The sequence below is a fragment of the Pseudomonas sp. P5_A12 genome, assembly GCF_056400685.1.
Genome location: NZ_JBFUKU010000007.1, coordinates 1 through 57,671, shown reverse-complemented (window position 1 = coordinate 57,671; position 57,671 = coordinate 1). Strand labels below are relative to the sequence as shown.

Sequence of the window (57,671 nt, the reverse complement as noted above, 5' to 3'; positions counted from 1 at the left end):
ATTTTCAGGTCGTCGAGGGTTTTCAGCAGTTTGCCGACGTCGCCGTCGTGCTCCAGCATGCCGTCCGCATACTCGTTACCGGGCATGCCGCTCTGGCCCTTCATCGATTCGCGCACGTGGGTGAACAAGTGCATGCGGGTGGTGTTCATCCAGACGAAGAACGGTTTGTCCGCCTTGGCCTGTTTCTCGATGAACGCCTGGGCGGCGGCGGTGGTTTCGTCGTCGATGGTTTCCATGCGCTTGGTGGTCAAGGCGCCGGTGTCTTCGATCTTGCCGTCGGCGAAGCTGTGGATCACGCCGCGCGGGGAGTTGGCCTTGACGAACTCAGGGTCATCCTTGGGCCAGTACGGACGTTCAGGCTCTTCTTCGGCGTTGAGGTGGTACAGGTTGCCGAAGAACTCGTCGAAACCGTGGTTGGTCGGCAGGTACTCGTCCTTGTCGCCCAAGTGGTTCTTGCCGAACTGACCGGTCGCATAACCCTGGGACTTGAGTGCCTGGGCGATGGTGATGTCACGTTTTTGCAGACCGACTGTGGCCCCCGGCGCGCCGACTTTCGACAGACCGGTACGCAGTGGCGTCTGACCGGTAATGAACGACGACCGTCCTGCCGTGCAGCTGTTCTCCGCGTAATAGTCGGTGAACATCATGCCTTCCTTGGCAATCCGGTCGATGTTTGGGGTTTTGTAGCCGACCACGCCCATCGAATAAGCACTGATGTTGGTCTGGCCGATGTCGTCGCCGAAGATCACGAGAATGTTTGGTTTTTCAGCAGCCCCGGCAGTTGCCGAAATCGCCATGACCGAGGCTGCCACCAGGGCGAGTTTCGGTAGCCACTTGTGTATGCGAGTCATCTGACTTGCTCCTTTTTGCTCACTTGCGTCGCCTGATGCGACAAACGTTTATTGCGGTCCTGCGTTAAGCTTTTTTACTGCTGTTGCTCGGGGGTGGCGGAATCGTACGGGTAGATCCGGCGCCATTCGGCGGCCATGTCCACGACCGTCCAGCCACGGGAATTTGCTTCGTCCAGCGCCTTGTCCAAACGGCCGATGTCTGACTTGCGGTCATAGGCCCATTCGCGTTTGGCGTCGGTGTGATGCACCAGGCCCATGAATCGTTTGCCGCTGCCCGCGGCGGTCCATTGCAGCATCTGCAAGTCGCCGTCGGAGTTGCCGAAGGCGAAGATCGGCCGCTTGCCGATGACCGCGTCTATGCTTTCCGGTTTGCCTGGGCCGTCGTCGTAGTGGGCCAGTTTCGGGGTGCGCAGGATCGAGGTGTTGCCGTCCTTGTACTGGAAGGCTGTGACAAACGTCGTACCGATGACCTGCTCTGGCGGGATGCCGTAGACCTTATCTGCGAAGGCGCGCATGAACCCGGTGTCGCCACCGGAAACGATGTAGGGCGTGAAGTCCTGGCCGCGCAGGTAGTCGAGCAGTTCCAGCATTGGCTGGAACACCATCTCGGTGTACAACTTGCCGGTCTTCGGATGCTTGGCCTGAGTCAGCCAGGTCTTGGCGTAGTCATCGAAGGCTTCGCTGGTCATGCCGGTGTGGGTCGCACCGAAAATTTTCATCAGGCCTTCCAGGCCGGAAGCCGCCAGCGCCTTGTGATCGTTTTCCAGTACGGCCTGGAATGGCTGGGTGGTTTTCCATTCCGGGTGTTGCGGTGCGGTGCGCTTGACCTCTTCGAGGGCAAACAGCAGTTCGAAGTACATCGGCTGCTCACTCCACAAGGTGCCGTCGTTGTCGAACACCGCGATGCGGTCTTCAGGTTTGACGAAGTCCTTGCTGGATGGGTCGGTGACAGTCTGGACAAACTCGATGATGTGTTTCTTCGACGGGCCGTCGTTCCACGAGGGCAGCGGTTCGGCGGCTTGAGCGAGCAACGGTAGGGCCAGCGCGAACAGCAGTGTCAGCCCGAAGCGGTGACGTATTGATAGCGGGTTCGTCATGGAAAATCCTTTTTTTGAGCAGGGTTTAATGGGCGCAACGCTGAAGTGGCTTTGGTATGGCGCTGTTCAGCCTGACTATGCAGCGTAGCCAAGGAACGCTTGAGTTCGCGTAACGCTTGTTCTTCGGTAGGCGCGCGGCCGTAGCAGGCGCGCAAGAAATCCTGCAGTCGAGCGCTGAGCGGGCTCAATTTCAAGCCCAGGTGGCTGCGTCTGAGCCACAGGTACAAGGCGCTCAGTTGAGCGGGCTTGCCGTCGATTTGTCGCGGAACCTGCCGCCAAGCGTAGTCGGCGGACTCCAGCCACGCTGCATGCCGGGCTTGGCGGCGGGCCTGTGCAGCGAGGTAGGCGCGATGCACGAACGGACGGGCGAACCAGACAAACAGCACCACCCCGATCAGCAGCGCCGAAAGCCTCAGCCAGTGCCCGGAAAGATGCACGCGACTTTGCTGGCCGAGTTTTTTCAGGTCGTCTGCAATCGAGAAAACCGGTGTGTAAGCGCTGTTGGCCGTAGCCTCAAAGGTGACGGCCGGGACTTGCGCGGTGCGGGTTTGCTGGCTGCTGGCATCCCACCATTTCAGCTCGATGGCCGGCAGGCTGTAACGGCCTTCGGTGTCAATGCGGTAGGTCACGGTGTCGATGCGCTGGCCACCGTTGAAGTTGCCTCGGCCATCATCCAGATTGCTGATGTGCGGGCTCTTCGGGTAACGGCTCAACCCGCTGATATCGCCCATTGTTGGTGCCGGCAGCGACATGGCCATGGCGTTGTCAGCCTGCAAGGTCAGCTGGCGGGTGATGCTGTCGCCAACCTTCAATGGCGTCGCCGAGTTGACGGTTTTTTGCGTGAAGCGCAAACCTTGCGCCACCAGCACCGGTTCGCCGGGTTCGAACCCCGGTGGTTGCGCGGCAGTGAAGTGCAACGGCTGGCTTTGCGCGCTCAGCGGGGCGCTGGCCTGGCCCGGTGTCGCCTGCACGGTCAGCGGTGGGATGTCGAAACCCTGGGCCAGATTCGGGGTGATCCGGTAGGTGTAGCGCATGCCGTTGAAGGATTTACCGTCGAGGCTCTGATTGATGTGTTCGGCGTGGCCGTCCGGTGGCAGCACCAGGGCGCCCGTCAGTTTCAGGTCGGGCAGGGTCGGAGCGCTGGTGAACCAGCTGTCGGTGAGGACGTCGAGTTGCAGTTCCACAAGGCCGCCGACCATGACTGAGGTGGCGGGTTGCAGGTGGGTCTGGACTCGGAGGTCGGGTTCTGCGGCCAGGGTGGCGGTGGTGAGCAGGCAGAGGATCAGGCCAGTGAGTTTGATGGCGACTGGGCGGGCGCTATCGCGAGCAGGCTCGCTCCCACAGGGGATTTGTGGGGTGCGCGGAATTAATGTGGGAGCCAGCCTGCTGGCGATGTCCGCGACTCGGTTCATGGTTTAGCCCCCGCCTGATCCTGCAAACTGAATTTCTGCATGAGGAACTTCGCCGGCGAAGTGCTCAGGTTCTGCAACCACACCTCATCCGATGCGGCCTGTTCGGTCTGCACCGGTTTGCTCTGGCCCTTGCCCGGTGCCTTGTCCATTTTGATTTCGTCAGGTTTGACCTCGGGCGTGTTTTGCTCGGCGCTGTCGGTGTCTTTCTGCAACGCGATCGCCAACGCCAGGTTGGCCGTGGCCTCTGGGAATTGCGGTTGTAGCTTCAGTGCCTGGGTATACGCGACAATCGCCTGATCAAACTTGAAGCGGCGTACGTAAATATTGCCCAGGTAGAAATACGCCTGCGGCGTTTCCAGTCGGGCGAAACTGGCCAGTGCCAGGTCGAAATCCGCCGCGTTATAGGCGGCGATGCCTTTCCAGTACGGATCGACAAAATGTGCGGCAGCCTGGGGGAAGTGCTGGTGTTCGAAGGCCCAACGGCCTTGCTGGTCGGGGGTGAAAAAGGCATTGGTCAGGGCGTTGGCTTCGGCGCTGGTTGGCTGAAAGCCGATGCCCGATGCCAGCAACAAACCGGCCATCCAGTTCAGGCTCCAGCCCTTGCGCACGCTGAAGAATGCGAGCAGCAGCAATGGCCAGCACAACCAGTAACCGGTGTCTTTCCAGTGCAACTCACGCTGTTCATCGCTGGCACTCTGGAAATGCTGCTGAGCATGCAGTTCAACCCAGTCCAGATCGTCGTTATTCAGCGTCAGGCTGCCCAGTGGCGCGTCCACGGCTGAAGCCAGTTGCTTGAGCGCTGCCTGATCAAAACTGCCGAGCACTGGTCGACCGTTGCTGTCTGTGCGTGGTTGGCCGCTGGCGTCGTGGAGGACGCCGCCATCCTCGCTGCCGACCGCGAGGATCAGCACTTGCAGAGTGCTGTCCTGCAGTTGCTTGTCGAGCCCGGTGAGTTGCGCAGTGTCGGCACCGTCGGTGATCAGCAACAGCGTGCCCGGGGTTTTCTCGGCCGCCAGCAGGTGTTTGGCTTGCTCAATGACTGCGCCGACGTTTTTGCCTTGTCTGGCGATCAGGTCGGTGCTCAGGGCTTGAATGAACGTATCCAGCAAGGCCGGATCATCGGTGGGCGGCAACACCAGGTGCGCACTGCCGGCGTAGGCGATCAGCGCGTTGCGCGCACCGGCGCGGCGCTGGATCAGGTCGTGCAGCTTGTGCTTGGCCGCTTCCAGACGACTCGGCGGCACGTCGTTGGCGTCCATTGACGGCGACAGGTCGATGGCGATGATCAGCGGCGCACGGTTTTCCAGGAAGTCCGGGCGATCCTGTTCCCAGGTCGGGCCGGCGGCGGCGACAGCGCCCAGAATCAACACGGCGCAGACCAGATGCACCGGCCTGAAGCGTTGTTGATCCTGCGGGGTGATCAGCAAATGCGGGAGCAAGTGCTCGGCAATGTTGCTGCGCAAGCGCCGTTGCAAGTCGCGGCTGCGGCGCCAGAGTATCGGCAGCAAGGCGCCGAACGGCACGAGTAATAGCCAGAGCGGGCGCAGGAAGTGGAAGTCGCTGAAATTGATCTCCATCTCAAGCCTCCTGCCGCTGACGCGCGAGTGTCAGGTGCGGGCGGAGCAGGGCGCCCAGGTGATACAGCGCCAGCAGGCCGATGGCGGTACCGAGCGGCCACCAGAACAAGTCTTTCTTCGGTTGATGGCTGAGGGTTTTCACCTGATGCGGGGTCAGCTTGTCGAGGGTGCTGTAGACCTGATCCAGCGCCGTGCGGTCCTCGGCGCGGAAGAACYTGCCGCCGGTGGCTTCGGCGATCTGTTGCAAGCCTTGCAGGTTGACCTTGGCTTCGCCGTCGGCAGTCGGGTCGCCGATGCCGATGGTGTGAATCACCACGCCTTTGGCGGCGGCCATTTGTGCCGCGTGGTCCGGGGTGATGGCGCTGCTGGTGTCGTTGCCGTCGGTTAGCAGGATCACCACTTTCTCTGGCTCGTGGGCTTGGTCGAGCAGTTTCAGGCTCAAGCCAATCGCATCGCCGATGGCGGTGTTAGGGCCGGCCATGCCGATGCCGGTGTCGTCCAGCAGCAGCGACAGACTGGCGTGATCCAGGGTCAATGGCGCTTGCGGATAGGCGCCGCTGCCAAACACGATCAGGCCCAGGCGATCATCCTTACGCTTGTCGATGAAGCCATGCACCACTTCCTTGACCGCTGCCAGACGGTTGATCTTCTGACCATTGGCGTCGGTGAAATCGGTGGTTTCCATGGATTGGGAAATGTCGATGGCGAGCATCAGGTCACGCACCGGTTGTTGGCGTTCGATGGGTTTTTCGACGAACACCGGGCGCGCGGCGGCCAGCAATATCAGCGCCCAGACCAACAGGTTCAAGGCGAGCTGCCATCGATTATTGCGCGTGCCGGCCTGGCGCGGCGCTTGACCGACCGCGCGGCTCATGGCGCTGAAAAACGGCACACGCACGGCGCTGCGGGCTTCGCGGTAAACGGGCAGGAAACGGTAGCCGAGCCACGGCAATGGCAACAGGAGCAACAGCCACGGGTAATCAAGCTGCCACATGATGACGCTCCACCCAGAGTTTGCAGGTGTTGAACAGTTGCTCGCGTTTGTCGGTTGGCAACGCGAGGAGCGTGGCATCGGGTGCATAGGCCAACTGGGCCAGTTGCTGACTGAAGTCGGCGGGTAGCCGCTCCGCACTGTGCCGCACCAAAAACGCCTGCCAGTCCTCCCCCCCAAGCGCACCCACATCCCCCTGTAGGAGCTGGCTTGTCAGCGAAGGCGTCCGATCAGCCGATATCAATGTTGAATGTGAGGGCCTCTTCGCCGGCAAGCCAGCTCCTACAGGGATTGCATTCCAAGGCGCGGGCATTGAGAGGGCTACTCGTTTGAGCAGCTTGGGGAGTTCGCGCATGGCGCTGAGTTGATCGGTGCTGTTTTGTAATTCAGCCAACCGCACCAACGCCTCTCGCCGATACCGGTCCCGCCGCCACTGCCAATACCGTCTTGCGCTGATCAGTAAAACAGCGATCATCAGCAAACCAAGCAACACCCACCACCCCCACGTCTGCGGTGCATAGCTGACCGGCGCCGGCAGGGCGATTTCCTTGAGTTGATCGATGCTCGGAATATTCGGGTTCATCGCTGACCTCTGCCGAGTTCGGCCCGCAGTTGTTCCTGTGCATCGGTCGCGGTGCTGAACATCATCAATGGCACCTGGCTGCGACGCAGCAGGGTGGCGACATCCTTGAGTCGGCCGCTGAGGAAGTCACCCAACGGTTGGTGCACGCTGCGCTGCTCGATGGCCAGTTCCACCTGCAACCGCCCTTGGGTGATCAGCAAGCGGCCATTCTTCGGCAGGTTCAGCGCCAAGGGGTCGTACACCTGCATGGCAATCACATCGTTGTGCGCCGCCAGTTGCCGCATCAATTGCAACGTGCGCTCACCGGCACCGGCAAAGTCGCTGACGATGCAGATCAAATGATCGTGCCCGGCCAGTGCCAGGCAATGCTGCAACACCTTGTCGAGCTGGTCTTCGCCTTCGGCGTCGGGGTTGGCGGCGTTGAGTTGCTGGTTCTGCTCGGCAATCCGGCTGCACAACGCTTCGATGCGTTTGCGACTGCGCAGCGGGGCGATGCTGTCGATGCGTGAGTCGTTGAACACCAGACCGCCCACTCGGTCGCCCGCGTTAAAGGTCATCCACGCCGCCAGCGCGCCCAGTTCGGCAGCGATGGCCGATTTGAAACTGCGTTGCGAGCCGAAGAACATCGACATGCGCTGGTCCACCAGAATCAACGCCGGGCGATCACGCTCTTCGGTGAAGGTGCGCACCACCGGTTTGCCAGTGCGCAGCGAGGCGCGCCAGTCGAGGTGACGCAGGTCGTCCCCCGGCTGGTAGCGGCGCAACTCGTCGAAATTCAGCCCACGACCGCGCAGCCGCGAGGCATGGTTGCCGGCGAGGATGCTGCCTTGCGGCTGCCGCGCCAGAAAACTCAAGTCGCGGGCCTTGAACTCCAGCGCCATCAAGTGCGCGAGAGAGACATAGACCAGGCCGTCGGTGCTTTCCATATTCAACCTCAGGCCGGGATCGCAACCTTGTCGAGCAGGCGATCCAGCACCTGATCCGCCGTCACACCGTCCGCCACGGCGTCGTAGCTCAGTTGCAAGCGGTGACGCAACACCGGATGGACCACGGCGCGCACGTTGTCCGGCGAAACGAAGTCCTGCCCTTGCAGCCAGGCATCGGCGCGGGCGCAACGGTCCAGACCAATGCCGCCGCGAGGACTGGCGCCAATGGCGATCCAGCGGCCCAGATCGGCGTCGTAATCGGCCGGGTGACGCGTGGCATTGATCAGGTCAATCAGGTAACTGTCGATGGCCGGGGACACGTGAATCGCGCTGACTTCGCGACGCGCGGCGAAGATCACCTCCTGCGACAACGCGAAGCCCTGGATCGGCGCGGTCTTGGCGCCCAAGGCCTGTTCTTCGTCTCGCAGCAGGCGCAGCACCTGGCTCTCATTTTCCGTGCTTGGATAATCAAGCAGGACCTTCATCAAAAACCGGTCCATCTGCGCTTCCGGCAGGGGATAGGTACCTTCCTGTTCAATCGGGTTCTGCGTCGCGACCACAATGAACAACTCCGGCAGCACATGGCTGTTGCCGGCCACGGTGATTTGCCGCTCTTCCATGGCTTCCAGCAACGCGGCCTGGACCTTGGCCGGGGCGCGGTTGATTTCGTCCGCCAGGATCAGGTTGCCGAACAACGGGCCAGGCTGGAACTGGATCTGGTTCCTGTCGTCGATCTGGTGCAACACCTCAGCGCCGGTGATGTCCGACGGCAGCAGGTCAGGGGTGAACTGGATGCGGCTCATTTTTGCGTCCAGGTGCTTGGCCAGCGCCTTCACCGTGCGGGTCTTGGCCAGCCCCGGCAAGCTTTCCAGGAGCAAATGCCCGTTGGCCAGCAGCCCGAGCAGAATCTGCCGGATCACTTGATCCTGTCCCAGCACGCTTTCGGCGATGCTGGCTTGCAGGGCATTGAGGTCATTGAGTGCAGTCATGGCTGATCCTTGAGTCAAAACATGAACGTCGGAATGACGGGAATGAACGACAAACGAAAATTCCAGCGGCTGCTGATCAGGTCGTCCGGGTGAATGGCCGAGTATTGAATCTCCCCGGAAATCCGCACCGGCATCTTGCCAAAATTGAAGATCCGTCCGGCGCCGAGGCCAATCGGGAAGGTCACCTTGTTGCCGCCTTCAGCCTTCCAGTTGACGGTGACGTTGGGCGTCATGCCGATCCGCCATTGCTCGGGGCCCGGGATGCTGCGCTGGATGAAGTACTGGATGTTGCTCAGGCTCACGTCCTTGCGGTTGCTGTCGCCAGCGACCGACCACCAGTGTTGCGGGAACAACGCGAGGGTCCAGTCTTCGCCCAGGTACGCCGCGACAAACGCAGGCCCCAGGGAGTATTTACCGGTGCCGAGCACGTCTTCTTCGGCGGTCGGGAACATGACGGTCGGGCCGACGCCCCAGACCATCTTGCCACCGCCCTCCAGGCGCACCGGTGCCTTTGGCGAGAACACGCCGACGTAGGTCAGGTCACCGAAACCGCTGGTGCGGTCAAACGGGTCGTGCACCACGGATTCAAAATCCCCGCGGTCGCTCAAGATGTCGCTGGGACCCATGCCGATCAAGTTGCCGGCCTTGTGGTTGACCGGGGCGCCGATGTAGCTGATCGGTATGCGGTTGATCAGGTTCCAATCCTCACCGATGGAAACCGGAAAGGTCGGCATGAAGCTGTACTTGGCCAACATGCGCGTGCCATTGCTGTTCGGGCCTTTGAGCGCGGTGTAGTCGACCTGGTTGAACAGCAGCACCAGATTGCCCACCGGGTTGTCCATCAGCTTGGCGATCTGCTCGGTGGACGGATCGCAACCGGCTGCCACGACCTTTTTCAGGTCGATGTCGAAGTCCTGTTGCAAGCGGTGGCAGGTCTCTGCATCACCCTTGGCTACAACGGGTTGCACGGGTGTGCTGCCGATAGTCGGCAAGTCGCCGCTGGCGAAAGTGAAACCGCTGAACAGCATGCTGCATAAAGTCAGCTTGGAACCGCTGGCCATCCTTGGGAACTCCTTAGAAAAACGCTAACGTCAGGTTGACGCTGACACCGTTGCCTTCAGGGCGGTTTTTGGTGTCGAACTCCGGCACCCAGCGGGCGTTGATGCTCGCTTGGGCATCGTTGAACTTGCCGGCCCAGCCGATCGTCGGGCCGGCCCCTACCGAGCGGCCGCGGAAGCCGCTGGTGGCACCACTGCCCGAGTCATCGGTGACCTGCTGGATGTAGCCCGCCACCATGCCGGCATTCCAGCCGTTGCCGAAACCGTGGGTCCACAGCGCATCGAGGGTGAAAATGTTGCCGTCCTGATAGTCCGTGGCCTGGTTCTCGGTGTAGATCTCCAACCCGCTGGACAGGGTGAACTCGCCACCCTTGCCGTCCAGATGGGTGAAGGCCACGGTCGGCATGAAGGTGTATACATTCTGGCCAGCGTTGGCCAGGCGATTGTCGTTGTAGGCACCGGTTGGTACATAAATGGGCAGCGAGAACGAGAAATGGTTGACCTCGTCGACGTGGTAACCCGCCGCAATCGGCGTCACCAGCATGTCGGCGAACTGGGTCGCGGTGTCATTGGTTCCCAGGGTATTGCCACGGGGACCTTTGACGCTGGCGGTGATGTCGGTGTACTGCACCGGCACGCCGATGGCCGAGGCGTAGTTCCAACTGCCCTTGCCGGTGTCCCAGACATGGGTGAAGTTGGCCATGGTGTAGGACACTTTAACGTCCAGCCCGGTACTGATGGCGCCGGCGATCGGCACTTCAGCTTTGCCCTTGAGTTCGCCGTCGTACCAGATGCTGGTCAGGGACATCACCCAACCCGGTTCCGGCGGCACGATCCCGGCGTTGGTAAACACCTGCTGCCCGGTGATCGGCCGCCCGACACCGCCCTCGGCCGCGAGGGTCAACGGGCTTGCGCCGACGACACACAGCGCCAGTAAAGGACGTACTACAAAAGGCCTGACCATGACTGACTCCGCTTACTGTTGTGGTGAATTGACCGGCGTCAGCAGCGGCATTTTCCATTGGCCGCTGGTGACTTCCGGTTTTGGCAGGTACAAGCGCAAGATCCCGTAGAACGGACCTTTCGGCGCTGGCAGCCAGTTGTTTTGCAGCTCTTTGGCCGGTGCCTTGTTCTGCACGTACAGGGTCAGGCCGCCGTCAGCATCAAGCTTGAGGTCGGGCAGCATCCGCGAGTTGATCAGGTAACGATTCAGCGGGTTGGCCACCAGCAACTTGGTCTTGTCGTCGTACATCGTCAGCGACCAGAACGCGTCGGCCGGGGGCAGGGCGCCCTTGTCGAAATGCAGGGTGTAATCGTGTTTCGAGGCGTCGACCGGTTGGCCGTCCTTGTCGACGAAATAACCGATGTAATTCGCTTCTTCGGCGGAGTTGCCAAAGATCCCCATGTTGGCGCCAGCGTAGCGGTACAGGTAATTGCCTTTCAGGTGATCGCGGGTACCAAAGAGGTCGCCGCTGGTGACCTGATGAGTGTCGACCTTGTCCTTCTTGAACTGCGCGAACTCAGCCTTGGCGTCGCTGATACCGTCTTCCAGTGCCTGGCGCTGCTCAGCGGTGAGTTCCTGCAGCTGAAATGGCTTGCCGGCTTCGATGCCGATCCTGGCGAAGCGGGCGAGCAGGTCTTTTTCCGCGTCCTGCGTCGGTGCGAACGCCAGCATGAAGTTCAGGTAGCGGAACAGGTCCGGGGTGTCGCTCATGGTCGGTGTCGGTTTTGGCCAGTCAATCTTCGGCGCCGCCGGGGGGGATTTCTGTTTGTCGTAGTGGCTCAAGGTTTCGACCTTGTAGCCTTTCTGGATCTGCTTGACCTTGGTCAGGTCCTTTTCATCGAACAATTGTGTGCGATACAGCGCGTAGGCAATGTTGCTTTCGCTGCGCACCAGGCGGTCAATTTCCAGCGGTTGCTGACCTTGCCAGTTCGGCCCGGCGATCATGAAGTGACCACCGTTGTTACCCGTGCTGCGGGTGCCCAGGTACGCAAAGTTCTGCGTGTACGCATCAATCAGTTGCACCGAGTAATAACGGTGTTCTTCGATGGGCGGCAGGGTCAACACCAACGGTTCGGCGCGCAAATCCATCCAGACAAACGAGTAGGGCGTATCGGCGTTTGGCGTGACGAAGGCAGTGTCCTTGGCGGTGAACGCTTTGGCGGTGTTGCCGATCTGGTTCAACGGTGCCTTGAAGTTCGGGCTCTTTTTATCGATGGCCTGGGTGTAGAGCGTCTTGTACATCTCCACCACCGGGAAGCCGTAGAGGTAGGCTTCCTTGGCGATGCCCCGGGCTTCTTCGGGTGTGGCGGTGAAGTCGGCCCAGGCGCTGGTGCTCAGGGTCAACGCTCCACAACTGACAAACAGTGACACCAGGCTGAAACCGGTCGTGCGAATTGCACCGTGCATACAAAATCCTTATGTACCGAAAGTGACGTTGATCCCGGCGAACAGGGTGAACTGCGGCACGCCATCACCTTTGCGTTCAACCGTCCACTGCGGCTCGATGAATGCGTTAAGAATATTGGTTCCGGACTTCCACACTTTGCCGCCACCGAAACCGATCGGGATGTAGTGGGTGTTGTTTTTCAGATCGAATGTCCAGATACCCGTCGAGCGCAAGTACCAGCCCTTGTCCAGGTTGTGCATGAGGAAGGGTTGCAGCGTTGCGGTTTCGACATGCGCGCGGTCGTGGTCGCCCGCGAAAGAGCTTTGATACTGCACCAACGCACCCAGCAGGCCGCGAGGAGAGGMGTCGATGGCAACCGCCGCCAGGCCTGCCTGCCACTTGCCGGTGCCCAACTCATCCTGTTCGGCAGTGGGCGCGGTAATTTGCGGGCCAATGCCCAACTGCACGCCTTCGGTCTTGAGTATGAAGATGTCAAACAGGTTCAAATCGCCAATGCCAGTGCTGTAGCCGCTGTGGGGATCGGGGCGGGTGCTGATCGGCAGGGTCGCGCGCAGCAGTTGTGGAGCACCTATAAAGTCATTCGGTGCCATCGGCAAGGTGCCGCGCAGCAGAGCGTCGTTGGTGTGGACGTTGGTGTCGTAAAGCTTGGGGGTGTAGTAATCCTGAAGGTTGGCGCCAGGGGCCAGGCTCAGCGGGTTGTTACTTTTGTTCGCCACGTCGGCGTTATCGGCGAACGCGCAAACGACAGGCGCAATCCATGCCGCCATCAGCAACAAAGCGTTTTTTTCCATAGTTACTGACATGATTCCCCGATTCCCTGGTGGCACATTAGACGACTCGGCACTTCCGGCCGTTATGCGTAGTCTTTTTCCGAACTCTTTGTATGAAAGAGTGAAGCTAGTAGCTAACCATGACTTAACAAATGAGGGAATAAATTATTTCGGTTTATGTGCAAATAGCTCGATATTTTATGTACTAAAAAGTTAATACGAATCATGGAGTTAGTTACTAAACCTGATATTCAGTTGAAACCTGTGGGAGCGAGCAGGCTCGCTCCCACATTAAGGTAGTGCTCAGTGTTTTTTCGCCTGTGCGCGAATCCGCTCTTCCTGTTCCCGCAGTTCGGGGGTGAACTCGGCCCCGAAATCCTCTGCCTCGAACACCTGGCGAATCTCGATTTCAGCCTCGGTGCCCGGCATCGGGTTGGGGCATCGCTTGACCCAGTCGATCGCTTCTTCTTTCGACTTCACCTGCCATATCCAGTAACCGGCAATCAGCTCCTTGGTTTCGGCAAACGGGCCGTCGATAACGGTGCGTTTGTCCCCGGAAAAACGCACGCGCGTGCCTTTGCTGGTGGGGTGCAGGCCTTCGCCGTCGATCATGATGCCGGCCTTGACCAGTTCTTCGTTGTAGTTGCCCATGGCCGTCAGCAGTTCTTTGCTGGGCATCACGCCGGCTTCGGAATCCTGGCTGGCTTTGACGATGATCATGAATCGCATGGTGTTATCTCCGCTGGAGGTGGGGGGATTCACTACATGGTCGAATGGCGACGGGCCAAATCGACAACACTTCACGATTTGTATCTGGTCATAGGTCACCGGGCCATTTCGTGGTTAACTTTGGGCTCTTCGAGATTCTTTACATCAACGTTCAGAAGGACTCCGTTCATGGCTCAAGTCACCCTTAAAGGCAACCCGGTTCAAGTCACCGGCCAACTGCCACAAGCCGGTTCCAAGGCGCCAGCCTTTTCCCTGGTTGCCGGCAATCTGTCCGACGTGACCCTGGCGAACTTCGCTGGCAAGCGCAAAGTGCTGAACATCTTCCCAAGCATTGACACCCCGACCTGCGCGACTTCGGTTCGCAAGTTCAACGCCCAGGCCAATGATGTCGCCAACACCGTTGTGCTGTGCATCTCCGCTGACCTGCCATTCGCCCAGGCACGCTTCTGCGGCGCCGAAGGCCTGGAAAACGTACAGAACCTGTCGACCCTGCGCGGTGCCGAGTTCATCGAGAACTACGGCGTTGCCATCGCTGACGGCCCACTCAAAGGCCTGACTGCTCGTGCAGTCGTGGTACTGGACGAAAACGACAACGTGCTGCACAGCGAACTGGTCAGCGAAATTGGCCAGGAACCGAACTACGACGCAGCACTTTCCGTTCTGAAATAAGCATACCTTTACAATTGTTAACGGCCTGGCCCTCTCCAGGCCGTTTTCATTTGTGATTCAGTGTCTTGGCTAAATAACCTGATACGTAAGCCGAAGGTAAATTGCCGGTAAATCCGCTTTGCTTAATGCCCGCCAGTGCTTATCGTTCAGCCTCATGTAAAACAAGCCCACGCGCCCAATGGTTGATCATTCAATGCAATCCACCGCTTCCCGTAGTCCTCGTCGCTGGCTGCTCGGCCTGCTTGTCCTGTTGGTCATCGCTGGCGTTTGCTGGAAATACTGGCCCACCGGTGCTGCTCACACGGAGGGTGCCGGGCAGAAAGCCGTGGCCGGGCGTAACGGCAAGGCGGGGGGGATGCGCCCGGGTTTCGGCGGGGCGACCGGCCCGGTGCCCGTGCGCGTGGCGCCTGCGTTCAAGGGTGACTTCCCGCTGTACTACAAGGCGCTCGGCACCGTCACCGCACTGAACACCATTAATGTGCGCAGCCGGGTGGGCGGTGAACTGATCAAGATTTCCTTTGAAGAAGGGCAGATGGTCAAGGCTGGCGATTTGCTGGCTGAAATCGACCCGCGTCCCTACCAGAACGCCTTGCTCCAGGCTGAGGGCACGTTGCTGCAGAATCAGGCGCAACTGAAAAACGCCCAGGTCGATGTCGATCGTTATCGCGGGTTGTTCAAGGAAGACAGCATCGCCAAGCAGACCCTGGACACCGCCGAAGCCTTGGTCGGTCAGTACCTGGGCACCGTCAAGACCAATCAGGCGGCGGTCAACGACGCCAGGCTCAATCTCGAATTCACCAAGATCCGTGCACCGATTGCCGGGCGTGTCGGCCTGCGTCAGCTCGACGTTGGCAACCTGGTCGCCGCCAACGACACCACGGCGCTGGCGATCATCACCCAGACCCAGCCAATCAGCGTGGCCTTCACCTTGCCGGAAAACAGCCTCGACGTGGTGTTGGCCCGCTATCGCACCGGCGCCAAACTGCCCGCCGAAGCCTGGGACCGTAGCGACACCAAATTGCAGGCCACTGGCGTGTTGCAGAGCCTGGACAACCAGATCGACGTCACCACCGGCACCCTGAAATTCAAGGCGCGCTACGAGAACCGTGATCAATCACTGTTCCCCAATCAGTTCGTCAACGTCCATTTGCTGGCCGACACCCTCAAGGGCGTGGTGCTCGCGCCGTCGGCGGCGATTCAGTACGGCACCAACGGCACCTTCGTCTATGCGCTGGACGGCGACAAGAAGGTCACGATCCGTCAGTTGAAAGTCGGCGCCAGCGACGGGCTCAACACCGTGGTCACCGAAGGCCTGGCCCCCGGGGATCGAGTGGTGCTGGAAGGCACCGACCGCTTGAAGGAAGGCAGCGAAGTCGAAGTGGTCAATGACCCAAAGGACGTCCCGGCTACCCCGACCGGGCACCTGCAAGGTAAATCGGCGGCGAACGCCACTGAGCCGGCGGCCGCCGACAAGGCGAAAAAGGGCGGCGCATGAACATCTCGCGGCTGTTTATTCTTCGCCCGGTCGCCACGACCCTGAGCATGCTGGCCATTGTGCTGGCCGGTTTGATCGCCTATCGGTTGCTGCCGGTGTCGGCGTTGCCTCAGGTCGATTACCCGACCATTCGCGTCATGACCCTCTATCCCGGCGCCAGCCCGGATGTCATGACCAGTGCAGTTACTGCGCCACTGGAGCGTCAGTTCGGGCAAATGCCCGGCCTGACCCAGATGGCGTCGACCAGTTCCGGCGGTGCGTCGGTGCTGACCCTGCGTTTCAGCCTCGACATCAACATGGACGTCGCCGAGCAGCAGGTGCAAGCCGCGATCAACGCCGCGACCAACTTGCTGCCCAAGGACTTGCCAGCGCCACCGGTGTACAACAAGGTCAATCCGGCGGACACCCCGGTGCTGACCCTGGCGATTACCTCGAAAACCATGTTGTTGCCCAAGCTCAATGACCTGGTCGACACGCGCATGGCGCAGAAAATCGCCCAGATCAGCGGCGTCGGCATGGTCAGCATTGCCGGTGGCCAGCGCCAGGCGGTGCGGATCAAGGTCAATCCCGAGGCCCTGGCGGCCAACGGTTTGAATCTGTCGGATGTGCGCACACTGATCGGCGCCTCCAACGTCAACCAGCCCAAAGGCAACTTTGACGGCCCGACCCGGGTGTCGATGCTCGATGCAAACGATCAACTGACCTCGCCAGAGGACTATGCCAATCTGATCCTGGCTTACGCCAACGGCGCACCGTTGCGGCTCAAGGATGTCGCGGAAATCGTCGACGGCGCCGAAAACGAGCGTCTGGCGGCATGGGCCAATGAAAACCAGGCGGTCCTGCTGAACATTCAGCGTCAGCCGGGGGCCAACGTGATTGAAGTGGTCGACCGGATCAAGGCGTTGCTGCCGAGCATCACCGACAATCTGCCGGCGGGCCTCGACGTCACCGTACTCACCGACCGCACCCAGACCATTCGCGCCTCGGTCAAGGACGTGCAGCATGAATTGCTGATAGCCATTGCGTTGGTGGTCATGGTCACGTTCCTGTTTCTGCGCCGCGCCAGCGCCACGATCATTCCGTCGATTGCCGTGCCGTTGTCGTTGATCGGCACGTTCGGCGTGATGTACCTCGCCGATTTCTCGGTGAATAACCTGACCCTGATGGCCCTGACCATCGCCACCGGTTTTGTGGTGGACGATGCGATCGTGATGCTGGAGAACATCTCCCGGTTTATTGAAGAGGGCGACAGCCCGCTGAATGCGGCACTCAAGGGCGCCAAGCAAATTGGTTTCACCCTGATTTCCCTGACCCTGTCGCTGATCGCAGTATTGATTCCGTTGTTGTTCATGGCTGACGTGGTGGGACGTTTGTTCCGCGAATTCGCGATCACGCTGGCGGTGGCCATCCTGATTTCGCTGGTGGTGTCCCTGACCCTGACGCCGATGATGTGCGCACGGTTACTCAAACGTGAGCCCAAGGAAAAAGAGCAGGGACGTTTCTACCGCGCCAGCGGTGCAGTGATTGACGGGATGATCGCCGCCTACGGGCGCAAATTGCAGTGGGTGCTCAAGCACCAGCCGCTGACGTTGCTGGTGGCGGTCGGCACGTTGGTGTTGACGGTGGTTCTGTACATGGCGGTGCCCAAGGGCTTCTTTCCGGTGCAGGACACCGGGGTGATCCAGGGTATTTCCGAAGCGCCGCAGTCGATCTCCTTCGCGGCGATGAGCGAGCGTCAGCAAGAGCTGGCCAAGGTGATCCTCGCCGACCCGGCGGTGGAAAGCCTGTCATCCTACATTGGTGTGGACGGTGACAACTCGACACTGAACAGCGGGCGTCTGCTGATAAACCTCAAATCCCACAGCAACCGTGACCTGAGCGCCACCGAAGTCATTGCCCGCCTGCAACCGGAGCTGGACAAGCTGGTCGGCATTCGGCTGTTCATGCAGCCGGTGCAGGACCTGACCATCGAAGACYGTGTCAGCCGCACGCAATACCAGTTCAGCATGTCGTCGCCAGACGCGGAACTGCTGAGCCTGTGGAGCAATCGTCTGGTCRACGCGCTGGCTCAGCAGCCGGAACTGACCGACGTTGCCAGCGATTTGCAGGACAAGGGCTTGCAGGTCTATCTGGTGATCGACCGCGATGCTGCTTCACGGGTCGGGGTATCGGTGTCGAACATTACCGATGCGCTGTACGACGCGTTCGGTCAGCGGCAGATTTCGACCATCTACACCCAGGCCAGTCAGTACCGTGTGGTCCTGCAATCGCAGTCCGGGGAGAAGATCGGCCTGGATGCGCTGAATCAGATTCACGTGAAAACCACTGACGGCGGGCAAGTACGCCTGTCGAGCCTGGCACACATCGAGGAGCGTCAGGCGCAACTGGCAATCACCCACATCGGCCAGTTCCCGGCGGTGATGATGTCCTTCAACCTTGCGCCGGGTGTGGCGCTGGGGCATGCGGTCGAGATCATCGATCAGGTGCAGAAAGACATCGGCATGCCAATTGGTGTGCAGACCCAGTTCCAGGGCGCGGCCGAAGCTTTCCAGGCATCGCTGTCGAGCACCTTGCTGCTGATTCTGGCGGCGGTGGTGACCATGTATATCGTGCTCGGCGTGCTGTACGAGAGCTACATTCACCCGATCACCATTCTATCGACCTTGCCCTCGGCGGCGGTCGGCGCATTACTGGCGTTGATCCTGAGCGGCAATGACCTGGGCATGATCGCGATCATTGGCATCATTTTGCTGATCGGTATCGTGAAAAAGAACGCGATCATGATGATCGACTTCGCCCTCGACGCAGAGCGCAATCAGGGCATAGACCCGGAAACGGCGATCTATCAAGCCGCATTGCTGCGCTTCCGGCCGATTCTGATGACCACCCTGGCCGCGTTGTTCGGCGCCGTGCCGCTGATGCTGGCCACCGGTTCCGGCGCGGAATTGCGTCAACCGCTGGGGCTGGTGATGGTTGGCGGTTTGCTCCTGAGCCAGGTGCTGACCTTGTTCACCACGCCCGTCATCTACCTGTACTTCGACCGCCTCGGGCGGCGATGGGCCAAGTCCGGCGTGGGAGAGGCGGTGTGAACGCAGCTATAAGTTTCAAGCTACAAGCTGCAAGGGAACAGCAGGGACGGCGCATGGCTTTAGCTTGCGGCTTGCAGCTTGTAGCTAGGAGCTGCTGTTAATGAATCTGTCCGGACCTTTCATCAAGCGCCCGGTTGCGACGATGTTGCTGAGCCTGGCGATCATGCTGCTGGGCGGCGTGAGTTTCGGCTTGTTGCCGGTGTCGCCGCTGCCGCAGATGGATTTCCCGGTGATCGTGGTGCAGGCCAGCCTGCCCGGCGCGAGCCCGGAAGTCATGGCTTCGACCGTGGCCACGCCGCTGGAACGATCCTTCGGCACCATCGCCGGGGTCAACACCATGAGCAGCCGCTCCAGCCAGGGCTCGACGCGGGTGATCCTGCAATTTGACCTCGACCGCGATATCAACGGCGCCGCCCGGGAAGTGCAAGCCGCGATCAACGCCTCGCGCAACCTGCTGCCGAGCGGGATGCGCAGCATGCCGACCTACAAAAAGGTCAACCCGTCCCAGGCGCCGATCATGGTGTTGTCGCTGACCTCGGATGTGCTGGAAAAAGGCCAGCTCTACGATCTAGCCTCGACGATCCTGTCCCAGAGCCTGTCGCAAGTGCAGGGCGTGGGCGAAGTGCAGATCGGCGGCAGTTCATTGCCGGCGGTGCGTATCGAGCTGGAGCCGCAGGCACTGAACCAGTACGGCGTGGCCCTCGACGATGTGCGCAACACCATTGCCAATGCCAACGTGCGCCGGCCCAAGGGCTCGGTCGAAGACGGCGAGCGGTTGTGGCAGGTGCAGGCCAACGACCAGCTGGAAAAGGCCAAGGATTACGAGTCGCTGATCATCCACTACAACGGCGGCGCAGCCCTGCGCCTCAAGGATGTGGCCAAGGTCAGCGATGGCGTCGAGGACCGCTATAACAGCGGTTTCTTCAACGACGACTCGGCGGTGTTGCTGGTGATCAACCGGGCGGCCGGCGCCAACATCATCGAGACGGTCAACGAGATCAAGGCGCAGTTGCCGGCGTTGCAGGCGGTGCTGCCGGCCAGCGTCAAGCTGAACCTGGCGATGGACCGCTCGCCGGTGATCAAGGCGACCCTGCACGAAGCGGAAATGACCCTGCTGATCGCGGTAACGCTGGTGATTCTGGTGGTGTTCCTGTTCCTCGGTAACTTCCGTGCCTCGCTGATTCCGACGCTGGCGGTGCCGGTGTCGCTGGTGGGCACCTTTGCGGTGATGTACCTCTACGGGTTCTCGCTGAACAACCTGTCGCTGATGGCGCTGATCCTGGCCACCGGGCTGGTGGTCGACGACGCCATCGTGGTGCTGGAGAACATTTCCCGGCACATCGACGAAGGCGTGCCGCCGATGAAAGCCGCGTACCTCGGCGCTCAGGAAGTCGGCTTTACCTTGCTGTCGATGAACGTCTCGCTGGTGGCGGTATTCCTGTCGATCCTGTTCATGGGCGGGATCATCGAAAGCCTGTTCCGCGAGTTTTCCATCACCCTGGCGGCGTCTATCGTGGTCTCGCTGGTGGTCTCGCTGACCCTGACGCCGATGCTCTGCGCCCGTTGGCTTAAGCCGCATACGCCGGGTCAGGAAAACCGTTTGCAGCGCTGGAGCCAGCGCGCCAACGAATGGATGATCGGCAAATACGCGACCAGCCTCGACTGGGTCTTGCGCCACCGTCGGCTGACCTTGCTCAGTCTGTTCGTGACGATTGGCGTGAACATTGCGCTGTATGTAGTTGTTCCTAAAACGTTTTTACCTCAGCAAGATACCGGCCAGCTGATTGGTTTTGTGCGCGGGGACGACGGTTTGTCGTTCAACGTGATGCAGCCGAAAATGGAAATTTTCCGCCGTGCCGCACTCAAGGACGAAGCGGTGGAAAGCGTCGCGGGGTTCATTGGTGGCACCAACGGCACCAACAATGCCTTCATGCTGGTGCGCCTGAAGCCGATCAAGGAACGCAACATCTCCGCGCAGAAAGTCATCGAGCGCCTGCGCAAGGAAATGCCCAAGGTTCCCGGCGCACAACTGATGCTGATGGCGGACCAGGACCTGCAATTTGGCGGCGGCCGCGAACAGACCTCGTCGCAGTATTCCTACATCCTGCAAAGCGGTGATCTGAGTGCCTTGCGTGAGTGGTATCCGAAAGTAGTCGCCGCGCTCAAGGCGTTACCGGAGTTGACGGCGGTTGACGCCCGGGAAGGTCGGGGTGCCCAGCAGGTGACGCTGATTGTCGATCGCGATCAGGCCAAGCGCCTGGGTGTGGACATGGACATGGTCACCTCGGTGCTGAACAACGCCTACAGCCAGCGGCAGATTTCGACGATTTACGACAGCCTCAACCAATATCAAGTGGTGATGGAAGTCGACCCGAAATACGCCCAGGACCCGATTACGCTCAAGCAAGTGCAAGTGATTACCGCCGACGGCGCGCGAATTCCGTTATCGACCATCGCCCACTACGAAGCCAGCCTGGAAAACGATCGGGTCAGCCACGAAGGTCAGTTTGCCTCCGAAAGCCTGTCCTTTGACATGGCCGAAGGCGTGACCGTGGAGCAGGGCACCGCCGCGATCGAACGGGCGATTGCCAAGCTCGGTTTGCCCGAAGAAGTGATCGCCAAGATGGCCGGTACCGCCGATGCGTTCGCCGCGATGCAAAAGAGCCAGCCGTGGATGATTCTCGGCGCGCTGCTGGCGGTCTATCTGGTATTGGGTGTGCTGTATGAAAGCTACATCCATCCTCTGACCATTCTGTCGACGTTGCCATCGGCCGGGGTCGGTGCGTTGCTGTCGATCTATGTGCTGGGCGGTGAGTTCAGTCTGATTTCATTGCTGGGGTTGTTTTTGCTGATCGGCGTAGTGAAGAAAAACGCCATTCTGATGATCGACCTCGCGCTGCAACTCGAACGCCATCAAGGCCTGGCGCCGCTGGAGTCGATTCGCAGTGCCTGCTTGCAACGTTTGCGCCCCATTCTGATGACCACCCTGGCAGCGATCCTCGGTGCTTTGCCATTGCTGCTGAGCCGTGCCGAAGGTGCGGAAATGCGCCAGCCACTGGGTTTGACCATCATCGGCGGGCTGATCTTCAGCCAAGTGTTGACCCTTTACACCACGCCGGTGGTTTACCTCTATCTCGACAACCTGCGCCATCGTTTCAATAAATGGCGTGGGGTGCGTACCGATGTTGCACTGGAAACTCCGCTATGACTGACCGTTCGCTTATCCATCTGACCGTCCCGCTGGCCGCCGCCCGAGGCTCGCGCCTGCTGAGCCTGGCGCTGTGCGTGGCGATGCTCAGCGCTTGCGCTGTCGGCCCGGACTACCAGCGTCCGCAAGCGGCCGCGCCGGTGCAATACAAGGAAGCAGCCGGCTGGCGTCAGGCCAGTCCGAGCGACTCTCTGGCGCGCGGTGCCTGGTGGGAGTTGTACGGCGATCAGCAACTCAATGGCCTGATCGAGCAACTCAACCGTTCCAACCAGACGGTTGCCCAGTCCGAGGCGCAATACCGTCAGGCCCAGGCGCTGGTGCGCAGTGCGCGCGGGGCGTTTTTTCCGACGGTGGATTTGACCGTCGGCAAAGACCGCTCCAGCCAGGGCACCGGCAGCAGCAACTCAAGCCTGACCAGTTCCTCCAGCGGTATTCGTGACACCTACACCGCCCAGGCCGGGGTCAGTTGGGAGGCGGACGTGTGGGGCAAATTGCGCCGAGGCCTGGAAGCTGACACCGCCAACGCCCAGGCAAGCTTTGCCGACCTGGCCGCGATGYGCCTGAGTCAGCAGTCGGAGCTGGTGCAGAACTACCTGCAACTGCGCGTGATCGACGGACAGAAACGCTTGCTGGAATCGACGGTCGAGGCCTATCAGCGCTCGCTGACCATGACCGAAAACCAATACCGCGCCGGTGTTTCCGGGCGGGATGCGGTGGCGCAGGCGCAGACGCAACTCAAAAGCACCCAGGCCGACATGGTTGACCTGATCTGGCAGCGTGCCCAGTTCGAGAACGCCATCGCCGTGCTGATCGGGCTGCCACCGGCCGAGTTCAGCCTGGCGGAAATCAACAGCATCCCGACCTTGCCCRAAGTGCCGGTGGGTCTGCCTTCGCAATTGCTGGAGCGTCGTCCGGACATCGCTTCCGCCGAGCGTTCGGTGATGGCGGCCAACGCCAACATCGGCGTGGCCAAGGCTGCCTACTACCCGGATTTCACCTTGAGCATGAACGGCGGATACAGCAGCAGCACCTATTCCAACTGGATCAGCGTGCCCAACCGCTTCTGGTCGGTGGGGCCACAAATGGCCATGACCCTGTTTGATGGCGGCCAGCGTTCGGCAGAAGTCGATCGTAGCGAAGCAGCCTATGACGAGACGGTGGCCAAGTACCGCCAGACCGTGCTCGACGGCTTGCGCGAAGTGGAAAACTACCTGGTGCAGCTCAAGGTGCTGGAAGACGAAGCCGGCGTGCGCCAGGAAGCACTGGACGCCGCACGTATCTCGTTGCGCCTGACCCAGAACCAGTACAAGGCTGGTGTGATTGCCTATCTGGACGTGGTGGTGGTCCAGGCCACGGCTTTGAACAACGAGCGCAACGTGCTGGATCTTTTGCAGAGCCGATTGATTGCCAGTGTCCAATTGATCGCCGCGCTGGGCGGCGGTTGGGACGGTGCCCTGTAGCAGCTGMCGAGCAGCGCGAGGCTGCGTTCGGCAGCGAAGCTGTCGTAAATCCTCAGCACGCGGTATTCCTGAAACACCGCGTTGCCTGATTTCACGACAGCTTCGCCCGAGCGCGGACCGGGCCGAACGCAGCCTCGCGCTGCTCGGCAGCTGCTACGGGGAAATGTGCGGGGTGCAGGGGATCAAACAAGCGTTTCATCGGGTTAATGGCTATTTGGTTGTTTTGTCAGTGCGTTCTTTTACGCAATCAGTACAATCGCCCGCATTTGCCCACCGAGTAAGGAAACACAGTACGGCGGGCACTCACGAGAAGTCTCATGCTGATCGGTAGCTATTCACCCACCCTGGTTATCATTTCACTCTGCGTCGCCATTCTTGCCTCCTACACCGCGCTCGACCTGACCGGGCGCATTGCCACGGCCAAAGGCCGGGCGGTGCACTTGTGGACAGCGGGCGGTGCCTTTGCCATGGGCATTGGGGTGTGGTCGATGCATTTCATCGGCATGCTCGCGTTCAAGTTGCCGATTGAACTGGGTTACGACATCACCCTCACGTTACTGTCGCTGCTGACTGCGATCCTCTCTAGCGGTTTTGCCCTGTGGCTGGTCAGCCAGCCACGGTTACCGGCCTGGCAACTGGCGTTTGGCGCACTGGTGATGGGTGCCGGGATCAGTGCGATGCACTACACCGGCATGGCCGCCTTGCGCATGGAGCCGGGCATCAATTACGACCCGACGCTGTTCGTCACCTCGCTGCTGATCGACGTGGGCGCATCGGGTGCGGCACTCTGGATCGCCTTCCGCCTGCGACAGCACTCGCGGCATGTCACCCTGTTCCGGTGCGGTGCGGCAGTAATCATGGGCATCGCCATCGTCGGCATGCATTACACCGGCATGGCGGCTGCGCGTTTCCCGGACGGCAGTTTCTGTGGGGCGGCTGTCAGCGGCTTGAACGGTAAAGGCCTGGACACTCTGGTGCTGATTACCACGCTGGCCGTGCTGAGCATCGCCTTGCTGACGTCGGTGCTCGATGCACGTCTGGAAGCACGCACCGCTGACCTCGCGCGCTCGCTGACCGAGGCCAACCGTGAACTGACCCAACTGGCCTTGCACGACCCTATGACCGGGCTGCCCAATCGCATATTGCTGGCCGATTGCATCGAACAGGCAATGTCCAGGGTGCAGGAGCAGGGCGGCTGTTTTGCACTGATGTTCATCGACCTGGACGGTTTCAAACCGGTCAACGACGCCTTTGGCCACCACATGGGCGATCAGTTGTTGCGTGAAGTCGCGCTGCGCCTGCGTGAGGAATTACGCAGTCAGGACACGTTGGCGCGCATCGGGGGCGATGAGTTTGTCCTGCTGGTGCGGCTCACCGGGCCGGATGACGCGCTGGACCTGGCAGCGCGGCAGGTGGGGTTGATCGCGCGCCCGTTCCGGGTGGCTGAACATGACCTGCAGATTTCCGCCAGCGTCGGTATCTCGCTGTATCCGGGCAATGGCCAGACCGCCCAGGACTTGCTGATGAACGCCGATGCGGCGATGTACCACGCCAAGGGTTCGGGAAAAAACGGCTACAGTTTCTTCGACGCCTCGATGAACAGCGACGCCCGCAAGCAGCTGCAATTGCTGCAAGACCTGCGCAATGCGCTGGATCAGAAACAGTTCAGCCTCTATTACCAGCCCAAGTTCGACGCCAATAATGGCCAGCCGGTGGGCGCCGAAGCACTGCTGCGTTGGGATCACCCGACTCGGGGCATGCTGCTGCCGGACACGTTTATCGACATCGCGGAAAAGACCGGGCTAATCATTCCTATCKGCGACTGGGTGCTCAACGAAGCGTGCCGGCAGATGCGCGAATGGTACGTGCTGGGCTACACCGATTGGCGGATCTCAGTGAACCTCTCGGCGTTGCAGTTCTGCCATGCCGGTCTGGTTAAAAGCGTGGCCAAGGCCCTGAGCACCCATCGACTGCCGGCCAACAGCCTGACCCTGGAAATCACTGAAACCACCGCCATGAGTGACGCCGATGTGAGCATGACAGTGCTGCAGGAGCTCTCGGCCATGGGCGTCGATCTGTCCATTGATGACTTCGGGACCGGCTATTCGAGCTTGATGTACCTCAAGCGCCTGCCGGCCAATGAGTTGAAGATCGACCGGGGTTTCGTCCGCGATCTGGAACACGACAGCGACGACGCCGCCATCGTCTCGGCGATCGTCGCACTCGGTCAGGCGCTGGGCTTGCGGATCGTCGCCGAAGGCGTCGAAACCGGTGTACAGCAAGACTTCCTGACCAAATTGGGGTGTGATTCGTTGCAGGGTTATTTGCTGGGGCACCCGCTGCCGGCCGAACGCTTCATGGTGGATATTCATCGCGCAGAACAATTGGCGACAGTCTGAAATCCCTTGTGGTGATGGAGGCTTGCCACAGTCATCACACTGTCCATGCAAAAGCTTCCAATGGCAGTTATTCTTGACCCAGACTGCTTACGCTTGGAATGGGGGAACGCTCGCATGGACAAAGTCATCGTCATCACCGGTGGCGGCCGCGGTATTGGTGCCGCCACCGCCCTGTTGGCCGCTGAACGGGGTTATCGGATCTGCATCAACTACCAGTCTGACGAAGCCGCCGCGCAAAGTGTGCTGGAGCAAGTTCGCGCTCTGGGCGCTCAAGCCATCGCGGTGCGCGCCGATGTCAGCATCGAAGATGAAGTGATCGCGCTGTTCCACCGCGTGGACACCGAGTTGGGTCGGGTCACGGCGCTGGTGAACAACGCCGGCACCGTCGGGCACAAGTCCCGGGTCGATGAAATGTCCGAATTCCGCATTCTCAAAATCCTCAAAACCAACGTCCTGGCGCCGATCCTCTGCGCCAAGCACGCGATCCTGCGCATGTCGCCCAAACACGGCGGGCAGGGTGGCAGCATCGTCAACGTGTCGTCAGTGGCCTCGCGTTTGGGCTCGCCCAACGAGTACGTGGATTACGCCGCGTCAAAAGGTGCGCTGGACAGCTTCACTATTGGCCTGTCCAAGGAAGTGGCGGGYGAGGGCATYCGCGTCAACGCSGTGCGGCCGGGSTWTATYTWCACCGACTTCCATGCGCTGAGYGGSGATSCSGACCGGGTCAGCAAGCTTGAGTCGGCGATACCGATGGCGCGCGGCGGCCGGCCGGATGAAGTGGCGGAGGCGATTGTGTGGTTGCTCTCGGACAAGGCTTCCTATGCGACCGGGACTTTTGTTGATCTCGGCGGCGGGCGTTAATCACAGCTCGTTCCCACGCTCCGCGTGGGAATGTATCCCGTGACGCTCTGCGTCACCTTCCAGAGCCGAACGCGGAGCGTCCGAGGCGCCATTCCCACGCARAGCGTGGGAACGATCCGGGTCAGAACGAGCGCACAATCCGCCCCAACGTCTCCATCGCCTTCTCCGAATCCTCGGTCCATGGGCTGCCGTAATTCAACCGAATACAATTGCGAAACCGCTGAGTCGGCGAAAAGATCGGCCCCGGCGCAATGCTGATGCCTTGCGCCAGCGCCATCTGGAACAACTTCAGCGAATCCATCTGCGCTGGCAGTTCCAGCCATAAAAAGTAGCCGCCGGCCGGTTGGCTGACGCGGGTCTGTGCCGGGAAGTAGCGGGCGATGGCGGCGAGCATGGCGCTTTGCTGCTCTTCGAGGGCGTAGCGCAGTTTGCGCAGATGGCGGTCGTAACCGCCGTGTTGCAGGTAATCGGCGATGGCCGCTTGCGCTGGCATCGAGGCGCAGAGTGAGGTCATGAGTTTCAGCCGTTCGATCTTCTGCGCATAACGTCCGGCAGCAACCCAGCCGATGCGGTAACCGGGGGCCAGGCTCTTGGCGAACGAACCGCAGTGCATCACCAACCCTTCGGTATCAAACGCCTTCGCCGGTTTCGGCGCCTGTTGCCCGTAATACAACTCGGCGTATACGTCGTCTTCGATCAGCGGCACTTGATGGCGGCGCAGCAACTCCACCAATTCCTGCTTTTTCGCCTCGGGCATCGTCGCGCCCATCGGGTTCTGAAAACTGGTCATGCACCAACAGACTTTGATCGGATGTCGCTCTAGCGTCTGGGCCAGTACCCCCAAGTCTATGCCGTCGCGAGGGTGCACCGGGATTTCCACGGCCTTGAGTTTCAGCCGTTCCAGTATTTGCAGGCAGGCGTAAAACGCAGGCGCTTCAATGGCCACCAGGTCGCCGGGTTGTGTGACCGCTTGCAGGCACAGGTTCAATGCTTCGAGGGCGCCGTTGGTGATCAGCAGTTCTTCCATGGGCAGCATCAACCCGCCGACCATGTAGCGCAGTGCGATCTGTCGACGCAACTGCGGGTTGCCCGGCGACATGTCGGTGACGACCATGCGCGGGTCCATGTCCCGGGTTGCGCTGGCCAGCGAACGCGACAGGCGCTGCAACGGGAACAGGGTTGGGCTGGGGAAGGCGGAACCGAAGGGGACGGTGTTCGGGTCCTTGATTGAGTCGAGCACCGAGAACACCAACTCGCTGACGTCGACTTCGGTGGACTCGTTGACCTGGCTGCTGATGACCGGATCCGAGAACGGGCTCGGTGTGTGGGCATTGACGAAGTAGCCGGAGCGCGGCCGGGCGCGGATCAGACCGCGGCGTTCAAGCAAGTAGTAAGCCTGGAACACCGTGGAAGGGCTCACGCCATAGGTCTGACTGGCATAGCGCACCGATGGCACGCGCTGGCCGGGGCCGAGGACCCCGGAGCGGATCAGTTCAGCGATGTCGTCGGCGAATTTTTCGTAGCGTTTCATCGAGTGCCTGGATGGATGTATTCAGGAAAATCGTGGTGACTTCATCGCGAGCAGGCTCGCTCCCACAGGTGTGGCGGTGCCCTTGTGGGAGCGAGCCTGCGCGCGATTGGCGCACCGCAGTCTAAAGCCTTAACGGTTCATCGGCGCAACAAACCGGCTCTTGGCCTCGCTGTAGATGCCTGGCTCATCGCTGTCGACAATCTTGAAGGTGATCGTCTGCGAGCCACTGCTCGGTCGCTCCGTGGTCATCGCCACCGACACCGGCACATCGACAATCTCGCCAGGGGCCAGGCTCAGTTGCGTCTTGCCTTGCAACTGGAAGCCGTCGCCCTCCACCAGACTCAAACGATAATCCTGGCGCAGCTGGGTTTTGTTGATGACCTTGAGGCTGTAGATGTTTTCGATCTGGCCCTGGCTGTTTTCGCGGAACAGGCCACGGTCCTTGCTCACGTCCAGCGACACCATGGGGCGTTCCACCAGTGCAAGGGAGAGGGCGCCGATCATCACCAACAGCACCGCCGTATATCCGATCAGCCGTGGCCGCAGCAGGTGCGTCTTGCCACCCTGCAATTGATGCTCCGAGGTGTAGCTGATCAGCCCACGGGCATAGCCCATTTTGTCCATGATCGAATCACAGGCGTCGATGCACGCGGCGCAACCGATGCATTCCATCTGCAACCCATCGCGGATGTCGATGCCGGTCGGGCAGACCTGCACGCACAGCTGACAATCGATGCAATCACCCAGGCCGACTTCGGCCGGTTTTACCTCACGTTTACGCGCGCCACGGTTCTCGCCACGGGCGGTGTCATAGGAAATGGTCAGGGTGTCTTTGTCGAACATCACGCTCTGGAACCGCGCATACGGACACATGTGCATGCACACCGCTTCGCGCAGCCAGCCGGCGTTGATGTACGTGGCGCCGGTAAAAAACAGCACCCAAAACAGACTGACGCCACCCATTTGCCAGGTCAGCAGCTCTTCGGCCAACGGCCGGATCGGGGTGAAGTAGCCGACAAAAGTCAGGCCGGTGAGCAGGCTGATCGCCAGCCACAGCGTGTGCTTGGCGGAGCGCCGCAGCAGTTTATTCAAGCCCCATGGCGCGGCTTGCAGCTTGATGCGCTGGTTGCGCTCGCCTTCGGTGATCTTCTCGCACCACATGAAGATCCAGGTCCAGGAACTCTGTGGGCAGGTGTAGCCGCACCAGACCCGGCCGGCGAACACGGTGATCGCAAACAGGCCGAACGCGGCGATGATCAACAGCGCAGAGAGCAGGATGAAATCCTGCGGCCAGAAGGTCGCGCCAAAGATGTGGAATTTGCTTTCGGCAAGGTCCCAGAGCACCGCCTGGCGGTCGCCCCAGTTCAACCACACGGTGCCGAAGAACAGCAAAAACAAAAATCCCGCACCGCACAGACGCAAAGTGCGGAACAGGCCGGTGAAGCTGCGGGTGTGGATCAGATTGTCGCTGGACTTGGCCTTCATCTTTGGACGCGAAGGCTCAAAAGTCTGTACCGCTGGGGTGCTTTCAACTAATCGGACGGGGATTCTATCGCTCATGGTCTGTCGCTCATCAGCCTCCATCAGGCCAGCGCACTATGAGCGTCGATCTGTTTGCATAACAGACTCAGGTATTGCAATAAAAAGCGGATCAGATGAGCGCTGACCCGCCGCTTGCGACAACTTGAAGCACCTGCTCTCGCAGTACGCAAACGCCTATTGCACGGCGGCGCAGGTGTGATTGATCAGTGTCAGTCAAATCACCGAATCACTGTCCGTGGCCTTCAAATGCCGGCGACCGTCGACGGCGCCTGCTACGGTCAATGCATCCGCTTCTGCTTCGGTGATGTAGATACGCTGGCCGTTGAGGTCAACCGCTGACATGGCTTTTTCGGCGTCGGTGAAGATGGTGACATCGGGGCACAGGCGAATTTCTTCGCCGTTTTCCGTGGTGAAGAAGCAGGTCTCATTTTGGATGCGCACAGTCATGGTGAGGTCCTTTTTTCGGCGAGTACGTAATGCGTTAGGACGCATTCAACGGCCATCGTTCGGTGCAACCGATTAGTGGTCGGCGCGGTCCATCCTTTAACAACGCGCACAAGGACAACAGCATGAACGCCTGGTGGCATGAGGTTTGGGTGACGCTGCAAGCGGAGTTCGCCGACATCGGTGACGCGTCCCAATTGACGCGCATCACCGTGCGCCTGCTGATAGCAGCGGTGCTGGGTGGCATCCTCGGTTTCGAGCGCGAGCACAAAGGCAAAGCCGCCGGAGTCCGCACCCACATGCTGGTGGCGCTGGGGGCTGCGTTGTTTGTGCTGGTGCCGCAGACGGCAGGCGCTCAAGCCGACGCCATGAGCCGGGTGGTGCAGGGCGTCATCGCCGGGATCGGTTTTCTAGGCGCCGGGACTATTCTTAAAAACACCGAGGGCGATGAGGCCCAAGTCAAGGGCCTGACCACCGCCGCCGGGTTATGGATGACCGCCGCCATCGGCGTATCGGCCGGGCTAGGGCGCGAGGCGACGGCGGTGTTCAGTACGCTGCTGGCGTTGGGGATTTTCAGTGTGATGCCGAGGATCGTGCGTCTGCTTGAGAAAGATCACGCCCCGTAGATCGTTCCCACGCTYTGCGTGGGAATGCCTCAACGGACGCTCCGCGTTCGGCTCGGGATGGGACGCGGAGCGTCMCGGGCTGCATTCCCACGCGGAGCGTGGGAACGATCTGTACCCGGTCAATTGTCATGTCACGGCTTCACAATTACCGGCGGCATCGTGCTCGGCGGTTCTTCCCGAGGCGGTGGTTGGGTGCCAGGCGGGTCTTCTTCGGGCACGGGTTGCGGCTCGGTCGGTGGAATGACCGGGCTGTCGATGTTCGGATCAGGGGTTTCGGCGGGGATTGGAATACTCATTGTTCAAGCCTCCGGTGGCACATGGCGTAAGTCGTGCTTAAGTGAATTGACCTCCCTGCGCGTGAATTGATTCCCCGCGACCGCTTGGGCAATTCCCTCTGAACTTTTAGCCCACCCGGGGGTTCCCAACCTAAGTGAATCTATCCAGGGAACACCCGGTACAAGAGCGTCCATGGGGCGTAAAGGAGAGATGCTCGATGACTGCTGCAAAACCGACAGAGCTCAATTACAACCCTCACATGCCGCTGTCGCAGGCTTTATTACTGCCGCGAATCGCGATTGAAAACACCCAGCCAACCCTTGATGGCGGACAGTTCGCTGTGAAATCCGTTGTGGGTCAAGTCGTGGTGGTGACCAGCAAAGTGTTTGCCGACGGTCACGACAAACTGGCTGTGCGGGTGCGCTGGCGGGCCGAAGGCGATGACATCTGGCAAAGCGAAGTCATGGCGGACCTGGGCAATAACGGCTGGCAAGGCCAGTTCCGTGTCGAGCAGCAGGGACGCTATCTGTTTTGTATCGAAGCCTGGATCGATCAGTTCGCCAGCTTTTGCTATGAGCTGGAGAAAAAACACGCCGCGCGTGTCCCCGTTAGTCTGGAATTGCAGGAAGGCCGCACGCAGGTGCAGCAGGCGGCCGAACGCAGCGAAGGCGTGTTGAGTGAGCAACTGACTGCGCTGCACCGTGAGTTGTCCGGTTTGCTCGAAAACGAGCAGGTGGCGCTGTTTCTGCACCAACGTAGCGCCGAGCTGATGGCTCAGGTCGATCATCACGCCTTTGTGAGCCTGAGCCCGGAGTACCCGTTGGATGTCGAGCGCGAGCTGGCGCAGTTCGCCAGTTGGTATGAACTGTTTCCGCGCTCGATCACGGATGATCCGGCCCGTCATGGCACCTTCAATGATGTGCACGAGCGGTTGCCGATGATTCAGGACATGGGATTCGACGTCCTGTACTTTCCGCCGATCCACCCGATCGGCCGCAGTTTCCGTAAAGGTCCGAACAATTCCCTGACCGCCGGTCCCGAAGATCCCGGCAGCCCCTATGCGATTGGCAGCGAAGAGGGCGGGCATGAGGCGATTCACTCGCAGCTCGGCACCCGCGAAGACTTCCGCCGCCTGGTCGCCACGGCGGCGGACTACGGGATTGAAATCGCCCTCGACTTTGCGATTCAGTGTTCCCAGGACCATCCATGGCTGAAACAGCACCCTGGCTGGTTCAACTGGCGGCCGGACGGCACGATCAAATACGCCGAGAACCCGCCGAAAAAATACCAGGACATCGTCAACGTCGACTTCTACGCCACCGAGGCCATTCCGAGCCTGTGGGTCGAACTGCGTGACATCGTGGTCGGTTGGGTCGCAGAGGGCGTGAAGATCTTTCGCGTCGACAACCCGCACACCAAGCCGCTGCCGTTCTGGCAGTGGCTGATTGCCGATGTGCGCGCCCTGTATCCGGAGGTGATCTTCCTCGCCGAAGCCTTTACCACGCCGGCGATGATGGCGCGGCTGGGCAAGGTCGGTTATTCCCAGAGCTACACCTATTTCACCTGGCGCAACACCAAGCATGAGCTGGCAACGTATTTCACCGAGCTCAATGAATCGCCGTGGCGTGAATGCTACCGGCCGAACTTCTTCGTCAATACACCAGACATCAATCCGGCCTTCCTGCATGAATCCGGGCGCGCCGGTTTTTTGATCCGTGCGGCGCTGGCAACCATGGGCTCTGGCCTGTGGGGCATGTACTCGGGATTCGAACTGTGTGAATCGGCGCCGATACCGGGCAAAGAGGAATACCTCAATTCCGAGAAGTACGAGATCCGCCCACGGGATTTCAACGCGCCGGGCAACATCATTGCCGAGATCGCGCAGCTCAACCGCATTCGCCGGCAGAACCCGGCCCTGCATACGCATCTGGGCTTGAAGGTTTACAACGCGTGGAACGACAACATTCTGTACTTCGGCAAACGCAGCGCTGACGGCAGCAACTTCATTCTGGTGGCTGTCAGCCTCGATCCGCATAACGTCCAGGAAGCCAATTTCGAATTGCCGCTGTGGGAAATGGGCTTGCCCGACGACGCCAGCACCCAGGGCGAGGACTTGATGAACGGCCACCGCTGGACCTGGTATGGCAAGTACCAGTTCATGCGCATCGACCCGGCCTACCAGCCGTTCGGGATTTGGCGGATCACTGTTTAGCACGATCGTCCCCACGCTCTGCGTGGGAATGCAGCCCGGGACGCTCCGCGTCCCCTCCAGAGCCGAACGCGGAGCGTCCGTAGAGGCATTCCCACGTAGAGCGTGGGAACGATCATCAACAGGAGTTTCAAATGGCGAAGAAACCCAAGGCAGCCACCTTTATCAAGGACCCGCTCTGGTACAAGGACGCGGTGATCTATCAGGTTCACGTCAAATCATTTTTCGACTCCAATAATGACGGAATCGGCGACTTTCCCGGGCTGATCGCCAAGCTCGATTACATCGCCGACCTCGGCGTCAATACCATCTGGCTGTTGCCGTTCTACCCCTCACCACGCCGTGACGATGGCTACGACATCGCCGAGTACCGTGGTGTGCACGCCGATTACGGCACAATGGCCGATGCCAAGCGCTTCATTGCCGAGGCGCACAAGCGTGGCCTGCGGGTGATTACCGAGCTGGTCATCAACCACACCTCGGATCAGCACGCCTGGTTCCAGCGCGCGCGCAAGGCCAAACCCGGTTCGGCGGCGCGGGACTTCTACGTCTGGTCCGATGACGATCAAAAGTACGACGGCACGCGCATCATCTTTCTCGACACTGAAAAATCCAACTGGACCTGGGACCCGGTGGCCGGCCAGTACTTCTGGCACCGTTTCTACTCCCACCAGCCGGACCTGAACTTCGATAACCCGCAGGTCATGAAAGCCGTGCTCTCGGTGATGCGCTACTGGCTCGACATGGGCATCGACGGTTTGCGGCTGGACGCCATCCCGTACTTGATCGAACGTGACGGCACCAAAAACGAAAACCTCCCCGAGACCCACGACGTCCTCAAGCAGATCCGCGCCGAGATCGACGCCAATTACCCCGACCGCATGTTGCTGGCCGAGGCCAATCAATGGCCGGAAGACACCCAACTGTATTTTGGTGCCACCGACAAAAAGGGCTTGAACGGCGACGAGTGCCACATGGCCTTTCACTTTCCGCTGATGCCGCGCATGTACATGGCGCTGGCCCAGGAGGATCGTTTCCCGATCACCGACATCCTGCGTCAGACCCCGGAGATCCCGGCCAATTGTCAGTGGGCGATTTTCCTGCGCAACCACGATGAACTGACCCTGGAAATGGTCACCGACAAAGAGCGCGACTACCTGTGGAATTACTACGCGGCGGACCGTCGGGCCCGGATCAATCTGGGGATCCGCCGCCGACTCGCGCCCTTGGTGGAGCGAGATCGTCGTCGGGTGGAACTGCTCAACAGTCTGCTGCTGTCGATGCCCGGCACACCGACCCTGTATTACGGCGATGAAATCGGCATGGGCGACAACATCTACCTCGGTGACCGAGATGGCGTGCGCACACCGATGCAGTGGTCGATTGACCGTAACGGCGGATTCTCTCGTGCCGATCCGGCCAGCCTGGTGCTGCCACCGATCATGGATCCGCAATACGGCTACCTGTCGGTCAACGTCGAAACCCAGGCCGGCGACCCGCATTCGCTGCTCAACTGGACCCGGCGCATGCTTGCCGTGCGCAAACAGTCCAAGGCCTTCGGGCGCGGGACGCTGAAAATGCTCTCGCCGAGCAACCGCCGGATTCTGGCCTACACCCGTGAATTCACCGGTGCCGATGGCAAGCACGAAATCATCCTGTGCGTCGCCAACGTCTCACGCAGCGCACAAGCGGCGGAACTCGACTTGTCGGCGTACGTCGGCATGGTGCCGGTGGAGATGCTCGGCGGTAACGCTTTCCCGCCGATTGGCCAGTTGAATTTCCTCCTGACCCTGGCGCCCTATGGCTTCTACTGGTTCGGGCTCGCGGCGGAAAACCAGATGCCGGCCTGGCATGTGGAACCGGCGCAAAGCCTGCCGGACTTCACTACGCTGGTGTTGAAGCAGCGCATGGAAGAACTGCTCGAAACGCCGTCCCGTGACACGATGGAGCAGGGCATTCTGCCGAACTGGCTGCAGAATCGCCGTTGGTTTGCCAGCAAGGACGCGGCCATCGAACAGGTCAATCTGGCCTACGGCGTGCGCTTCGGCGATCCGCTGCACCCGGTGTTGCTGAGCGAGATTGAAGTCACCAGCGCTGGCCAGACCCATCGCTATCAGCTGCCATTCGGCTTCATTCCCGAAGAGCAGGTCGGCGCCGCGCTGCCTCAACAGCTGGCGTTGTCACGGGTGCGCCGTGGACGGCAGGTGGGTTTGATTACTGACGCTTTCAGCCTCGAACCTTTTGTCCATGCCGTGTTGCAAGGCATGCAGAACGACACTGTGTTGCCATCGAGCGCGGGCGACATCCGTTTCGAGCCTACGGCAGAGCTGGCGAAACTGGGCCTGACGGAGGAGTCGCCGGTGCGTTATCTGTCCGCCGAGCAGTCCAACAGTTCGGTGGTGATCGGCAACAGCCTGGTGCTCAAACTGATCCGCAAACTCGCCTCGGGGATACACCCGGAACTGGAAATGAGTGCCTACCTTACCCGCGCCGGGTTCGGCAATATTTCGCCGCTGCTGGGCTCGGTGGTGCGCCGCGACGAGCAAGGCAAAGACACCTTGTTGATGATCGCTCAGGGCTATTTGAGCAATCAGGGCGATGCCTGGGAATGGACCCAGAACAACCTCGAACGCGCGCTGCGAGACGAGATGGCCGATGCCATGTCCGAGCAGGAACAGCACTACAACGCACTCGGTGAGCTGAAGGATTTTGCCGGCATGCTCGGCCAGCGTCTGGGGGAAATGCACCAGATACTGGCCACTCCTACGAAAGACCCGGACTTCGCCCCGCAGGTCACCACGCAGAAAGAGGCGCTGGCCTCGGCCAAGGACGTGGCGGCACAGCTGGAGCACGCTTTGAAGTTGCTCAAGCAGCATCAAAGCGAACTGAGCCCGGCGGATCAGACCTTGGTCAGTCGCTTACTGGAGCACAAAAAAGCCATCGTCAACCATGTGCAGGAACTCGGCAAGAAAACCGCCGGAGGCTTGCGCATCCGCGTCCACGGTGACTTGCACCTGGGCCAGGTGCTGGTGATCAAGGGCGATGCCTACCTGATCGATTTCGAGGGCGAGCCGGCGCGGCCACTGCGCGAACGGCGGGGCAAGCACAGCCCGTACAAGGACGTCAGCGGGGTGTTGCGTTCTTTCGATTACGCCGCCGCGATGACGATCAATGTGCATAACGTCGACAACACGGCCGAGGCCCAGGCTGCCCGGCAACGGGTCGCCGAGCGCTACCTTATTGAAGCAAAACAGGCATTTGTTGACGCTTATCGGCTAGCGGGAGCTAGTCTTGCTCATGCGTGGCAAGATCCGGAGGGCGAGGACGCCGCGCTGGCGTTGTTCGGTCTGGAGAAGGCGGCCTATGAAGTGGCTTATGAGGCCGAAAATCGACCCACTTGGCTGCCGGTGCCCCTGCACGGCTTGTATGGATTATTGAGTGGGCTTAAACCCTTTTCCGAACTTGGTGGAGAGTAGTCATGAGTTTCTCGAACAAGGAACAGGGTCACGCTAAAGAGGCGTTACTGCCCAGAGCGCGGGACATCGACGCGTTGGTACGCGCCGAACATCACGACCCCTTTGCAATTCTCGGTCCTCATGGCGATGGCGCCGAAGGACAATTCATTCGAGCCTATTTGCCTGACGCGTTGAGCGTGCAGGTGTTGGCCAGAGACTCCGGGGAAGAACTCGGCCAGCTGGAAGCCACCCAGACACCGGGGCTGTTTGTCGGGCATTTCGATCGTGCCCAGGCGTACCTGTTGCGCACCCGGTGGGCCGGCGGCGAGCAAATCAGCGAAGACCCCTACAGCTTTGGCCCGCTGCTCGGCGAGATGGATTTGTACCTGTTCGCCGAAGGCAATCACCGTGACTTGAGCAGTTGCCTCGGCGCGCAACTGAAAACGGTCGACGGTGTCGACGGCGTGCGTTTCGCTGTGTGGGCGCCCAACGCCAAACGCGTATCGGTGGTGGGTGATTTCAATAACTGGGACGGTCGCCGTCATCCGATGCGTCTGCGCCATCCGACCGGGGTCTGGGAGCTGTTCATCCCGCGCCTGCGAGCGGGTGAGGCGTACAAATACGAAATCCTCGGCACCCACGGCATTTTGCCGCTCAAGGCTGACCCGATGGCGCTGGCTACCACCTTGCCGCCGGACACCGCCTCCAAAGTCGCCTCACCGCTCAACATTGATTGGCAGGATCATGAGTGGATGCAATCCCGTGGCGAACGTCAGCGACCGACCGCACCGCTGTCGATCTACGAATTGCACGCCGGTTCCTGGCAATGCGAGCTGGACGATCTGGGCGAAGTCGCCCGCCAGTACACCTGGCACGAGTTGGGTGAGCGCCTGATCCCTTATGTGAAGGACTTGGGCTTCACCCACATCGAACTGATGCCGATCATGGAGCACCCGTTCGGCGGCTCGTGGGGTTATCAATTGCTTTCGCAATTTGCCCCGAGCGCCCGTTACGGTTCACCGGATGACTTTGCCGCGTTCGTCAACGCTTGCCACCAGGCGGAAATCGGCGTGATTCTCGATTGGGTGCCGGCGCATTTCCCGACCGATACTCACGGCCTGGCGCAATTCGACGGCACCGCGCTGTACGAATATGGCAACCCGCTGGAAGGTTTTCACCAGGACTGGGACACGCTGATCTACAACCTGGGCCGCACCGAAGTGCACGGTTACATGCTGGCCTCGGGGTTGCACTGGCTCAAGCATTTCCACGTTGATGGCCTGCGCGTCGATGCCGTGGCCTCGATGCTCTACCGCGATTATTCGCGCAAGGCCGGCGAATGGGTGCCGAACCGCCATGGCGGTCGGGAAAACCTCGAAGCCATAGACTTTTTACGTCACCTCAACGACGTGGTGGCGCTGGAGGCACCGGGTGCGCTGGTCATCGCCGAAGAATCCACGGCGTGGCCGGGTGTCAGTCAGAGCACGCAACAGGGCGGCTTGGGTTTTGCCTACAAATGGAACATGGGCTGGATGCACGATTCGCTGCATTACATCCAGCAGGATCCGGTGTACCGCGCCCATCACCACAATGAGCTGAGTTTTGGCCTGGTTTACGCCTGGTCCGAGCGTTTCATCCTGCCGATTTCCCACGATGAAGTGGTTCACGGCAAGCATTCGCTGATCGACAAGATGCCCGGCGACCGCTGGCAGAAGTTTGCCAATTTGCGCGCCTACTTGAGCTTCATGTGGACGCACCCCGGCAAGAAGCTGTTGTTCATGGGCTGCGAATTCGGTCAGTGGCGCGAGTGGAATCACGATCAGCAACTGGACTGGTACTTGCTGCAATACCCCGAGCACCAAGGGGTGCAGAAACTGGTCGGTGACCTCAATCGACTTTACCGCGAAGAACCGGCGCTGCATGAGCAGGATGACGCCCCGCAAGGCTTCCAGTGGCTGATCGGCGACGATGCGATCAACAGCGTTTACGCGTGGCTGCGCTGGAGCAAGGAGGGGCGGCCGGTACTGGTCGTGGCCAACTTCACCCCGGTGCCGCGTGAGGCGTATCGCGTCGGCGTACCGTTTGCCGGGCGCTGGACCGAGGTGCTCAACAGCGATGCGGCGATGTATGCCGGTTCCAACTATGGCAACAGTGGCGGCGCGTTGACCGAAGAAGCACCGAGCCATGGGCAGGCGCTTTCGCTGGTGCTGAATCTGCCACCGCTCGCGGTGTTGATTTTGCGGCCGGAGGGTTGAGCTGATACCGAGTCGCAGCCATCGCGGGCAAGCCACGCTCCCACAGTGGAATGCATTCCAAATGTGGGAGCGTGGCTTGCCCGCGATAGCTTCAGACCTGCCACTACAAGTCTTGAGGTCAGACGCTCACCACCGCATCCGCACCCCCAAACTCCCAATCAATCCATTCAAATCATTGTCATCCACATCACTGCTGTAATCCGCGCTGACGTAAAAACTCACGGTGGGCGTGACTCTGGCCACCAGTCCCAATCCCACTTCGACGGTCGATGATTTGCGGCTGCTGCTGATCTTGTCGACCTGATCGAGGGACACGGTATTGCCGGTGTTCACGGTGTGCCACAAGTTAGTCCGAACGTAGGGTTCGAAGCCCAGGCCATTGATGTCGTAACTGCCTTTCAATCGGGCGCCGACCCGTCCGCTCCAGGACGTCAGCTCGTTCGATGACGCATTGCCCGCGCCGGCATACGGCGTATCCAGCGATATGCGCTGATTAATCAACTGCGCCTGGGGTTCGACCACCCAGTTCTTGCCGAGGCCAATCGGGAAACCGCCTTCCACCGACAACGTCATCGCCGTGCCTTCGGTGGCCTGCCGTGCGCCCTGGTCGTTACGGCTAAAGCCGTTGACCCGGCCACCGCTGGCGGTCAAATCCACATGCCAGCCTTGAGGGCCGGTCAGGCTCCAGTAAGCGCCGAGGCTCTGACCTTGGAGGTTGAGGGTGTCGTGGTCGGGGTTGGCCAAGGCTGGATTGGCCAGCAAGCCGTTGCTGTTACCTTGTAAATGGGTGGTGCCGCCGATCAGCCCGACCCTTTGGGTATGGCCGCTACCGCTCTGCAAGGTGAGGATCGCCGGGCTTTTGAATTCTGTGGTGCCGGGGATCGAAGATCCCAGTGACTGGAAGTCGGTCTGTGCTTGGCGTGACGGTTTTCCGTATACCTGATCCCAGGCTGAGGGCGCTTCGTCTTCGATGGTCAGGTGTGAGCTTGTTGTGTCGGATGCGGCGCCGAGGTGGCCGGCAGCGGGGGCAGTGATGGTGGTGGTTGCCACGGTCAGTACCGAAACATCCTGGCGATACCACGGGGCGATTTCTTCTACCGTCGGTCCCGCCTGGGTCTCCAGGGTCGAACACAGCAGGATGGAGCTTGAAACAGTGCAAAAAGTGACTTTGATCTCATGTTGGGTGAATGACGTTTTCATGGGGGTCTACCTTGCAATCGCATGGGGTCTCTCGCTATGGCGTCTCTCCTACCCCGAATGAGGGGCGACCGAGTGGATTAGGGGCATGCCTTTGGGCGCCCGTATTTGGCGGGTGTCTGGGGGTGTCCCCTGATGTTACTTCGGGGGTAGTAAAGTTTAGCTAAGAGGACCGCTGACAGCGCGTCAAGAAAACGGGCGATAGATGGTAAGGGTATTTCAGGTGTTGAAAGTGACTGATTTACGGCGCGACCTAAGGCCTTGTTTGTTCGACATACGTCAAAAAAATCGCGATCCCGAGCCTTTTGACAAAGTCGCTAGAGGTGCACCTCGACTGTTAACGGCAAATGATCCGACAAGTGTGTCCAGGGTCTATGACTGAGAATTCGCGGTTCATGGCTGCTGGCGTTACGTAGGTATATGCGGTCCAGGCGCAACAATGGAAAGCGTGCCGGGTAGGTTTTCGCCGGGCGCCCGTTATGGCGTTCGAACGCCTCATGCAGATAGTTTCGTTGGGCGAGGGCGGCGTTGCCTTGCAACTGCCAGTCGTTGAAGTCGCCAGCGATGATCACCGGGGCGTCGTCGGGCAGGGATTCGAGCAGTTGGCAGAGCAGCTGCAACTGCAGCTGGCGATGACTTTCGAGCAGGCTCAGGTGCACGCAAATCGCATGGACTTCAGTGTGCCCCGGCACCTCCAGCACACAGTGCAGCAACCCGCGTCGTTCGGGGCCGGTGATCGACACATCAAGGTTACGAAATTCGCGAATCGGGTATTTCGACAACAGCGCATTGCCATGGTGGCCATCGGGGTAGACCGCATTGCGTCCATAAGCGAAATCGTTCCACATGCTGTCGGCGAGAAATTCGTATTGAGAGGTCGGCGGCCAATTGTTGTAACGGGAAGAATTCCGATCATGTTCTCCCACCACTTCCTGGAGGAACACCAGGTCCGCCGCCGTACTGCGCACCGCTTCGCGCAGCTCCGGGAGGATGAAGCGCCGGTTGAAGGCGGTGAAGCCCTTGTGGGTGTTGACCGTCAGCACCCTCAAGCGATGAATCGTCGGGGACAGGTTCAACGCGGCCCGTTGCTCGGAATCGGTGGTCACGTGTGCTCCTCTGAATCTGGACTGCGTATGCATGCGACTGATGCGGCGGCGGGCAGTTCACAGCCACCGCAATTTTGTAGATACCGTCTTGAACCTCACCGGGCAATCGCGTTTTGTCAGGCAGATCCCAGACGCAGCYTCGCGTTGCTCGTCAGCTGCTACGGGGGAGGGTAGWGAGTCAGAGCTGRTTGCGGGGATTTGTAGCAGCTGCCGAGCCTGCGAGGCTGCGTCCGGCCGCGCAGCGGTCGTGAAATCCCAGACGCAGCCTCGCGGGCTCGGCAGCAGCTACAGAGCTGTGCAAGTTAGACGAAGACTATTTCATAGGGCAATCGCATACGGTCCAGGAGCACTCGGGGCAGCAGCGGTGCGATGCCGAGGGTGGGCTCGCCATCGAGCTGGCTGGCGTAGGCATGGGTGGCGTGGCTTTTACGCGCGACGGTCCAGGTATCGAGGCGCACTTTGCGTGCACGGTGCCAGGGCACGAGTCCCTGGTCGCGAACCGGCCAGTGCCAGGCCCAGATTGGCACTTCATGGAACGCCGCACCGACCCCGCTCGCAGCAACGGCGCTGGCACGGCCGACGGCGTCGTGATCGGGCGTGCCGTCTTCGCGCCAGGTGCTGAACACCACATCGCCAGGCCGCAAGTAGCGGGAGATGAATTGGGTCAGTCGTGTCTCCTGCTCGGCCAGGGCGAAGTCAGTGAAGCCACCACGAATCCATTTCAGGCTGTGCATCGGCAAGCCGAGCCGACGCAAGGCCTCGACGCTTTCCTGGCCGCGAAACACGCTCAGGCGCTTCTCCGACCATTGTTGTGAGCCTGGCTGGCTGGCACTGCCATCGGTGACCGAGATCAATTGCAGTGGATGTCCAAGGCTGGAGAGCAGCTGCAGCAAGCCGCCACAGCTGACCACTTCGTCGCCGGGATGCGGCGCGATCACCACGGCGCGGGCGCCGGCGGGGACCAGGGTATGGGTATTGATGACAGGGATGTTGTCCAGTTGCAGCGCACTGTTCCAGATTTGTGCTGATTGGCTGCTGTCGATGAGGGTGAGGGGTTTCATCGGCCTACGTCCTTGTTTTGTTTGATAGCAAAGTGCAGCGTTCCGTGCCTTGGATTGTCGCGAGCAGAGTATTGCTCAAGTATCGCTATTCGTCGCGTGGCGGTTTCATCTGGGGCGGTTTTTTTTAACCAATTCGTACCAAATCCCGTAAATGGTCGCCGAAACCACCGCGTACCCGGCTGTTCAGGCGGGCACGCGGTGCGCACGTGCGCAGCTGAATTTCACTCTTCTTCCTCATGCTGCAATYCGAAGAGCAACAACGAACGGCCGGTCACCGAATATTCGTGATCGAATTCGAAGCGTTCCTGCCCGCGAATCGATGGTTGATTGGTGTCGATCATGCAGGTCCAGTGTCCGCCATCCGGCACTTGCGGCAGCGTGAAGTTGACGATGTCGTGGTGCGCGTTGACCACCAGCAGCAGCGTCGCGTCCGCACCCTTGCGGCGGATCCCGGTTTCCTGGGCGCGGCCGTCGAGCAAGATCCCGAGGCAGCGACCGTGGCCCTCGCCCCATTGTTCCTGGGACATTTCCGTGCCGTCCGGTGCGAGCCAGGTCACGTCCTTGACCCCGATGTCCTCGTTGTAATTGCCCACCACGAAACGCCCGCGACGCAGGATCGGGTAAGTCAGACGCAGCTTGATCAGACGTTTGACGAACTTGAGCAGGGCCTTGCCGTCTTCGCTCAAGTCCCAGTTGACCCAGCCGATCTCGCTGTCCTGGCAATAGGCGTTGTTGTTGCCTTCCTGAGTCCTTGCGAATTCGTCGCCAGCCACCAGCATCGGCGTGCCTTGGGACAGCAGCAGCGTGGCGAAGAAGTTGCGCATTTGCCGCTGGCGCAACTCGTTGATTTCGGGATCGTCGGTCGGGCCTTCTACGCCGTGGTTCCAGGACAGGTTGTTGTTGCTGCCGTCCTGATTATTCTCGTCGTTGGCTTCGTTGTGCTTGTCGTTGTACGACACCAGGTCGTTGAGGGTGAAACCGTCGTGGGCAGTGATGAAATTCAACGAGGCATATGGCCGCCGGCCACGCTGGTTGAACATCTCGCCTGAAGCGGTCATGCGGCTGGCGAAATCGGCGAGTTGGCCGTCGTCACCTTTCCAGAACGCGCGCACGGTGTCGCGGAATTTGTCGTTCCATTCCACCCAGCCCGGCGGGAATTTGCCGACCTGATACCCGCCGGGGCCGCAATCCCACGGTTCGGCAATCATCTTCACCTGACGTAGCACCGGGTCCTGCCGGCAGGCCACGAGGAAGCTGTGACGCTCATCGAAGCCGTCGTGGTAGCGGCCGAGAATGGTCGCCAGGTCGAAGCGAAAACCGTCGACGTGCATTTCCGAAGCCCAATAACGCAAGGAGTCGGTGACCATTTGCAGCACACAAGGGTGGCTCAAATCCAGGGTGTTGCCGGTCCCGGAATCGTTGATGTAGAAACGTTTGTCTTCGGGCATCAAGCGATAGTACGAGGCGTTATCGATGCCGCGCATGGACAAGGTCGGGCCTTGTTCATTGCCCTCTGCGGTGTGGTTGTAAACCACGTCGAGGATCACTTCCAGATTGGCTTCGTGCAGGTGCGCGACCATCTCCTTGAACTCGGCGATCTTGCCGCTGGCCAGGTAGCGCGGGTCCGGGGCGAAGAAGGCGATGCTGTTGTAGCCCCAATAGTTGGTCATGCCTTTGTGCAGCAAGTGTTGATCGTTGACGAACGCGTGGATCGGCAACAATTCAACCGACGACACCCCGAGTTTGCGGATGTGGTCCAGCATGTCATCGACCATCAGCCCGGCGAACGTACCGCGCACATTTTCGGGAACGGAAGGGTGACGCATGCTGATGCCGCGCACGTGGGTTTCGTAGATGATCGTTTTGTCCCACGGCACGCTGACGCGATGATCGTGGCCCCAGGTGTGCGCCGGGTCGATGACTTTGCATTTGGGCACGAAGGGTGCGCTGTCGCGCTCATCGAAACTGAGGTCGGCGTCGGGGTGGCCGATGGTGTAGCCGAACAGCGCTTCGGACCATTTCAACTCGCCGACCAGTTGTTTGGCGTAAGGGTCGATCAACAGTTTGTTGTGGTTGAAGCGATGACCTTTGGCCGGGTCGTACGGGCCGTAGACGCGATAGCCATAAATCAGTCCCGGATGGGCATCGGGCAAGTAGCCGTGGTAGATCTCGTCGGTGTATTCGGGCAGCTCGATACGTTCCAGTTCCACCCCACCCGAGTCATCGAAGATGCACAGTTCGACCTTGGTGGCGTTGGCGGAAAACAAGGCGAAATTGACCCCCAGGCCATCCCAGGTTGCGCCCAGCGGGAAGGGCAAGCCTTCACGGATTCGCGACGCCTCGGCGTGAGGTTCTGGCGCGGCTTTCTTTGGCGTGGTCATAGGTGCTCCTGCAAGTGGGGATCAGAGTTTTTCCAGGGCGAACGAGCCCCAATGGCGAGCGAGCTCGCCACGTAATTGATCAATACATACCGTTTAGACGTCAGGTGATCGGTGGTTTTTTCGCCGCGCGAGGTTTCTTCTCGACGGCTTTTTCCCCCGGCGGAATCACTTTCGACGCCGCAGCAGGTTTGGCCTTGGCTTTGGCCTTGGGTTTGGCTTCGCTGGCATTCACGTCCAGTGCGCCATTGGCCTTGCCGGCCGCAGGTTTCGCGGCGGCCTTCGGTGATTTTTTCGGTGCCAGGGCTTCCGCTTCGGCCAGCTTGCGGGCCATCTCCCAGTGTCGAGCTTCCTGGCCCTCCGGTTTGCCCTCGGATTCCCAGATCTGATAGGCAAATTCGCGAACGCGTTTATCGTCGGTACTCATCGCAATGCTCCTGAACTGAACTCAAGCTTGGGTAAAGAGTTGGATAAAGAGATTGACCGGGACAACCCCCAGCGCAGCGCTGATGTTCAGCTCCCTGTGTTGTGTGACTGCGACGCTGGAAAAAAGTCCCTTCAGATTTTCGCCAGAGGCGGCGAATGGTAATTTGATCCGTGTGTTGCCCCACTGCAGCGCATCTATCCTTGGTTCGGCACTGTTTCTTAGCAGATCGGCGCAGCGTATCGGCACGATCACGATGGCGCGTTTGCCTTCCAGCGAACGAGCAAATGCCAGCACCCGATGGGCCTGGCTGCCGACCACTTCAAGGGCTTGATAAGCCCCTCGCGAAAACAGTTCGGTATGCTCGGCCCGCAGGTTCAGCACCTCGGCGATCAGCGTCTGCTTGATGCGCCCGTCACGCCAGTTCGCCAACAGTTTGTGCACGTCCGGTATGGCTTGAATAGCCCGTTGACGGCTGGCGTAATCCACCGGCCGGCGGTTGTCCGGATCCACCAGGCTGAAGTCCCAGAAGTCGTCGCCTTGATAGAGGTCCGGCACCCCCGGCACGGTCATTCTCAGCAAGGTTTGCGCCAATCCATTGAGGGCGCCGGGTGCGGCGAATGCCTGCACCGCTTGGCCGAGGGCCGCGCGCAACGGCTCACCTTCGGGGGCCAAAAACAGGCGCTCGATAAACACCTGCATGGTGTGTTCATAGGGCTCGTTTGGCGCGCTCCAGCTGCTTTGCAGCTTGGCTTCACGCAGGGCTTTTTGTTGCCACTGCCAGAGGCGTTTGGCGTAGTCCTCCAGCGCCGGCTGATCATCGCTGCGCAGGTTCAGCGGCCAACTGCCAAGGATCGCCTGGTACAGGATCAACTCGTCGCCCGCCGTCGGCATGAGGTCGTCGTCACGCAGCGGTCGGGCAAGGGTCCTCCAGAGCGGAATCTGGTCGGCGTACCAGACGCTGCGTTCGCTCAGAACGGCCAAGCGTGCACGGGTGTCTTCGCCGCGTTTATGGTCGTGGGTGGCGGTCGCCAGCAGGTTGCCCGGGAATTCGGCCAGGCGATTGGCGCAGGCGGCATGAAAGTCCGACACCGGAGCGCTGAACTGTTCGGTGCTGAACCCGACGTCATTGCGCGACAGCAGCACCGCCGAGCGATAGAACGCGGTGTCTTCGACCGCTTTGGCGGCCGCCGGCGAGGTCAGTTGCTGAAAGCGCACGCAGGCGTGCTTGAGAATCTTGCGCTGGCGACCCACCGGGCGTTTGCGCCAGGGTTCGCCGCCGAGCCAGCCGGCCAGGCAATCGAGCACTGGCCAATCGGCTTCGCTCAGGGTTTGCCGCRCACCGTCCATGGCCTGCTGGAAAAACACATCGTCTTCATTCGAGCGGCCACGAGGGCTGATGTACGTGCGGTAAACGGGGAAGTGCACGATCAATTCCTGCAGCGCCCGGCGGATCGCACCGAGGGTCAGGTCGCGCGTCATCAAGTCGTCCCGGGCCACTTGCAGCAAGGCCTGGGCAACGCTTTCGAAATCGCCGGCCAACGAGCCGTTGAGGATTTGCTGACGTGCCAATTGCGCTTCTTGGCGGAAGTCGGCAGGTCGTTCGCTGAAGCGCTGCCAGAGTTCACCCAAGGTCTGGGCGCCTTGCGGGTCGTGTTGCAGCAGTGACACCTGGTTCATGAATTCATAACCGGTGGTACCGTCCACCGACCAGTCGCGGTGCAGGGTTTCGCCTTCGCCGAGGATCTTCTCGACGTAGATCGGCAGGTGCCGGTCCGGTGACAGGCTATCGACCCGGCGTCGAAGTTTGCGGCAGTAGCCACGGGGATCGGCGAGGCCGTCGATGTGGTCGATGCGCAAACCGTCCACCAGCCCTTGCGCCACCAGTTCGAAGATTTTCGCGTGGGTGGCTTCGAACACGGCCGGCCGCTCGACGCGCAGGCCGCCCAATTCATTGACATCGAAAAAACGCCGCCAGTTGATGTCATCCGCCGCCGTGCGCCAACTCGCCAGCCGATAACTCTGGCGCTCCAGCAGGGCGTGCAAACGCTGGAAACCATCGGGGGTGAGTGAGTCGTAAGCGCCGAGGTGTTGCTCGATGGACTGGAGCAGTGTCGGATCGCTGGCCAATTCGTGCAGTTCGGCTTTCAGCGGCACCGCCAGACTGTGCGCGTCGGTCTGATAACTCAAGGTGGTGAAACGCTCCGCCAGCGACTTCAGCGGCTCGACATCCGTGGGCAGCAATTCGCCAAAATGCATCGGGCAGATCGGGAAACGGTGATCGTAATGCTGCACGTAAAAGCTGCCGCCCTGTGCATCGAAGCGCAAGGGCAGGGTGCCGTCCTGCAAGGCGATGCCATAGTCGCTCCCCAGGAATGGCAGCAATAACTGACCTTCCATCAACGGGTCCGGCGAGTGCCATTGAATGTCGAAGAACTCGCCGAACGGGCTCAGACGCCCCCATTCCAGCAAGTCCAGCCACCACGGGTTATCAGCGCCACCAACGGCCATGTGATTGGACACGATGTCGAGGATCAACCCAATCCGCTGTTCGCGCAGGGCATTGACCAAACGACGCAGCGCGGCTTCGCCACCCAGCTCGGGGTTGACGGTGGTCGGGTCCACCACGTCGTAGCCATGCATGGAGCCGGCGCGGGCGGCCAGCAGCGGCGAGGCGTAGACGTGGCTGATGCCCAGGCGGGCGAAATACGGCACCAGTGGCACCGCTTGATCCAGGGTGAAGCCTTTATGAAATTGCAGCCGCAGGGTCGCCCGCGGCGGTTGGATAAACGCCGCCGTCATTGGTCACGCTCGCCCGCCTGAAGCCGCGCGCAGGCGAGCAGTTCCAGGCGCCGGGCCGCATCCGGATCATCGAGCAGGGCTTCGCTGTCGCCGCGCAGGCGCCGTGACCAGTTAGGGTGGGCGTCGATGGTGCCGGGCAGGTTGGCCTGCTGTTCGATGCCCAAGGCATCTTCCAGGGGCAACAACACCAAGGGCGCGCGGGTATGCCCGAGGAACCGCACGCTGGCGTCGAGCACTTGATCGGTTTCGTGGGACTCCTCGCGAAAGTTCTGCGGGTCTTCGCTCAACGCCCGACGCAGGCCTTCACGTTCGCGCTCGCGGTGTTGGCGCCATTCGATTTCACCGCTGGCGTCTGTCAGGCCCAAGCGGGCGTGCCAGTCGATGTCGCGGCCATGCCACCAGCCATTGAGCGTCGGCAAGTCATGGGTGCTGGTGGTCGCCAGCGCGTTATCCGGCCAGTCGAGGATGGGCTTGAAGTGGGCGTTATCCTGTTCAAACAGCAACACGCGCATGCCGAGGATCGAGCGGGCGATGAGTTTTTCCCGCAGCCCGTCAGGCACGGTGCCGAGGTCTTCGCCCAGTACAATGGCTTGATGTCGATGGGATTCGAGCGTCAGCAAACGCAGCAAATCGTCGACCGGGTAGTAAAGGTAGGCACCATCCCGCGCAGACGCGCCATTGGGGATCACCCACAGCCGTTGCAGGCCCATGATGTGGTCGATCCGCAGGCCGCCGGCGTGGGCGAAATTGGCGCGCAGCATTTCGATAAATGCGCGAAAGCCGTTGCGTACCAGACCTTCGGGGGAAAATGCGGAAATGCCCCAGCCTTGACCAGAGCGGTTGAGAATGTCCGGCGGCGCACCCACCGTCAGCGAAGCGAGCAATTCGTCCTGGCGGCTCCAGGCCTGACTGCCGCCGCCATCAGCACCGACGGCGAGGTCGGCGATCAGCCCAATGCTCATGCCGGCACTGCGCGCGGCGGTTTGCGCGCGCTCAAGACAGCGGGTGATCAGCCACTGGCAGAAGGCGAAGAAGCCGATACGTGCGGCGTTCTCTTCCGCGAACTCGGCAAGGGCGACGCTGCGCGGGTCGCGCCACTGCTCGGGCCACTCGCGCCAGTCGAGGCTTTCGCCCCGTGCGGCGCAGGTTTCTTGAAGGACTTCGAAGCGGCAGTGATTTTCCAGCGCTTCGCCCGAGGCATGACGGAAACTGCTGAAGTCTTCATGCAAGGGGTGTTCGCCGTTAATAAAGCCCTCGTACAACGCCTGCAAAATTCGGTGTTTGGCTCGCGCGGCCACGGGCCAGTCAATCAACGGCCGTTCCTCAAGCTGTTGCAGTTCGCCAGCAAGTCCCGTGGCGTCAATCGCCGCGCGCAGCGCTCGCTCACCCAGGATGGCCCCGGGCGCGGCGTACAGGCTGTTGAGAAACAAACGGCTGGAAGGCGAGTAAGGGCTGTAGCGCTGCGTATCGCTGCCAAACATCGCGTGCAACGGACTAATCGCCAGCGCTTCGGCGCCGCGTTCACCGGCCACCCGGGCGAGGTCTTCCAGTGCCTGGGTATCGCCRAAACCGCCATCGCCGGCACGCCGCAGTGAGTACAGCTGGACGCTCAGGCCCCACGCACGCGGGATCGGATTGTCRACGGCGTCGCCGACGCTATAGCAGCGTTCAGGTGCCACGGCGAGGGTGAACGATTGCCCGTCGATGCTGACGTGCTGGTAGCCGACCGGAATCAGTCCCGGCAGCACCGCCTGAGCATCGAGCTTCAGGTAGATCCGCGAGCCGTCCTCGAGATGAATGTCGCAGGGCGTCTCGGGATCAAAGTAACGCGCCAGATCAAGACCGGCACCGACGTCGACCGTCATCAGCGGAGGCAGTCGGTGGGTTTGCTGGACGGCTTGCAGTTCCAGCAGGCTCGCATCGATTTCCTGGGCGCTGCCGGCCGGATGACCGAGGCCCGTGAGCACGGCGCGCAACACCGACGGGCCGACTTTCTGCGGGCGACCATTGGCGTCGATCCAATCGACAGCCAGGCCTGCGCGGCTGGCGAGTATTTCAAGTTGCGCGTCGCTCATGGGCGCTCTCCATGCGGGGGTAGCAAAGGGGCTGCGGCGGTGAGGCTGACTAGCGCGCAATACGGGGCAAGTTTGCCCTGGCGCAACAGGTCGGCTGAGTGGGGAGGGTGTTCGAACAGCAAGCGTGTGTCGGCCTCAGGGGTGTGGACCACCGGCATGTCGCTGAGGTTCAGGTCAATGCGCAGCTCACTGCCGTCGCCCAGCCGCCAGCGTGCGCTCACCGCACCGTGCCCGAGTACGTCCGCGCCCAGTGCCTGGGTGCCGGACAGATGCGGGATGAGGTGCTCGTGGCGCAGTTGCAACAGGCGGCGATACAAATCATGAATGGCCGGCAGAGCGCTGGCGCTCGGTATCGGCTTCGACGCTTCGAAGGTCTGGGGCGCATTCGGGTCGGGAATCTGTTTGCGCTTGTGCGGATCGGCAAAGGCGCTGAACGCCGCGAACTCGTTGCGTCGACCTTCGCGCACCAGATCGGCGAGCTCACCGTGGTGGCTGGTGAAAAACAGAAACGGTGCCTGCGCGGCGAATTCGTCTCCCATGAACATCAGCGGGATCATCGGCGATAACAGCAGCAGTGCAGTGGCCGCATAGAGTGCATCAGGGTGGGTCAGTTGATGCAGGCGTTCGCCTAACGCGCGGTTGCCGATCTGGTCGTGGTTTTGCAGAAACAGCACGAAGGCAGTCGGCGGCAAGTGACCACTGGGTTCACCTCGTGGCGTGCCGTGACGGTTGGGGTGGCCCTGAAAGACAAAACCCTGGCTCAGGCAGCGAGCGAGTTGTTCGGTGGGCTGTTCGGCATAATCGGCGTAGTAAGCGTCGGTTTCACCGGTCAGCAACACATGAAGCGCGTTGTGACCGTCATCGTTCCACTGTGCATCGARGCCCTGTTCCAGCAGGCTGGCTTCATTGTGTTCGTTTTCCACCATCAGCCACACATGGCTTGTGGGCTCGGTTTGCTGTCGAACACGTTGGGCCAGTTCTTCCAGGAAGTCCGGGCTTTCAATAGCGTGCACTGCGTCCAGGCGCAAACCGTCAAAGCGATACTCCAATAACCACATCAACGCGTTGTCGATGAAAAAGTCCCGCACCTCACGCTGCCGGAAGTCGATGGCAGCCCCCCACGGGGTGTGTTTGTCTTCGCGGAAAAAGCCCTTGGCGTAGTGGTGCAGGTAATTGCCATCCGGGCCGAAGTGGTTGTAAACCACGTCGAGAATCACCGCCAGGCCGAGGCCATGGGCGGTGTCGATCAGGTGTTTGAGTTGCTCAGGCGAGCCATAGGATGCCTGGGGCGCGTAAGGCAGGACGCCGTCGTATCCCCAATTGCGCTCACCGGGAAATTGCGCCAACGGCATCAGCTCAATCGCGGTGATGCCGAGTTCGACGAGGCGCGACAGGTGTTGCTCGACGGCGCTGAAACCGCCGAGCGCACCGACGTGCAGCTCATAGATGATCGCCTCGTTCCATGGCCGACCGTGCCAGGTGTGGTGTTGCCATTGATAGGCCAGCGGATCGACCACCACACTGTGGCCGCCGATATCGCCGGCTTGCGCGCGGGAGGCCGGGTCCGGCACCTCCAGCTCGCCATCGATGTTGTATCGGTAACGGGTCCCCGCAGGGCAGCGGGTCTTGATCACGAACCAGCCGTCGGCCTGAGGCAACAGCGGCAAGGATTGTCCATTTTCCAGTTCGACACTGACGTAAAACGCATCAGGCGCCCACAAGGCAAAACGCGTGTGCTCTGCGTCCAGCATGATTGCGCCGTGGGGCCAGGTCTCAAGGGTCCGTAACGGCATCGTTGAAAACCTCTTACTGTCGGCCTGATTTACCCAAAGCCTTAGCCACAAGCTGTTCGTAGAGTTCGGCGTAGGGTTCCACAGCCTTGCACCAGTTGAAAGGCGCGGCCATGGCCCGGCACCGCATGGCATGGAGCAGGTCGGGGAAGGCGAACACCTTGAATGCGCGGCTCAGGGCTTCCTGGTAACTTTCGACGGAAGATTCATCGAAGAGGAAACCGGTCACGCCGTTTTCAATGGTGTCGGCCAGGCCGCCGGTATTGCGCGCCACCGGCAGTGAACCGAAGCGTTGGGCGTACATCTGGCTCAGGCCGCAGGGTTCATAACGCGACGGCATCAGCAGGAAATCGCTGCCGGCAAACATGCGTCGGGCGTCGGTTTCATTGAAGCCGATGCGCACGCCGATCTGCCCTGGAAAACGCAGGGCCAGTTCACGCATGGCTTGTTCTTCTTCCGGCTCGCCACGGCCAATGATTGCAATCTGGCCGCCGGATTTGACGATGTATTCGGAAACCGCTTCGGTCAGGTCCAGGCCTTTCTGATAGACCAGGCGCGACACCACGGCAAACAGCGGACCTTCGGAATCTGCAAGGCCGAACAGTTCGCGCACATGTGCGGCATTGACCGCTTTGCCGTCCCAGTCACCGATGCTGAAGGGGCGGAACAGGTGCGAATCCGTGGCCGCGTCCCAGCTTTCATCGATGCCGTTGGGAATGCCGCTGAGCAGGCCTTGCTGGGTCTTGGCGGCGAGAAAACCGTCGAGGCCACAGCCGAAGGCCGGCGTGGTGATTTCCTGGGCATAGGTGGCGCTGACGGTGGTGATGTGGCTCGAATAGGCCATGCCGGCCTTGAGAAACGACATCTTGCCGTAGAACTCCATGCCTTCCTGTTGCAGGGCGTGCGCGGGAATCCCCAGTTCGGGGCACGAGCCGAGGCTGGTCACGCCCTGGTAAGCCAGGTTATGGATGGTAAACAGGGTAGGGGTGCGCTGCCCACGCCAGTGCATGTAGGCAGGCGCCAGGCCCGCTGGCCAGTCATGGGCGTGCACCAGATCCGGGCACCAGTGAATTTGTGCGAGATTGGCGGCGATATCTGCGGCGGCGAGGCCCAGGCGGGCGAAGCGGATGTGGTTATCTGGCCAGTCGCGGCCATTGTTGGCACCGTAAGGCGAGCCTTCGCGCTCGTAGAGCTCAGGGCAGATCAACACATAAATGACCAGACCGTCCGGCATGTCCATGCGCCCGATCTTGCAGGGCGGCAGTGCGGCGTGCCCACCCAGTTCACCAATGATGTGGATCGGGTTTTCGCTGTGCAGCACTTGCGGGTAGCCGGGGATGAGGACCCGCACATCGTGCAGGTGCGACATGGCGCGTGGCAGTGCGGCGGAAACGTCGCCCAGACCGCCGGTTTTCACCAGATCGGCAATCTCGGAGGTGACAAACAGCACTTTCTTTCTATTCGGATTCTGACTGGCAGTTGGTGTCAGCGTCTTGGTGCCAGGGACGCTGATCGATTGCGCACTCGGCGCATTGACGACGCTCGATTCGCCGACCTGCTGATGAGCACGCTCTCCCTGAATATCTAAAGCCGCACTTATCATATGAATCTCCCGTGGTGTTGATCTAATGCTTAGGTCCGGCACAAACGGTGTGGCCAAATCCTGTGGCCGGGCGCAAACGCGCACGCATCGGTAGCAAATGCTGCCCAATGCGGTGAAGCGGATGGGTGGAGGGGCCATTGCAAGGAATGCACCAGTCGCGTTGACCCTACCTTTAACCTGACCCACGGTCAGGACTGAAAGTTTCGAGTTTTTTACAGTCAGATGACCGTCCGGTTTGACCTCGAGAAAATGAGTCTAGGCCAGATCCTAGAGCGGGGCGGGTCATCTGGTGCAATTGTTCGACAATCAGTTTTCAGAGGGTAAAAGAACCACGTGACGAAGGGGTGACTGCACCGACGAAGTGCAGGTTTATTTTCCGAGGCGGGTCAAAACCGGACTGGGTAGTCACGGAAATGGGCGGGCGAGGAGAGTGGTCGCACTGTTGTGGTGCGTTGATTCAGGGTTTTTTGTTGATTGGGTGACCTATTCGCGAGCAGGCTCGCCCTCATGTGGATCGCGTGCACCCGTCAGGCGCGAGCCTGCTCATGAAGAACAATAACCCTCCGTTCAAGACCTGACCCTCCGTCGGTACTGTCAGATCTGACAGTAGCCAGCCCACTGCCAATCGGTGTGTGATTGCTCCAACCGTTGCGCCGAAACCAGGCCAGCCCCGACCGACGCAGGAGCGTTTTCATGACCGCCGAATCCAGCCAGCCAGCCGTTGCCACTTCGTCCGACAACACGGTATTCGATCTTGATCGACCCCGAGTGTTGGGTGCTACCCAGCCGGTCGTTGACGCTGACGTCGGCGTTTCGTTGGTAATTTATGACCTGGTCATCGATGGCAAGGGGGCGACGGCCGAGGTGGATCCGCCATTGGCGGGGACTGTGGATCGCGGCGACGTGAATGAGCTGTGGCTGGTGGGGGACGACGCGCTCCTGGACAGCCAAATCATTATCGATGTGAACGCCATAACGATCCTGCGCATCCCCAAGGGTCGTCTGCACGCGGATCGGGTCAATGTGCTTTTTTACACCATTAGGCGAGGCAGTCAGAACATCGGCACCTCCAACCCGCTGACCTTGCTGTACAACAAGATCCGCCCCGGTCTCAAAGATACCAAACCGGAGGTCGACGGCCATTCTGAGTTGGCATTGTTGCTGCCCGACGCGATCAAGAACGGCGTCGGGCCTGATTTTGTCAGCGCGCAGGTGTGCGTGTCCTACCCGTATTGCCGGGCCTACGACACGATCACGTTGAAATGCAACGGCGAAATCATGTCGCACATGGTGGGCCAGAACGAGGCACCGCAGCCGCCGAATCCGGGTTCGCCGAACCCGATAACCGTGTGTTTTACCGTCACCCGCGCCTACCTGGAAAGCGCCGTACGACCGGGCGGCAAGCTCGACTTTTCCTACACGGTCACCGACCAACTGGGCAATACGCCGGACACCGACGCAGTCTGGTCAGCCTCGCAAACTGTGGATGAAGACCTGGCCGGCACGCGCTTGCCAGCGCCCATCCTGCGGGAAATCCAGAACGATCCGACAGACGATCCGGGCATCATTGACCTGGAAAAGCTGGGCAATAACCCGCTACTGCTGATCGTATTGACCAGCGACCCACGCTTCTCTTCCGGTGACACCCTCAGTGCGACCTACACCGCAAAAATCACCGGCCAGCCAGATGTGGTGGTGACGGTAACCGGCGAGGTCGAAACCGATGAGTTCGGGCAGAAGAAACCTTGCGTGCTGCAAGTGGCCAACGACAAAGTCATTGCCGGCAGCGTGGTGACAGTGACCTATCRGTTGCTTAAAGGTGATACGCCGGCCGGCACTTCCAAAGTGGCCACGGCGCGGGTGGTGGGTGAAGGTTCGATTGAATTGAATCCACCGACCTTGCCATCCACCCCCAACCCCTTTGATCCCTTGAACTACACCCAAGGCGTGAGCGTGCGTGTCGACTATGCCGGGGCCGTGCCCGGTCACAAGGCGCGACTGTATCTGGTCAATCCATTGCCGGATTCGCCCGCGTTTGTCGATCAACCGCTGGATCAGAAATTTGCCCTTTTCACCCTCGATGCGGCGTTCCTCGGGTTGTGGCACGGCAAGGTGCCGCAGTTGGCCTGGAAGTTGATTCAGGGCGGACAGGAGGTTGCCGAATCGGCGCCATTGGTGGTGACGGTAAACCGGATTGCAAATGACGACCCGCGGTTGAGCAAGCCGATGATTGATGGTGCGGCAGGGGACGGCGTGCTGGACGTGGCGCAGATGCAGGACTCGGCTCAATTGAGGGTGACTGCATGGTTGCTTCAAGTGTCGCTGCACTGTATCTGGTTGCGTTATGACGGCGTCGACAAAGCGGGCAATCCCACCGAGATGGTGGTATGGACGGGGGCGGCGCATGGATCCACATCGGGGGTGACCACGGCCGCAGCCATTGCGTGGTTGCGAACGCTCAAGGACGGTTCGAAGGTGACTATTACCTTTGGCGTGAACTTCAACAAGAAGGCGGACGCCGCGACGATGGTCAGGTTTCCGGTGCAGGTTTATACCATTCAGGCGGTCGAGTTGGTGATCCCGGTGATTGACACGGTGACGGACACCAATGACAAAGAAATTCCCGAGGCTGGAATCACGACCAGCACCACCTTGAAACTGGTTGGCAGGGCGAGCAAAGGTAAAGAGGTCGAGATCTATGACGGCAGCGGTGCAAGCGCGGTGTCCAAAGGGAAAGCGCCTGCCGATGCAACGACAGGCCTTTGGCGGCTCACCATCACAGTAACGACGGGGGGACGTCGTTTGTACGCCAAATCGCTTTATCACAGCGGCGATATCTATTCGAACGTGTGCACTTTGACCGTCGTGGTGGCGGTCGCTCCAACGATTGATTCGGTGAAAGGTAACGACGTCGAAGTACCTAACAACACAGATACCAAAAGCACCAGCGTCAGTCTGCAGGGCAAAGTAACGTCCGGCCATCAGGTGCAAATTTACGATGGCACCACCCCCAAACATACAGTGTCCGCTGACGGGACTACCTGGACGACAACGCTTGCCGTAGCTTTGGGCAGCCACTCGATCACGGCAAAAGCACTTAGCACCGGAGAGGTTTCGAATACTCGCAGTTTCAGGGTCATTTCGCCGGTCCCGCCGCTGACGATCGACACTTCTAACCTCATTCTAAACGGGCAGTTCACATCTCTTCAGGGGCGATTAGGGGATGTTCGGCGAACCATTTACCCTCCAAACACTACAGCACAAAGGCAGGCCTCGGGAGGCGTCCTTCCCGTAACTTATAGTTCCGCGAACCCGTCTATTGCCTCGGTCAACAGCGTCAATGGCACCGTGATAAGTGAGGCAAATGGAACCACTCGCATCACTGTTACCGACTCATCCTCCCCCCCACAGACCTTGGGATATACGGTGACCGTTTCGAACGGGTACCTGGCAATAGTTGGCCCAATAATAACTAATTGGACCCAACTTGCACCATGGATTGCCTCGATAGGTGGTATCCCAATCGACCCCAACAATTATTCAAGTCATCCCGTGAGTTCATTTTCACGAGAGTATCGTTCGTTCGGCAGTAGTTGGGGTGTTGTCTATTCAAGAGGTAGTGGAGAAAAAAATACTTTATACGTCAATTTTTACTGGAAGAATGAAGGGTCGAGCATCGATTGGCAGGGTGATGTTACGCATGGTCAATTCCCAGTGGCATTCAGGAGAATGTAGGAAAAAGAGGACGCCCATTAGAAGTCCTGAGCAATAACAATAAACAACGATGTTTAAAAGACACCTCCAGACACTCACTCAGGCTACACATCCTTGCGCTGTTACCTACGACTGCGCCAGAATCCGCCGGCTTGTGCGCCTGAGGGCCGGACTCTATTGTTTCCCGGTCGCTGACAAATCAGCGATCGGGTTTAGCGACCCGAACCTTTGTAGGCGCAACAGCGCTCCCAACTCTCTTGCAGACTGCTCATGTTTGCGATTGTTGTCATGGCGGCTGTGCGCGGGAGATCTCCGGATCTGCCGGGCGCCTACACCCGGTTCGCTAACCTGCGTGCAGCCGCCACCCTCATTTGTTTAGCGACAAATTTTGGTGGCTCCATTTTTTGTAGGAGTTTCACCATGTTCAAGATCACACCCAACCCGCCAGATATCGACGACGTTTCCCCCTACGAATCCACCGATTCCAAAAAACTCAACGACGCCGCCGACCGCGCCCTCGACTACTACCTCAAACCGGTCATTCCCAAAGACACCCCACGCAAACCCAGCACGATCTACTTCGTCGGGCCCGACACCGATAACGAAAC

38 protein-coding genes and 1 pseudogene (1 of these 39 running past the window's edge) are annotated in these 57,671 nt (G+C 60.3%); 13 read left to right on the top strand and 26 right to left on the bottom strand.

The window, feature by feature from the left end:
• The 13 genes from AC1DSG_RS02230 to AC1DSG_RS02170 all read right to left on the bottom strand — a co-directional run.
• On the bottom strand, positions 1-851 hold the 5' portion of the coding sequence (locus AC1DSG_RS02230) for an arylsulfatase (protein ID WP_477789391.1). 739 nt of this gene lie to the left of the window's left edge; only the first 851 of its 1,590 coding nucleotides appear in the window; its start codon is at positions 849-851; the stop codon falls past the left edge of the window.
• Positions 852-925: 74 nt separating this feature from the next.
• Positions 926-1,948, bottom strand: a complete 1,023-nt coding sequence (locus AC1DSG_RS02225) for an HAD family hydrolase (protein WP_477789390.1) — start codon at positions 1,946-1,948, stop codon at positions 926-928.
• Entirely contained in the window at positions 1,945-3,360 is a 1,416-nt protein-coding gene (locus AC1DSG_RS02220; protein WP_477789389.1) for a BatD family protein, read from the bottom strand. Before AC1DSG_RS02220 ends, AC1DSG_RS02225 begins: the two co-directional genes overlap by 4 nt.
• Positions 3,357-4,937: a VWA domain-containing protein gene (locus tag AC1DSG_RS02215; RefSeq protein ID WP_477789388.1), complete on the bottom strand. Its 1,581-nt coding sequence runs from the start codon at positions 4,935-4,937 to the stop codon at positions 3,357-3,359. Before AC1DSG_RS02215 ends, AC1DSG_RS02220 begins: the two co-directional genes overlap by 4 nt.
• Position 4,938: 1 nt before the next feature.
• Positions 4,939-5,931: a vWA domain-containing protein gene (locus AC1DSG_RS02210; protein WP_477789387.1), complete on the bottom strand. Its 993-nt coding sequence runs from the start codon at positions 5,929-5,931 to the stop codon at positions 4,939-4,941.
• Positions 5,918-6,511: a DUF4381 domain-containing protein gene (locus tag AC1DSG_RS02205; RefSeq protein WP_477789386.1), complete on the bottom strand. Its 594-nt coding sequence runs from the start codon at positions 6,509-6,511 to the stop codon at positions 5,918-5,920. The genes AC1DSG_RS02210 and AC1DSG_RS02205 overlap by 14 nt, the downstream gene beginning before the upstream one ends.
• On the bottom strand, positions 6,508-7,437 hold the full coding sequence (locus AC1DSG_RS02200; protein ID WP_477789385.1) for a DUF58 domain-containing protein: 930 nt from the start codon (positions 7,435-7,437) through the stop codon (positions 6,508-6,510). The genes AC1DSG_RS02205 and AC1DSG_RS02200 overlap by 4 nt, the downstream gene beginning before the upstream one ends.
• Positions 7,438-7,445: 8 nt before the next feature.
• Positions 7,446-8,426 carry an AAA family ATPase gene (locus AC1DSG_RS02195; protein WP_477789384.1) on the bottom strand — a complete coding sequence of 327 codons (981 nt, stop codon included), beginning with the start codon at positions 8,424-8,426 and terminating at the stop codon, positions 7,446-7,448.
• A gap of 14 nt (positions 8,427-8,440) precedes the next feature.
• A complete protein-coding gene (locus tag AC1DSG_RS02190) occupies positions 8,441-9,487 on the bottom strand; it encodes a hypothetical protein (protein ID WP_477789383.1) in 1,047 nt (348 codons plus the stop codon).
• A gap of 13 nt (positions 9,488-9,500) precedes the next feature.
• The gene (locus AC1DSG_RS02185; RefSeq protein ID WP_477789382.1) at positions 9,501-10,448 is read right to left on the bottom strand and encodes a SphA family protein; all 948 of its coding nucleotides are present in this window, start codon (positions 10,446-10,448) and stop codon (positions 9,501-9,503) included.
• A 12-nt stretch (positions 10,449-10,460) separates the two neighbouring features.
• Complete coding sequence (locus AC1DSG_RS02180) at positions 10,461-11,894, bottom strand: DUF1254 domain-containing protein (RefSeq protein WP_477789381.1); 1,434 nt, start codon at positions 11,892-11,894, stop codon at positions 10,461-10,463.
• Between the two features lie 9 nt (positions 11,895-11,903).
• Positions 11,904-12,686, bottom strand: a complete 783-nt coding sequence (locus AC1DSG_RS02175; protein WP_477789394.1) for a hypothetical protein — start codon at positions 12,684-12,686, stop codon at positions 11,904-11,906.
• Between the two features lie 282 nt (positions 12,687-12,968).
• On the bottom strand, positions 12,969-13,394 hold the full coding sequence (locus AC1DSG_RS02170) for a YciI family protein (protein ID WP_477789380.1): 426 nt from the start codon (positions 13,392-13,394) through the stop codon (positions 12,969-12,971).
• Between the two features lie 168 nt (positions 13,395-13,562).
• On the opposite strand from AC1DSG_RS02170, the gene tpx reads away from it, so the two are divergent.
• The 7 genes from tpx to AC1DSG_RS02135 all read left to right on the top strand — a co-directional run bounded on the left by tpx (position 13,563) and on the right by AC1DSG_RS02135 (position 26,575).
• Positions 13,563-14,063, top strand: a complete 501-nt coding sequence (tpx, locus tag AC1DSG_RS02165; RefSeq protein ID WP_477789379.1) for a thiol peroxidase — start codon at positions 13,563-13,565, stop codon at positions 14,061-14,063.
• 178 nt (positions 14,064-14,241) lie between these two features.
• Positions 14,242-15,558: an MdtA/MuxA family multidrug efflux RND transporter periplasmic adaptor subunit gene (locus AC1DSG_RS02160; protein ID WP_477789378.1), complete on the top strand. Its 1,317-nt coding sequence runs from the start codon at positions 14,242-14,244 to the stop codon at positions 15,556-15,558.
• On the top strand, positions 15,555-18,647 hold the full coding sequence (locus tag AC1DSG_RS02155) for an MdtB/MuxB family multidrug efflux RND transporter permease subunit (protein WP_477789377.1): 3,093 nt from the start codon (positions 15,555-15,557) through the stop codon (positions 18,645-18,647). Before AC1DSG_RS02160 ends, AC1DSG_RS02155 begins: the two co-directional genes overlap by 4 nt.
• A gap of 100 nt (positions 18,648-18,747) precedes the next feature.
• Positions 18,748-21,855 (top strand): efflux RND transporter permease subunit, encoded by a 3,108-nt coding sequence (locus AC1DSG_RS02150; protein WP_477789376.1) that lies wholly within the window; start codon positions 18,748-18,750, stop codon positions 21,853-21,855.
• Entirely contained in the window at positions 21,852-23,315 is a 1,464-nt protein-coding gene (locus AC1DSG_RS02145; protein WP_477789375.1) for an efflux transporter outer membrane subunit, read from the top strand. The genes AC1DSG_RS02150 and AC1DSG_RS02145 overlap by 4 nt, the downstream gene beginning before the upstream one ends.
• A gap of 317 nt (positions 23,316-23,632) precedes the next feature.
• Positions 23,633-25,714, top strand: coding sequence for a putative bifunctional diguanylate cyclase/phosphodiesterase (locus tag AC1DSG_RS02140; RefSeq protein ID WP_477789374.1), 2,082 nt, complete (start codon positions 23,633-23,635; stop codon positions 25,712-25,714).
• A 114-nt stretch (positions 25,715-25,828) separates the two neighbouring features.
• Positions 25,829-26,575: an SDR family oxidoreductase gene (locus AC1DSG_RS02135; RefSeq protein ID WP_477789373.1), complete on the top strand. Its 747-nt coding sequence runs from the start codon at positions 25,829-25,831 to the stop codon at positions 26,573-26,575.
• Between the two features lie 121 nt (positions 26,576-26,696).
• On the opposite strand, the gene mapR is transcribed toward AC1DSG_RS02135, so the two are convergent.
• The 3 genes from mapR to AC1DSG_RS02120 all read right to left on the bottom strand — a co-directional run bounded on the left by mapR (position 26,697) and on the right by AC1DSG_RS02120 (position 30,095).
• Positions 26,697-28,106, bottom strand: coding sequence for a GntR family transcriptional regulator MpaR (mapR, locus tag AC1DSG_RS02130; protein WP_477789372.1), 1,410 nt, complete (start codon positions 28,104-28,106; stop codon positions 26,697-26,699).
• Between the two features lie 129 nt (positions 28,107-28,235).
• Positions 28,236-29,666, bottom strand: coding sequence for a cytochrome c oxidase accessory protein CcoG (gene ccoG, locus AC1DSG_RS02125; protein ID WP_477789371.1), 1,431 nt, complete (start codon positions 29,664-29,666; stop codon positions 28,236-28,238).
• Positions 29,667-29,861: 195 nt separating this feature from the next.
• Positions 29,862-30,095, bottom strand: a complete 234-nt coding sequence (locus AC1DSG_RS02120; protein WP_477789370.1) for a DUF3203 family protein — start codon at positions 30,093-30,095, stop codon at positions 29,862-29,864.
• A 122-nt stretch (positions 30,096-30,217) separates the two neighbouring features.
• On the opposite strand from AC1DSG_RS02120, the gene AC1DSG_RS02115 reads away from it, so the two are divergent.
• Positions 30,218-30,718, top strand: a complete 501-nt coding sequence (locus AC1DSG_RS02115) for an MgtC/SapB family protein (RefSeq protein ID WP_477789369.1) — start codon at positions 30,218-30,220, stop codon at positions 30,716-30,718.
• Positions 30,719-30,849: 131 nt separating this feature from the next.
• On the opposite strand, the gene AC1DSG_RS02110 is transcribed toward AC1DSG_RS02115, so the two are convergent.
• On the bottom strand, positions 30,850-31,014 hold the full coding sequence (locus tag AC1DSG_RS02110) for a hypothetical protein (RefSeq protein ID WP_477789368.1): 165 nt from the start codon (positions 31,012-31,014) through the stop codon (positions 30,850-30,852).
• A gap of 197 nt (positions 31,015-31,211) precedes the next feature.
• On the opposite strand from AC1DSG_RS02110, the gene AC1DSG_RS02105 reads away from it, so the two are divergent.
• From AC1DSG_RS02105 to glgB, 3 genes are all read left to right on the top strand, one after another.
• Positions 31,212-33,206 carry an alpha-1,4-glucan--maltose-1-phosphate maltosyltransferase gene (locus AC1DSG_RS02105; RefSeq protein ID WP_477789367.1) on the top strand — a complete coding sequence of 665 codons (1,995 nt, stop codon included), beginning with the start codon at positions 31,212-31,214 and terminating at the stop codon, positions 33,204-33,206.
• A 131-nt stretch (positions 33,207-33,337) separates the two neighbouring features.
• Positions 33,338-36,679 (top strand): maltose alpha-D-glucosyltransferase, encoded by a 3,342-nt coding sequence (gene treS, locus AC1DSG_RS02100; RefSeq protein WP_477789366.1) that lies wholly within the window; start codon positions 33,338-33,340, stop codon positions 36,677-36,679.
• A gap of 2 nt (positions 36,680-36,681) precedes the next feature.
• Positions 36,682-38,913 carry a 1,4-alpha-glucan branching protein GlgB gene (gene glgB, locus AC1DSG_RS02095; RefSeq protein ID WP_477789365.1) on the top strand — a complete coding sequence of 744 codons (2,232 nt, stop codon included), beginning with the start codon at positions 36,682-36,684 and terminating at the stop codon, positions 38,911-38,913.
• Positions 38,914-39,039: 126 nt separating this feature from the next.
• Here the strand turns inward: glgB and AC1DSG_RS02090 are convergent, their stop codons facing one another.
• The 9 genes from AC1DSG_RS02090 to glgA all read right to left on the bottom strand — a co-directional run bounded on the left by AC1DSG_RS02090 (position 39,040) and on the right by glgA (position 53,349).
• Positions 39,040-40,113 (bottom strand): autotransporter domain-containing protein, encoded by a 1,074-nt coding sequence (locus AC1DSG_RS02090; RefSeq protein WP_477789364.1) that lies wholly within the window; start codon positions 40,111-40,113, stop codon positions 39,040-39,042.
• Positions 40,114-40,427: 314 nt separating this feature from the next.
• The gene (locus tag AC1DSG_RS02085) at positions 40,428-41,216 is read right to left on the bottom strand and encodes an endonuclease/exonuclease/phosphatase family protein (RefSeq protein WP_477789363.1); all 789 of its coding nucleotides are present in this window, start codon (positions 41,214-41,216) and stop codon (positions 40,428-40,430) included.
• Between the two features lie 302 nt (positions 41,217-41,518).
• On the bottom strand, positions 41,519-42,277 hold the full coding sequence (locus AC1DSG_RS02080; protein WP_477789362.1) for a PIG-L deacetylase family protein: 759 nt from the start codon (positions 42,275-42,277) through the stop codon (positions 41,519-41,521).
• 221 nt (positions 42,278-42,498) lie between these two features.
• Positions 42,499-44,658: a glycogen debranching protein GlgX gene (gene glgX, locus AC1DSG_RS02075; RefSeq protein WP_477789361.1), complete on the bottom strand. Its 2,160-nt coding sequence runs from the start codon at positions 44,656-44,658 to the stop codon at positions 42,499-42,501.
• Between the two features lie 100 nt (positions 44,659-44,758).
• Positions 44,759-45,082 (bottom strand): DUF2934 domain-containing protein, encoded by a 324-nt coding sequence (locus AC1DSG_RS02070; protein WP_477789360.1) that lies wholly within the window; start codon positions 45,080-45,082, stop codon positions 44,759-44,761.
• A 21-nt stretch (positions 45,083-45,103) separates the two neighbouring features.
• Positions 45,104-47,881 (bottom strand): malto-oligosyltrehalose synthase, encoded by a 2,778-nt coding sequence (locus AC1DSG_RS02065; protein WP_477789359.1) that lies wholly within the window; start codon positions 47,879-47,881, stop codon positions 45,104-45,106.
• Positions 47,878-49,956, bottom strand: coding sequence for a 4-alpha-glucanotransferase (gene malQ, locus AC1DSG_RS02060; RefSeq protein WP_477789358.1), 2,079 nt, complete (start codon positions 49,954-49,956; stop codon positions 47,878-47,880). The genes AC1DSG_RS02065 and malQ overlap by 4 nt, the downstream gene beginning before the upstream one ends.
• On the bottom strand, positions 49,953-51,749 hold the full coding sequence (gene treZ / locus AC1DSG_RS02055; RefSeq protein WP_477789357.1) for a malto-oligosyltrehalose trehalohydrolase: 1,797 nt from the start codon (positions 51,747-51,749) through the stop codon (positions 49,953-49,955). The genes malQ and treZ overlap by 4 nt, the downstream gene beginning before the upstream one ends.
• A gap of 13 nt (positions 51,750-51,762) precedes the next feature.
• Positions 51,763-53,349, bottom strand: a complete 1,587-nt coding sequence (gene glgA / locus AC1DSG_RS02050; RefSeq protein ID WP_477789356.1) for a glycogen synthase GlgA — start codon at positions 53,347-53,349, stop codon at positions 51,763-51,765.
• Between the two features lie 693 nt (positions 53,350-54,042).
• Here glgA and AC1DSG_RS02045 point away from each other — a divergent pair.
• Together AC1DSG_RS02045 and AC1DSG_RS02040 are read left to right on the top strand one after the other, a co-directional pair.
• Positions 54,043-57,084: a hypothetical protein gene (locus AC1DSG_RS02045; protein WP_477789355.1), complete on the top strand. Its 3,042-nt coding sequence runs from the start codon at positions 54,043-54,045 to the stop codon at positions 57,082-57,084.
• 399 nt (positions 57,085-57,483) lie between these two features.
• Positions 57,484-57,671, top strand: a pseudogene (locus tag AC1DSG_RS02040) (DUF6124 family protein); the annotation flags it as partial.

Excerpts from the sequence above, each read along its gene's own strand:
- AC1DSG_RS02225 (WP_477789390.1), bottom strand. The coding sequence starts at position 1,948 with ATGACGAACCCGCTATCAATACGTCACCGCTTCGGGCTGACACTGCTG.
- AC1DSG_RS02220 (WP_477789389.1), bottom strand. The coding sequence starts at position 3,360 with ATGAACCGAGTCGCGGACATCGCCAGCAGGCTGGCTCCCACATTAATT.
- AC1DSG_RS02215 (WP_477789388.1), bottom strand. The coding sequence starts at position 4,937 with ATGGAGATCAATTTCAGCGACTTCCACTTCCTGCGCCCGCTCTGGCTA.
- AC1DSG_RS02205 (WP_477789386.1), bottom strand. The coding sequence starts at position 6,511 with ATGAACCCGAATATTCCGAGCATCGATCAACTCAAGGAAATCGCCCTG.
- AC1DSG_RS02200 (WP_477789385.1), bottom strand. The coding sequence starts at position 7,437 with ATGGAAAGCACCGACGGCCTGGTCTATGTCTCTCTCGCGCACTTGATG.
- AC1DSG_RS02195 (WP_477789384.1), bottom strand. The coding sequence starts at position 8,426 with ATGACTGCACTCAATGACCTCAATGCCCTGCAAGCCAGCATCGCCGAA.
- AC1DSG_RS02190 (WP_477789383.1), bottom strand. The coding sequence starts at position 9,487 with ATGGCCAGCGGTTCCAAGCTGACTTTATGCAGCATGCTGTTCAGCGGT.
- AC1DSG_RS02185 (WP_477789382.1), bottom strand. The coding sequence starts at position 10,448 with ATGGTCAGGCCTTTTGTAGTACGTCCTTTACTGGCGCTGTGTGTCGTC.
- AC1DSG_RS02180 (WP_477789381.1), bottom strand. The coding sequence starts at position 11,894 with ATGCACGGTGCAATTCGCACGACCGGTTTCAGCCTGGTGTCACTGTTT.
- AC1DSG_RS02170 (WP_477789380.1), bottom strand. The coding sequence starts at position 13,394 with ATGCGATTCATGATCATCGTCAAAGCCAGCCAGGATTCCGAAGCCGGC.
- tpx (WP_477789379.1), top strand. The coding sequence starts at position 13,563 with ATGGCTCAAGTCACCCTTAAAGGCAACCCGGTTCAAGTCACCGGCCAA.
- AC1DSG_RS02160 (WP_477789378.1), top strand. The coding sequence starts at position 14,242 with ATGGTTGATCATTCAATGCAATCCACCGCTTCCCGTAGTCCTCGTCGC.
- AC1DSG_RS02150 (WP_477789376.1), top strand. The coding sequence starts at position 18,748 with ATGAATCTGTCCGGACCTTTCATCAAGCGCCCGGTTGCGACGATGTTG.
- mapR (WP_477789372.1), bottom strand. The coding sequence starts at position 28,106 with ATGAAACGCTACGAAAAATTCGCCGACGACATCGCTGAACTGATCCGC.
- ccoG (WP_477789371.1), bottom strand. The coding sequence starts at position 29,666 with ATGAGCGATAGAATCCCCGTCCGATTAGTTGAAAGCACCCCAGCGGTA.
- AC1DSG_RS02120 (WP_477789370.1), bottom strand. The coding sequence starts at position 30,095 with ATGACTGTGCGCATCCAAAATGAGACCTGCTTCTTCACCACGGAAAAC.
- AC1DSG_RS02115 (WP_477789369.1), top strand. The coding sequence starts at position 30,218 with ATGAACGCCTGGTGGCATGAGGTTTGGGTGACGCTGCAAGCGGAGTTC.
- AC1DSG_RS02110 (WP_477789368.1), bottom strand. The coding sequence starts at position 31,014 with ATGAGTATTCCAATCCCCGCCGAAACCCCTGATCCGAACATCGACAGC.
- AC1DSG_RS02105 (WP_477789367.1), top strand. The coding sequence starts at position 31,212 with ATGACTGCTGCAAAACCGACAGAGCTCAATTACAACCCTCACATGCCG.
- treS (WP_477789366.1), top strand. The coding sequence starts at position 33,338 with ATGGCGAAGAAACCCAAGGCAGCCACCTTTATCAAGGACCCGCTCTGG.
- glgB (WP_477789365.1), top strand. The coding sequence starts at position 36,682 with ATGAGTTTCTCGAACAAGGAACAGGGTCACGCTAAAGAGGCGTTACTG.
- AC1DSG_RS02090 (WP_477789364.1), bottom strand. The coding sequence starts at position 40,113 with ATGAAAACGTCATTCACCCAACATGAGATCAAAGTCACTTTTTGCACT.
- AC1DSG_RS02080 (WP_477789362.1), bottom strand. The coding sequence starts at position 42,277 with ATGAAACCCCTCACCCTCATCGACAGCAGCCAATCAGCACAAATCTGG.
- AC1DSG_RS02070 (WP_477789360.1), bottom strand. The coding sequence starts at position 45,082 with ATGAGTACCGACGATAAACGCGTTCGCGAATTTGCCTATCAGATCTGG.
- glgA (WP_477789356.1), bottom strand. The coding sequence starts at position 53,349 with ATGATAAGTGCGGCTTTAGATATTCAGGGAGAGCGTGCTCATCAGCAG.